At 59.3% G+C, this 57,671-nt stretch carries 43 protein-coding genes (2 of these 43 cut by a window edge); 26 read left to right on the plus strand and 17 right to left on the minus strand.

Going from position 1 to position 57,671, the window contains the following annotated elements:
* The 9 genes from bglX to GE543_RS17575 form a co-directional block, all read left to right on the plus strand.
* Positions 1–2,113, plus strand: the 3' portion of a protein-coding gene (gene bglX / locus GE543_RS17535; RefSeq protein WP_003418637.1) for a beta-glucosidase BglX. It extends 185 nt beyond the left edge of the window; 2,113 of the gene's 2,298 nt are visible here — the last part of the coding sequence; its start codon lies beyond the left edge, outside the window; the stop codon is at positions 2,111–2,113.
* A gap of 69 nt (positions 2,114–2,182) precedes the next feature.
* Entirely contained in the window at positions 2,183–3,940 is a 1,758-nt protein-coding gene (locus tag GE543_RS17540) for an ATP-binding protein (protein ID WP_153221995.1), read from the plus strand.
* Positions 3,941–3,946: 6 nt separating this feature from the next.
* Positions 3,947–5,281: a sigma-54 dependent transcriptional regulator gene (locus tag GE543_RS17545; protein ID WP_153221996.1), complete on the plus strand. Its 1,335-nt coding sequence runs from the start codon at positions 3,947–3,949 to the stop codon at positions 5,279–5,281.
* Between the two features lie 224 nt (positions 5,282–5,505).
* Positions 5,506–7,881, plus strand: coding sequence for a PAS domain-containing protein (locus tag GE543_RS17550; RefSeq protein WP_153221997.1), 2,376 nt, complete (start codon positions 5,506–5,508; stop codon positions 7,879–7,881).
* Between the two features lie 124 nt (positions 7,882–8,005).
* A complete protein-coding gene (locus GE543_RS17555) occupies positions 8,006–9,700 on the plus strand; it encodes a molecular chaperone HscC (protein ID WP_153221998.1) in 1,695 nt (564 codons plus the stop codon).
* Positions 9,697–11,244: a J domain-containing protein gene (locus GE543_RS17560; protein ID WP_153221999.1), complete on the plus strand. Its 1,548-nt coding sequence runs from the start codon at positions 9,697–9,699 to the stop codon at positions 11,242–11,244. The genes GE543_RS17555 and GE543_RS17560 overlap by 4 nt, the downstream gene beginning before the upstream one ends.
* 216 nt (positions 11,245–11,460) lie before the next feature.
* Positions 11,461–12,786 (plus strand): MFS transporter, encoded by a 1,326-nt coding sequence (locus GE543_RS17565; protein WP_003413212.1) that lies wholly within the window; start codon positions 11,461–11,463, stop codon positions 12,784–12,786.
* 582 nt (positions 12,787–13,368) lie between these two features.
* Positions 13,369–13,686, plus strand: coding sequence for a hypothetical protein (locus GE543_RS17570; protein ID WP_003418647.1), 318 nt, complete (start codon positions 13,369–13,371; stop codon positions 13,684–13,686).
* A gap of 145 nt (positions 13,687–13,831) precedes the next feature.
* Positions 13,832–14,455 (plus strand): flavin reductase family protein, encoded by a 624-nt coding sequence (locus tag GE543_RS17575; RefSeq protein ID WP_153222000.1) that lies wholly within the window; start codon positions 13,832–13,834, stop codon positions 14,453–14,455.
* On the opposite strand, the gene GE543_RS17580 is transcribed toward GE543_RS17575, so the two are convergent.
* A complete protein-coding gene (locus GE543_RS17580) occupies positions 14,456–14,695 on the minus strand; it encodes a hypothetical protein (protein ID WP_003406313.1) in 240 nt (79 codons plus the stop codon). It lies immediately after the preceding gene.
* A gap of 164 nt (positions 14,696–14,859) precedes the next feature.
* On the opposite strand from GE543_RS17580, the gene GE543_RS27160 reads away from it, so the two are divergent.
* Together GE543_RS27160 and GE543_RS17585 are read left to right on the plus strand one after the other, a co-directional pair.
* Positions 14,860–15,030, plus strand: a complete 171-nt coding sequence (locus tag GE543_RS27160) for a hypothetical protein (protein WP_164490389.1) — start codon at positions 14,860–14,862, stop codon at positions 15,028–15,030.
* A gap of 127 nt (positions 15,031–15,157) precedes the next feature.
* Positions 15,158–16,654 (plus strand): MDR family MFS transporter, encoded by a 1,497-nt coding sequence (locus GE543_RS17585; protein WP_046271375.1) that lies wholly within the window; start codon positions 15,158–15,160, stop codon positions 16,652–16,654.
* A gap of 14 nt (positions 16,655–16,668) precedes the next feature.
* Here GE543_RS17585 and GE543_RS17590 read toward each other — a convergent pair whose 3' ends face one another.
* From GE543_RS17590 to GE543_RS17600, 3 genes are all read right to left on the minus strand, one after another.
* Positions 16,669–17,802 (minus strand): DUF3396 domain-containing protein, encoded by a 1,134-nt coding sequence (locus tag GE543_RS17590; RefSeq protein ID WP_003413222.1) that lies wholly within the window; start codon positions 17,800–17,802, stop codon positions 16,669–16,671.
* Positions 17,783–17,986 carry a hypothetical protein gene (locus tag GE543_RS17595; protein ID WP_032699547.1) on the minus strand — a complete coding sequence of 68 codons (204 nt, stop codon included), beginning with the start codon at positions 17,984–17,986 and terminating at the stop codon, positions 17,783–17,785. The genes GE543_RS17590 and GE543_RS17595 overlap by 20 nt, the downstream gene beginning before the upstream one ends.
* 295 nt (positions 17,987–18,281) lie before the next feature.
* Complete coding sequence (locus tag GE543_RS17600) at positions 18,282–18,941, minus strand: TetR family transcriptional regulator (protein WP_003395927.1); 660 nt, start codon at positions 18,939–18,941, stop codon at positions 18,282–18,284.
* 254 nt (positions 18,942–19,195) lie between these two features.
* On the opposite strand from GE543_RS17600, the gene GE543_RS17605 reads away from it, so the two are divergent.
* The 3 genes from GE543_RS17605 to GE543_RS17615 are packed head-to-tail and all read left to right on the plus strand — an operon-like array spanning position 19,196 to position 24,951.
* Positions 19,196–20,356 (plus strand): efflux RND transporter periplasmic adaptor subunit, encoded by a 1,161-nt coding sequence (locus tag GE543_RS17605; protein WP_153222001.1) that lies wholly within the window; start codon positions 19,196–19,198, stop codon positions 20,354–20,356.
* Between the two features lie 3 nt (positions 20,357–20,359).
* Positions 20,360–23,494, plus strand: a complete 3,135-nt coding sequence (locus GE543_RS17610) for an efflux RND transporter permease subunit (RefSeq protein WP_003418653.1) — start codon at positions 20,360–20,362, stop codon at positions 23,492–23,494.
* Positions 23,491–24,951, plus strand: coding sequence for an AdeC/AdeK/OprM family multidrug efflux complex outer membrane factor (locus GE543_RS17615; protein ID WP_003431378.1), 1,461 nt, complete (start codon positions 23,491–23,493; stop codon positions 24,949–24,951). The genes GE543_RS17610 and GE543_RS17615 overlap by 4 nt, the downstream gene beginning before the upstream one ends.
* A gap of 66 nt (positions 24,952–25,017) precedes the next feature.
* Here the strand turns inward: GE543_RS17615 and GE543_RS17620 are convergent, their stop codons facing one another.
* The 5 genes from GE543_RS17620 to pcaR all read right to left on the minus strand — a co-directional run bounded on the left by GE543_RS17620 (position 25,018) and on the right by pcaR (position 30,365).
* A complete protein-coding gene (locus GE543_RS17620; RefSeq protein ID WP_003413237.1) occupies positions 25,018–26,319 on the minus strand; it encodes an MFS family transporter in 1,302 nt (433 codons plus the stop codon).
* A gap of 211 nt (positions 26,320–26,530) precedes the next feature.
* Positions 26,531–27,733 carry a 3-oxoadipyl-CoA thiolase gene (gene pcaF, locus GE543_RS17625; RefSeq protein ID WP_173929316.1) on the minus strand — a complete coding sequence of 401 codons (1,203 nt, stop codon included), beginning with the start codon at positions 27,731–27,733 and terminating at the stop codon, positions 26,531–26,533.
* Positions 27,730–28,512 carry a CoA-transferase subunit beta gene (locus tag GE543_RS17630; RefSeq protein ID WP_174518690.1) on the minus strand — a complete coding sequence of 261 codons (783 nt, stop codon included), beginning with the start codon at positions 28,510–28,512 and terminating at the stop codon, positions 27,730–27,732. The genes pcaF and GE543_RS17630 overlap by 4 nt, the downstream gene beginning before the upstream one ends.
* Positions 28,509–29,366 (minus strand): CoA transferase subunit A, encoded by an 858-nt coding sequence (locus GE543_RS17635; RefSeq protein WP_153222002.1) that lies wholly within the window; start codon positions 29,364–29,366, stop codon positions 28,509–28,511. The genes GE543_RS17630 and GE543_RS17635 overlap by 4 nt, the downstream gene beginning before the upstream one ends.
* 156 nt (positions 29,367–29,522) lie before the next feature.
* Complete coding sequence (pcaR, locus tag GE543_RS17640) at positions 29,523–30,365, minus strand: pca regulon transcriptional regulator PcaR (protein WP_003363842.1); 843 nt, start codon at positions 30,363–30,365, stop codon at positions 29,523–29,525.
* 858 nt (positions 30,366–31,223) lie between these two features.
* Between pcaR and GE543_RS17645 the strand changes: the two genes are divergently transcribed.
* Together GE543_RS17645 and GE543_RS17650 are read left to right on the plus strand one after the other, a co-directional pair.
* On the plus strand, positions 31,224–31,421 hold the full coding sequence (locus tag GE543_RS17645) for a hypothetical protein (protein WP_002554967.1): 198 nt from the start codon (positions 31,224–31,226) through the stop codon (positions 31,419–31,421).
* Positions 31,422–31,624: 203 nt separating this feature from the next.
* Complete coding sequence (locus GE543_RS17650; RefSeq protein ID WP_003425186.1) at positions 31,625–33,097, plus strand: inorganic phosphate transporter; 1,473 nt, start codon at positions 31,625–31,627, stop codon at positions 33,095–33,097.
* A 224-nt stretch (positions 33,098–33,321) separates the two neighbouring features.
* Here GE543_RS17650 and GE543_RS17655 read toward each other — a convergent pair whose 3' ends face one another.
* Positions 33,322–33,510: a hypothetical protein gene (locus tag GE543_RS17655; RefSeq protein WP_153222004.1), complete on the minus strand. Its 189-nt coding sequence runs from the start codon at positions 33,508–33,510 to the stop codon at positions 33,322–33,324.
* A 77-nt stretch (positions 33,511–33,587) separates the two neighbouring features.
* A complete protein-coding gene (purU, locus tag GE543_RS17660; RefSeq protein ID WP_003413243.1) occupies positions 33,588–34,439 on the minus strand; it encodes a formyltetrahydrofolate deformylase in 852 nt (283 codons plus the stop codon).
* Between the two features lie 358 nt (positions 34,440–34,797).
* Between purU and mvaT the strand changes: the two genes are divergently transcribed.
* A complete protein-coding gene (mvaT, locus tag GE543_RS17665) occupies positions 34,798–35,178 on the plus strand; it encodes a histone-like nucleoid-structuring protein MvaT (protein ID WP_002554971.1) in 381 nt (126 codons plus the stop codon).
* A gap of 73 nt (positions 35,179–35,251) precedes the next feature.
* On the opposite strand, the gene sbcB is transcribed toward mvaT, so the two are convergent.
* Entirely contained in the window at positions 35,252–36,682 is a 1,431-nt protein-coding gene (sbcB, locus tag GE543_RS17670) for an exodeoxyribonuclease I (protein ID WP_046271646.1), read from the minus strand.
* 180 nt (positions 36,683–36,862) lie between these two features.
* On the opposite strand from sbcB, the gene GE543_RS17675 reads away from it, so the two are divergent.
* From GE543_RS17675 to GE543_RS17700, 6 genes are read left to right on the plus strand one after another with little or no spacing between them, the layout of a single operon-like run.
* Positions 36,863–37,588, plus strand: coding sequence for an RDD family protein (locus tag GE543_RS17675; RefSeq protein WP_153222006.1), 726 nt, complete (start codon positions 36,863–36,865; stop codon positions 37,586–37,588).
* Positions 37,585–38,565 carry a stage II sporulation protein M gene (locus tag GE543_RS17680; protein WP_153222007.1) on the plus strand — a complete coding sequence of 327 codons (981 nt, stop codon included), beginning with the start codon at positions 37,585–37,587 and terminating at the stop codon, positions 38,563–38,565. Before GE543_RS17675 ends, GE543_RS17680 begins: the two co-directional genes overlap by 4 nt.
* On the plus strand, positions 38,552–40,141 hold the full coding sequence (locus GE543_RS17685; protein WP_153222008.1) for a DUF4129 domain-containing protein: 1,590 nt from the start codon (positions 38,552–38,554) through the stop codon (positions 40,139–40,141). Before GE543_RS17680 ends, GE543_RS17685 begins: the two co-directional genes overlap by 14 nt.
* Positions 40,138–41,355 carry a DUF4350 domain-containing protein gene (locus GE543_RS17690; protein WP_153222009.1) on the plus strand — a complete coding sequence of 406 codons (1,218 nt, stop codon included), beginning with the start codon at positions 40,138–40,140 and terminating at the stop codon, positions 41,353–41,355. The genes GE543_RS17685 and GE543_RS17690 overlap by 4 nt, the downstream gene beginning before the upstream one ends.
* Complete coding sequence (locus GE543_RS17695) at positions 41,352–42,392, plus strand: MoxR family ATPase (RefSeq protein ID WP_153222010.1); 1,041 nt, start codon at positions 41,352–41,354, stop codon at positions 42,390–42,392. The genes GE543_RS17690 and GE543_RS17695 overlap by 4 nt, the downstream gene beginning before the upstream one ends.
* On the plus strand, positions 42,389–43,732 hold the full coding sequence (locus tag GE543_RS17700) for a DUF58 domain-containing protein (RefSeq protein ID WP_371927193.1): 1,344 nt from the start codon (positions 42,389–42,391) through the stop codon (positions 43,730–43,732). The genes GE543_RS17695 and GE543_RS17700 overlap by 4 nt, the downstream gene beginning before the upstream one ends.
* 28 nt (positions 43,733–43,760) lie before the next feature.
* Here the strand turns inward: GE543_RS17700 and GE543_RS17705 are convergent, their stop codons facing one another.
* Both GE543_RS17705 and GE543_RS17710 read right to left on the minus strand, forming a co-directional pair.
* Positions 43,761–44,120 carry a PilZ domain-containing protein gene (locus GE543_RS17705; protein WP_003413261.1) on the minus strand — a complete coding sequence of 120 codons (360 nt, stop codon included), beginning with the start codon at positions 44,118–44,120 and terminating at the stop codon, positions 43,761–43,763.
* 203 nt (positions 44,121–44,323) lie between these two features.
* Positions 44,324–44,719 carry a tol-pal system YbgF family protein gene (locus GE543_RS17710; RefSeq protein ID WP_153222011.1) on the minus strand — a complete coding sequence of 132 codons (396 nt, stop codon included), beginning with the start codon at positions 44,717–44,719 and terminating at the stop codon, positions 44,324–44,326.
* 176 nt (positions 44,720–44,895) lie between these two features.
* Between GE543_RS17710 and pyk the strand changes: the two genes are divergently transcribed.
* Complete coding sequence (gene pyk / locus GE543_RS17715; protein WP_003345368.1) at positions 44,896–46,347, plus strand: pyruvate kinase; 1,452 nt, start codon at positions 44,896–44,898, stop codon at positions 46,345–46,347.
* A 140-nt stretch (positions 46,348–46,487) separates the two neighbouring features.
* Here pyk and GE543_RS17720 read toward each other — a convergent pair whose 3' ends face one another.
* Complete coding sequence (locus GE543_RS17720; RefSeq protein ID WP_153222012.1) at positions 46,488–47,426, minus strand: iron-sulfur-binding ferredoxin reductase; 939 nt, start codon at positions 47,424–47,426, stop codon at positions 46,488–46,490.
* 179 nt (positions 47,427–47,605) lie between these two features.
* Between GE543_RS17720 and GE543_RS17725 the strand changes: the two genes are divergently transcribed.
* Positions 47,606–49,129: a fumarate hydratase gene (locus tag GE543_RS17725; protein ID WP_003418683.1), complete on the plus strand. Its 1,524-nt coding sequence runs from the start codon at positions 47,606–47,608 to the stop codon at positions 49,127–49,129.
* 47 nt (positions 49,130–49,176) lie between these two features.
* On the opposite strand, the gene GE543_RS17730 is transcribed toward GE543_RS17725, so the two are convergent.
* The gene (locus GE543_RS17730) at positions 49,177–52,005 is read right to left on the minus strand and encodes an RHS repeat-associated core domain-containing protein (RefSeq protein WP_153222013.1); all 2,829 of its coding nucleotides are present in this window, start codon (positions 52,003–52,005) and stop codon (positions 49,177–49,179) included.
* 110 nt (positions 52,006–52,115) lie between these two features.
* A complete protein-coding gene (locus tag GE543_RS17735; protein ID WP_153222014.1) occupies positions 52,116–54,932 on the minus strand; it encodes an RHS repeat domain-containing protein in 2,817 nt (938 codons plus the stop codon).
* A 237-nt stretch (positions 54,933–55,169) separates the two neighbouring features.
* On the opposite strand from GE543_RS17735, the gene GE543_RS17740 reads away from it, so the two are divergent.
* A protein-coding gene (locus GE543_RS17740) for a Tc toxin subunit A (protein WP_256664774.1) crosses the window boundary here: on the plus strand, positions 55,170–57,671 show its 5' portion. 462 nt of this gene lie beyond the right edge of the window; only the first 2,502 of its 2,964 coding nucleotides appear in the window; it begins with the start codon at positions 55,170–55,172; its stop codon lies beyond the right edge, outside the window.

A 57,671-nucleotide genomic window follows, 5' to 3' on the forward strand; every position in this document is an offset into this window, starting at 1 on the left:
AATGCCACAGCCGCAAATTCTCAAGGAAATTGCCGCCGGAAGAATCGGCGGCACGTTCAACTCCATTACCCGTTCGGAAAATCGTCCGCTGCAGGAAGCCGCAGTCGCCAAAAGCCGTCTGAAAATTCCGATGTTCTTTGCCTATGACGTGGTTCACGGTCACCGGACCATTTTTCCGATCAGCCTGGGCATGGCCGCCAGCTGGGACATGGACGCCATCGCGACGATGGGCCGGGTCTCGGCCAAAGAAGCCAGTGCCGACAGCATCGACATGACCTTCGCCCCCATGGTGGATATTTCCCGCGACCCTCGCTGGGGCCGCAGCTCCGAAGGCTTCGGTGAAGACACCTACCTGGTGTCACGCATTTCCGACGTGATGGTCAGGTCCTTCCAGGGCAAGAACGTCGCAGCCAGCGACAGCATCATGGCCGCCGTCAAACACTTCGCCCTGTATGGCGCGGTAGAAGGCGGACGCGACTACAACACCGTGGACATGAGCATGACGCGCATGTACCAGGACTACCTGCCGCCCTACAAGGCCGGCATCGATGCCGGCGCCGGCGGCATCATGGTCGCACTCAACTCGATCAACGGCGTGCCGTCGACCTCCAACAAATGGCTGATGCAGGACCTGTTGCGCAAGGACTGGGGCTTCAAGGGCGTGACCATCAGTGACCACGGCGCGCTCAAGGAGCTGATCGACCACGGCGTGGCCAAGGATTTCCGCGAGGCCGCCAAGCTGGCGATCAAGGCGGGCGTCGACCTGAGCATGAACGACGCGGCCTATGGCGAGCAGTTGCCCGGCCTGGTGAAGGACGGCGAGGTTTCCATGAAGGAAATCGACAACGCCGTGCGTGAGGTGCTGGGTGCCAAGTACGACATGGGCCTGTTCGCCTCGCCTTACGGTCGCATCGGCGTCGCTGCCGAAGATCCGGCCGACACCTATTCCGATGACCGCCTGCACCGTGCCGAAGCTCGCGATGTGGCGCGCAAGACGCTGGTGCTGCTGAAAAACCAGAACGAGACACTGCCGCTGAAGAAGCAAGGCACCATCGCCGTGATCGGCGGACTGGCGCAAAGTCACCTCGACATGCTCGGCAGTTGGTCGGCAGCAGGTCGTCCCAACCAGTCGGTGACGGTGTATGAAGGGCTGGCCAACGCGGTCGGCGACAAGGCCAAGCTGGTTTACGCACGCGGTGCCAACGTCAGTGACAACGAACACGTCCTCAACTACCTGAACTTCATCGAGAAGGAAGTAGAGATCGACCCGCGTCCAGCGCAGGAAATGATCGACGAAGCGGTCAAGGTCGCCGAGCAGGCCGATGTGATCGTTGCCGTGGTCGGTGAATCGCGCGGCATGTCGCATGAATCGGCCAGCCGCAGCAGCCTGAACATTCCGGGTAAACAGCGCGACCTGATCAAGGCGCTCAAGGCCACTGGCAAACCACTGGTGCTGGTGCTGATGAATGGCCGTCCGCTGGTTCTGGTCGACGAACAGGAACAGGCCGACGCCATGCTCGAAACCTGGTTCCCGGGCACCGAAGGCGGCAACGCAGTGGCTGATGTGCTGTTCGGCGACTACAACCCGTCGGGCAAGCTGGCCATGACGTTTCCTCGCTCGATCGGTCAACTGCCGGTCTACTATGCGCACCTGAACACCGGCCGTCCGTATCACGAAGGCAAGCCAGGCAACTACACCTCGCACTACTTCGAGGAGCCCAATGGCCCGCTGTACCCGTTCGGTTATGGTCTGAGCTACACCCAGTTCGACGTCTCGGACATCACGTTGTCGGACGCCAACATGACGCGCAAAGGCAAGCTGACGGCCAGCGTGACCGTGAAAAATACCGGCAAGGTTGCCGGTGCAACCGTTGTGCAGTTGTATCTGCATGACGTAGCGGCGTCGATCAGCCGTCCGGTAAAAGAACTGAAGAACTTCGAAAAAGTGATGCTTGAGCCCGGAGAAGAAAAAGTCGTGACCTTCACCCTCAGTGAAGACGACCTGAAGTTCTACAACACCGAGCTCAAGCACGTGGCAGAACCTGGCGAATTCAAGGTCATGATCGGCCTGGACTCGCAAGCAGTGAAAGAAGCGACCTTCAATCTGTTGTAAACCCTGTGCGTGGCGCGTTCGTGAGCATTCGCTCGGGAACGCGCCAGCAGGGTTCAATCAGGCTGCGACATGACGCTCAAGCATCGCTACTGGCGCATTACCCTGTACGTGCTACTGATTCTGGCCGGTGCAGCCCTGTGCGCCGGGCTCGCGATGCGTCAGGCGCAACGTCACGCAATGTCGGAAGACGCCGCGCGTGCCGAAGGACAGCTGGCACTGTATGCCAATACCCTGCACACCCTGATCGAGCGCTATCGCGCCCTGCCCTCCGTGCTGGCGCTGGACCCGGAAATTCGAGCCGCGCTGAGCGGCCCGGTGACCGGTGAGGTGCAGAACGCACTCAACCTCAAGCTGGAAAAAATCAACAGTGCGGCTCATTCGTCGACGCTGGAATTGCTCGACCGCCATGGTCTGGCGATTGGCGCGAGCAACTGGCGTACGCCCAATAGCTATGTCGGCCACAACTACGCTTTTCGACCCTACTTTCTGCAAACCCGCGCCAAGGGCACCGGGCGCTTTTATGCGGTCGGTGTGACCACCGGAATTCCGGGGTACTTTCTGTCCAGCGCGGTCTTGAACGATACCGGTGGGTTCATGGGGGCGATGGTCGTCAAGCTGGAGTTCCCCAGCCTTGAGCAGGAGTGGGATCAGGGTGAGGATCTGCTGCTGGTCAGCGATGAGAAAGGCATCGTGTTCATCGCCAATCAACCCGGCTGGCGCTATCGCGAGCTGCTGCCGATCTCGGTGGAAGACCGTGCCACCCTGTTGCGCACCCGCCAGTACGACAAGCAGGTATTGTCACCGCTGCGCAGCCGGGTCATCGACAGCTTCAGCGAAAACAGCCATTTGAGCCGTGTCGACGGCCCGGACGGCACCACGGATTATCTCTGGCAGTCGCTGCCCCTTGCGGACGAAAACTGGACCCTGCACCTGCTGCGCAAGCCGCCCGCCTCCAGTGAGGACGTTCGCAATGCAGGGCTGGCCGCCGCAGGCATCTGGCTGGCGCTGGTATTTCTGGGCCTGTTTCTCTATCAGCGCTGGCGACTGGCGCGCTTGAGGGAACGCAACCGGGATGAACTGGAGCGTCTGGTGCAAGAGCGCACGCGTGATCTGCAAACCGCGCAGGACGGTCTGGTGCAGTCGGCCAAACTGGCGGCGCTGGGGCAGATGTCGGCAGCACTGGCCCACGAAATCAACCAGCCGCTGACCGCCCAGCGCATGCAACTGGCAACCCTGCGACTGCTGCTCGATCAGGGCCGCATCGATGAAGCCTGCAAAGCGCTGGTTCCAGTCGATCAGCAACTGACGCGTATGGCCGCCCTGACCAGCCATCTGAAAACCTTCGCACGCAAGAGCCCCAGCGGCCTGCGCGAGAGGCTGGACCTGGCCACGGTGGTCGATCAGGCTTTGCTGTTGCTCGACCCGCGCCTGCGCGAGGAACACGTCGACTGCGTCCTCCATCTGGCTCGCCCGGCATGGGTGCGCGGCGACGCCATCCGCCTGGAGCAGGTGCTGATAAACCTGCTGCGCAATGCACTGGACGCCATGCGCGAGTGCCGCTCAAGGCGCCTTGAAGTGCGCATCGACGCCGTCGACAACCAGTGGCGGCTCAGTGTCAGGGACAATGGAAGCGGGATCGCCGCGGAGAATCTGCCCGACATTTTCGATCCGTTCTTCACCACCAAACCGGTGGGCGACGGCCTGGGCCTTGGCCTGGCTGTGTCGTACGCCATCATTCATGAGCTGGGCGGACAACTGACGGCGCAAAACCATGCGGACGGCACCGAGTTCTGGTTCAGCTTGCCCAACGACTTTCTGGAGGCCTGACCCGGCATGTTGAATTCGGTCATCGTGGTAGACGACGAGGCGCCCATTCGGCAAGCCGTCGAACAATGGCTGACGTTGTCGGGGTTCGAGGTGCAAGTCTTCGCCCGCGCCGAAGAGTGCCTGGCGCACATACCGGAGCACTTCCCCGGCGTCGTGCTGACCGACGTGCGCATGCCGGGCATGAGCGGCCTGGAACTGCTGACCCGGTTGCAAGGCGCAGACCGCGACCTGCCGGTCATCCTCCTGACCGGCCATGGCGATGTGCCGATGGCCGTGGAGGCGATGCGCGAGGGGGCCTATGACTTTCTGGAAAAACCCTTCAGCCCGGAAACCCTGATCAGCAACCTGCGGCGCGCCCTTGAGAAACGCCAGCTGGTGCTGGAAAACCGCCGCCTGCATGAGCAGGCCGATGCCAGAACCCGGCTGGACGCCACGCTGCTCGGCGTATCGCCCGGCATGCAGACACTGCGCCGCCAGGTGCTGGAACTGGCGCAACTGCCGGTCAACGTGATCATTCGCGGGGAAACCGGCAGCGGCAAGGAACTGATTGCTCGCTGCCTGCACGATTTCGGGCCGCGCGCCGCCAGACCTTTTGTTGCACTCAACTGCGCAGCCATCCCGGAGCACCTGTTCGAAGCCGAGCTGTTCGGCCACGAAAGCGGCGCCTTCACCGGCGCGCAGGGCAAGCGCATCGGTCGCCTGGAGTATGCCGACGGCGGCACGGTGTTCCTCGATGAAATCGAGAGCATGCCGATGGCGCAACAGGTCAAGCTGCTGCGCGTATTGCAGGACAAGCGTCTTGAGCGACTGGGCTCGAATCAGAGCATCGACGTCGACCTGCGAATCATTGCCGCGACCAAGCCTGATCTTCTCGAAGAGGCGCGTGCCGGGCGCTTCCGCGAAGATCTGGCCTACCGCCTCAACGTTGCCGAGCTGCGCCTGCCGCCGCTGCGCGAGCGCCTTGAAGACATCGCGAAACTGTTCAGCCACTTCGCCCGCGCCGCCGCCGAACGCGTGGGCCGGGAGCCGCCAGCGCTGGACGCTGCTCATCTGAGCCGCCTGCTCGGGCATGACTGGCCAGGCAACGTGCGCGAGCTGGCCAACGCCGCCGAGCGGCAGGCCTTGGGGCTGGAGCACGCCCTGCCGCAACCTGATACCCAATCGGCCGGGCACTCGCTGGCGGCGCGTCAGGAAGCCTTCGAAGCGCAGTGCCTGCGCGCTTCGCTGGCCCGTCATAAAGGCGACATCAAGGCGGTGCTCAATGAGTTGCAACTGCCGCGGCGGACGCTGAACGAGAAGATGCAGCGCCATGCCCTGGTACGTGAAACGTTCCTCGAATGAGGGCTGTGCACATTCCGTACAGCTTGTTCCGGCGATAACCGAACATTTCCCGCAGCGCCGGGTCTGCATACTGTTCACGGCTATATGAGGTCGTGATGGCTGGATACTTGCGAGGCATAATGACATCATGCCCACCTGGTTATTCAGCTCACTTTGACAGTCCGAAAGATGGGGCATTTTCTACCGTGAATACTCCCCTCGACCTCCCCTTGGGAGGCGGCGAAATGGGTCGGTTTATCCGAGAGACGGACTGGTCGACGTCCGCGCTGGGACCCAAGCATGCATGGCCCGCAGCGCTACTGTCTTCAATGAATCTGATGCTCAGTTGCCCGGACAGCATGTACCTGCTCTGGGGACCTGACTACACCCTGTTTTTCAATGACGCTTACTCTCAGGTCCTGCCGATTGCCGCCCGACAGGCGCAGGGGCAGCCCATTGCCTCGGTCTGGGGCGATGCCTGGGAAGCCGTGCGGCCGCTCGCCGAGCAGGCACTGGACGGACAAAGCCGCCGGTCTGACAATATTCAGCGCACCATCGTCCGCAATGGCAAGCCCGAGCAGACCTGGTGGTCGCTGTCCTATTCGCCGCTGTATGGCGATAGCGGCCTGATCGAAGGCGTGTTCTGCCGGGTCAACGAGACCACGTTGCAGGTCATGGCCGAAGTCCGTCAGTCGGAGAACGAAGCGTTCACCGACCGTGTGCTGTCGAGCATCAACGACTGCATCAAGGTGCTGGACCTCGACTCGCGCCTGACCTTCATGAGTGAAGGCGGTCAGCGGATCATGGAGGTCAGCGATTTCAACGCGATTCGCGGCTGCCCCTGGCCTGACTTCTGGCAGGACCAGGGCAATCTGGACGCCATTGCCGCGGTTGACGCGGCACGAGCGGGTCAGAACGCCAGCTTCACCGGCTCGGCGCAGACCCTGGCGGGCACCACCAAGTGGTGGCATGTGCAGGTCAGCCCGATTTTCGGCAAGGACGGCAAACCGGAGAAGATCCTCTGTGTCTCCAGGGACATGACCCAGCTCAGAGACGCTGAAGAGGCCCTGCTGTCGCTCAACGAGACCCTTGAACAACGCGTCGTCGAACGCACCCAGGACCGTGATCGCATCTGGCGGCTGTCGACCGACCTGATGCTGGTGGCGCAGTTCGACGGGATCATATCGGCAGTCAATCCGGCATGGACGCAAGCCCTCGGCTGGTCGGAAGAACAACTGCTCGACAGCCAGTTTCTGGCACTGGTGCACCCTGAAGACGTGGACAGCACGCTGGCCGCCATGAGCGGGCTGGAGCGCGGCCGCACGATTCCGCACTTCAAGAATCGCTATCGTCATCAGGACGGCTCGTACCGGACCATCTCCTGGACTGCCGTGCCGGACAAGCAATTCATCCATGCCGTCGGCCGTGACATTCAGGCCGAAGAAGAGGCCAATGAAGCGCTGCGGCTTTCCCAGGACGCCCTGCATCAGGCGCAGAAGCTGGAAGCCATCGGCCAACTCACCGGCGGCGTGGCACATGATTTCAACAACCTGCTGACCGTGATCCGCTCCTGCAGCGACCTGCTGAAGTCAGCGAACCTTGAAGAGCACCGTCGGGTGAAGTACGTCGAGGCCATCTCCAGCACGGTCGACCGGGCCGCGCGCCTGACCGGCCAGCTGCTGGCGTTCGCCCGCCGTCAGGCCTTGCAGCCGGAAGTGTTCGATGTCTGCAAGAGTGTGGCGCGCATCGGCGAGATGATGGACACGCTGACCGGCGCACGTATTCAGGTCAGCATCGACCTACCTGCCGAGCCGTGCTTCATCTTCGCCGACGGCAGCCAGTTCGATACCGCGCTGGTCAACATGGTGGTCAACGCCCGCGATGCGATGTCCGGCGCGGGTAAGCTGGTCATCAAGGTTGAATGCGCTGCCCACTGCACTGCAGACCAGCCGGTCTCACACAGCGCGGGTGACTATGTAAAGGTATCGCTGACCGATACCGGCGCCGGTATTGCCAAGGAAAAGCTGGGCCTGATCTTCGAACCGTTCTATACCACCAAGAGTGTCGGCCAGGGCACCGGGCTGGGTTTGTCGCAGGTATTCGGGTTTGCCAAGCAGTCGGGTGGTGAAGTGCTGGTTGAAAGCGAGCTCGGCAAAGGCAGCCGCTTCACGCTGTGCCTGCCCAGCGCACAGAATCACGAAGTCGTCCAGGAAGACCATCGCCACACCCTCACCCCGTTGCCCGGGCTGTGCGTACTGATGGTCGAGGACAATCAGGACATCGGCACCTATACCCGCCCGATGCTTGAGCAATTGGGCTTTCAGGTGCTCTGGGTAAGCAGTGCCGCCGAGGCGCTGAAAGAGCTTTCTGGCAACCCGGAAAACTTTCATGTGGTGTTCTCGGATATCGCCATGCCCGGCATGAGCGGCCTGGAACTGTACGCCGAAATCGAAGCGCGCTATCCGTGGATGCCGGTGGTTCTTACCACCGGGTACAGCACTGAGTTCGCGACGATCGCTCAGGACGAAACACACCGCTTCGACCTGCTGCAGAAACCCTATTGCAGAGACGATCTGGCGGCGATTCTGCACAAGGCCGTGAGTCGTACCGGCGAACACTGAGGGGATGGATTCGCATGAGTGAATCCCGGCACTTCCGGCGCATAAAACCAAGACAACACCGGTTGCCTTGATTCAGAATCACGCAAAACATCGCAACACTCTTAGAGCAGGGAGCATTTTCGAGATGATCGTCGGTATTGATCTGGGCACCACCAACAGCCTGGTGGCTGTATGGCGCGACGGCAGCAGCGAGCTGGTGACCAACGCATTGGGAGAAACACTCACCCCCAGCGTTGTCGGGCTGGACGACGACGGGCAGATTCTGGTCGGCAAGGCAGCCCGCGAACGCCTGCAGACCCACCCGGAAAAAACCGCCGCCCTGTTCAAACGCTACATGGGCAGCGCTCAGGAAATTCGCCTGGGCTCTGCCAATTACCGCCCGGAAGAGCTGTCCTCGCTGGTGCTCAAAAGCCTGAAGGCTGATGTCGAGCGCGCGTTTGGCGAGCCTGTTACCGAAGCGGTGATCAGCGTCCCGGCCTATTTCAGCGACGCTCAACGTAAAGCCACGCGTATTGCCGGTGAGCTGGCGGGGCTCAAGGTCGAGAAGCTCATCAACGAGCCGACAGCGGCCGCACTTGCGTATGGCCTTCACCAGAAGGAAGGCGAAACCTCGTTTCTGGTCTTCGATCTGGGTGGCGGGACCTTCGACATCTCGATCCTCGAGCTTTTCGACGGCGTGATGGAAGTGCGTGCCAGCGCGGGCGACAACTTTCTGGGGGGCGAAGATTTCGATCAGGTCATGGTCGAGCACTTTGTGAACCTGCACCGCGATGAGCCGGACTTCCCGTCAACGGAGCTGATTGCCCCGGCCTTGCGGCGCGAAGCCGAGCGGGTGCGCAGGGCTTTGGGCCAGGACGGAAGTGCCGACTTCGTATTGCGTCACGCCGACAGGGAATGGCGAAAGACCATTACTCAAGAGCAAATGAGCGATTTTTATGCGCCCCTGCTCAACCGCCTGCGCGCGCCGGCCGAGCGTGCGCTTCGAGACGCGCGGATACGCGTCGCCGATCTGGATGAGATTCTGCTGGTGGGCGGCACCACGCGCATGCCACTGATCCGCAAGCTTGCCGCGAGCCTGTTCGGGCGCTTCCCTTCCATTGCGCTCAATCCCGATGAAATCGTCGCTCAGGGCGCAGCGGTGCAGGCGGCACTCAAGCACCGGGACGCAGCGCTGGAGGAGATCGTCCTCACCGATGTGTGCCCTTACACACTGGGGATCGAGACCATCACGCAAGTTGGCAACCGCTATGAAAGCGGTCATTACCTGCCCATTATCGAACGCAACAGTGTCGTACCGGTCAGCCGGGTAAAAACGGTCCAGACCGTCAGTGATGATCAAGAGCACGTTATGGTGCGGATCTTTCAAGGCGAAAGCCGCATGGTCAAGGACAACATCGCCCTGGGCGAGCTCATTATCCCGATCCCCAAGGCGAAGGCCGGCGAAGTGGCGCTGGATGTACGCTTTACCTATGACAACAACGGCCTGCTGGAGGCCGATGTGGTGACACAGCTGACCGGGGAACGTCACAAGCTGGTCATCGAAAACAACCCTGGCGTGATGACGCCTGATGAAATACAGGAGCGCCTTCAGGTACTCGAAGCACTCAAAGTCCATCCGCGCGAACAGCAGGCCAATACTCATCTGATCGCCAGACTTGAACGCCTGTATCAGGAATGCCTGGGCAGCGATCGAGAACTTATCGATCACTGGACCACCCAGTTCCAGCATGTGCTGGAGACGCAGGACGAGCGGCAGATCAGCGAAATTCGCAAGCAACTCAAACAGGAAGTCGACACGTTCGAGCAGGGCGCAAGATGATCGACTGTTGGTCAGTACTTGAGCTGAATAACGATGCCGACGAGCGCAGCATCAAACGCCAATATGCCCGGTTACTGAAGGTCAACCGTCCTGATGAGGACCCGGCAGCCTTCCAGAATCTGCGTGATGCCTATGAAGAGGTGCTGCAGCGGGCACGATCGCGCGCAGATGAAGACGACCAGCCTGTCATGCTGCGCCAGCCCTTGCCTGAGCCCTCGCCTGCCCCGCTGCTGACAACGACCGTTGTCGAGCAGCCCGATGGCATGGACTGGCTTCAACAGGTTAGGCAAACCACGGCGCAGAACCTGCTCGAACAACAGCAGCTCGCCATGGAGCATGGACAGGCGGAGCGCTTTCAACAACTGTTGCTGCTGGAGTGCCTGAACGACTCGGCGCGGCGCGTCGAATTGATCAAAGCTGCATTTCAGCATTTGCGCTGGCTGACGGTATGGCAAAGCATTCACATCAGCAGCTACCAGCAGCACGCCTTGGCCGAGGCGATATTGCGCGAGGCGTTCGAAGCGTTCAGCGCACTCATCGAGAGCGGGCAGCATGCGCGCTTCATTGAAGAACTTAAGACGCTGGAGCAACAGCCCTGGCTGACAGAGCTGGAGCGTCGCGAGCATTTGCAATGCAGGTGCATGGTCTTGCTGATTGCCAGCCAGCATGTGACCTCTGACCTGCTGGAACAGATGCGCGCGGTATTTGGCTGGAACCTGCAGCAAAACCTTCACCCAGGCCCCGAAGACCTCTGGCAGGCGCTGCGCCAGCGATACGAAGAAGTGGAGTACGCCGAGCATCTGCAACGCCTGCTCGACGCCAAACCGAGCACTGCCGAAGGCAAGGCCGCGCACTTGATGTTCAAGCCGCCACGTCTGGCCGCGCGGATCCGTACCGCGGTCAAGCAAGACGCCTCGGTGTGGAACGCCTGCGCGCATATTCAGGAGCAGTTGACCGTCCACTACCCCGATATCCTCAAGCGCTACCCCGAAGCAGACCTGAACGCCTGGAAAATCATGCGTGAGCAGAGCGACTTCACGCCGCTCATCTGGGTCTACATCGGCGCGTTTCTGCTGGCGTTGCTGGCACCCCCGCTAGCGCCTGAAGGCACGGAATACAATCCGGGAACGCGGGTCCTCGTGCTGTTCCTGACACCGCTCTGGACAACCGTCGGCTTCTTCATCTTTATCTGCGTATGGCGTCCGCTGATGATTCTGGCAGAGCCTGCCGATGCCTGGCTGAGCAGCAAGTTACTGCCCAAGGTGCTGAGCTGGCCCGGTGCCCAGGCGCTGGTCTTGCGGCATGGCCTTCCGTTTTTGTTTCTGGGCCTTGTCCACGTGCTTGATGGCCCACGCACACTGCTGACTTATCTGCTGCTGGCGGTGCTGTGGGTCGCCCTGTCGCCTTATCGCTACCTGTTTCAGACGGCGCCTGCCCGGCAGAAGATTCGGCAGTTTTATGCAAGGCACACAGTCATGGTGATCATCGGCACGCTGAGCATCATCATGGCGGCGCTGTTGATCTCCTCTAAAATGAGCGCTTGAGCGGTCTTCTGTCGGCAATCGACCAGAACAACCTGCTGCGAGCGTTCCCATCGGCAAGAATCCGCTTACCCCAGCCATGCAGATAAGCGGATTCTTGCTCATCAAAGTCGCCCGACCGCTCTAGAACAAGCCCTCATGGTCTGGCACAGCTCCTGCTATGTAACACGCAGGGCATCCAATGCCTCCTTCCAAAAATAATGAAAAACAAGGAACACCATGGAAACTTCCAATCCCGCCTCCCATGGGTCGGCTGCTAGTGCCGCTGGCCAGAAAACCACCTCCAGCCGTCTCAAATCGATTTTCAGTGGTTCGGTCGGCAACATGGTCGAGTGGTACGACTGGTACGTCTACGCCGCCTTCTCGCTGTACTTCGCCAAAGCCTTCTTTCCCAAGGGCGACACCACCGCCCAGTTGCTCAACACCGCCGCGATCTTTGCCGTCGGCTTTCTGATGCGGCCTATAGGTGGCTGGCTGATGGGGCTGTACGCTGACTACAAAGGCCGCAAGGCTGCGCTGATGGCATCGGTGCTGTTGATGTGCTTCGGCTCGCTGATTATTGCCCTGACACCAGGCTATGAAAGCATCGGCGTCGGTGCTCCGATCCTGCTGGTGTTTGCCCGCTTGCTGCAGGGGCTGTCTGTCGGCGGGGAGTACGGCACGTCCGCCACCTACCTCAGCGAAATGGCCACCAAGGAGCGTCGCGGCTTCTTCTCCAGCTTTCAGTACGTCACGCTGATTTCCGGCCAGCTCATCGCGCTGGGCGTGCTTATCGTTCTGCAGCAGACGCTGACCACCGAGCAACTGTATGCCTGGGGCTGGCGTATCCCGTTCGTCATCGGTGCACTGTGCGCAATCGTCGCGCTGTTTCTGCGTCGTGGCATGGAAGAAACCGAGTCGTTCACGCGCAAGAAGAAGGAAAAGCCCAAGGAAAGCCTGATGCGCACGCTGATGCGTCATCCCAAGGAACTGATGACCGTCGTGGGTCTGACCATGGGCGGGACGCTGGCTTTCTACACTTACACCACTTACATGCAGAAGTATCTGGTCAACACCGTCGGCATGAGCATCACCGACTCGACGTCGATATCAGCGGCGACGCTGTTTCTGTTCATGCTGTTGCAGCCGGTCGTTGGTGCGCTGTCCGACAAGATCGGGCGTCGTCCGATCCTGATTGCGTTCGGCGTACTGGGAACGCTGTGCACCGTACCGATCCTGACCACGCTGCATACCATTCAGACATGGTGGGGTGCGTTCTTCCTGATCATGGCGGCACTGATCATTGTCAGCGGCTACACCTCGATCAACGCAGTGGTGAAGGCCGAGCTGTTTCCCACCGAGATCCGCGCGCTGGGCGTCGGTCTGCCTTACGCCCTGACGGTATCGATCTTTGGCGGCACTGCGGAATACATCGCGCTGTGGTTCAAGAGCATCGGTATGGAAACCGGTTACTACTGGTACGTCACTGCCTGTATTGCCTGCTCGCTGCTGGTGTATGTGTTCATGAAAGACACGCGCAAGCACTCGCGTATCGAAACTGACTGATCGGATTGCGACGATTCTCGTGCCCAGGCTCCGCTCTCATCGTTATATACAAATCTCGTGGGAGCGAGCTTGCTCGCGAAGAGGCCGGTACAGCCTCCAGAAATAGAGCGCTATGACTGACTCTTCGTGAGCAATGGGGATCGCCGCCCCGTTCACTCCATTTTTCGGGCTTATCGAGACGTGTGTATAACGCTGAGGACTCCGCGCAGGCAGAAGAGTCATTCAGGCTGATCAATATCATCGTCCGCATCGATACCACGGCCGCTACAAGACAATCAATTACATACAGCACCTGCAACAGAGTGTTACAGAGCGGTGCGTCATTTAGCCAACTTTTAGCAATAACCGCTTGAATAAACTGCACTTTTAATTTGTCAAGAGCGTTTATTACAAGACTTTTCAAGAATTGCACCACAATAATGCAACCCCCGCTGAAAGGCCCGAAATCAGAGCATCACAGCCAACTATCATTTTTAGCGATGATCGCTAGCAATCCTATTAACTTCTTAATAATCCGCTGGCGCGTAGCATTGCCTCCATACCGGGATGACAACTCACCCGACACGCATTGGAGACATCATCATGAAAACCAACACACTGATCTTTGGCCTGGCTATCTCTGTTCTGGCATCGAGCGCATTTGCACTTCCAGCCACCCACGCTCAGAGCGACCTGTCCAGCGCCACCCTCGTTGCTGAAGGCGGTACCAAACACACTAACGTCGGCTCGATCCGCGTATCGGCTGACGGCGCAGATCATGTCGGTGCCAATCGTCTCGCCGCTGATGGCGCAGACCGCGTCGGTGCAAACCGTCAGGCTGCCGATGGTGCAGACCACGTCGGTGCCAATCGTCTTGCTGCAGACGGTGCAGATCGCGTAGGCGCCAATCGTCTGGGCTGATCACTCACGCAACACCCCCAAAGCCCGGCTGATGTCGGGCTTCTTCATGTCTGGCTCAGGATGAAACACACACGCCGCTCTGGCATCCTCTGCAAATGCGCAGCACTATGCTGACATCCACTATTGAGCCCATCAGGAACCGAGCATGTCAGACGCAATTCACTCCTACGAGCCATCCAAGGGTCACGGCCTGCCGCACGACCCGTTCAACGCGATTGTAGGCCCACGCCCGATTGGCTGGATTTCGTCGCAGGATGCCAACGGCAAACTCAACCTGGCACCTTACAGCTTCTTCAACGCGTTCAACTACGTGCCGCCGATCATCGGCTTCTGCAGCGTGGGTCGCAAAGACAGCCTCAATAATATCGAGCAAACCGGCGAGTTCGTCTGGAACCTGGCGACCCGCTCGCTGGCCGAAGCCATGAACCAGAGCTGCGCACCGGTAGCGCCGGACGTCAGCGAATTCGAACTGGCAAACCTGACCCCACTGGCCTCGCAGATCGTCTCGGTGCCGCGTGTGCTTGAAACGCCGGTGTCGTTCGAGTGCAAGGTCACGCAGATCATTCAGTTGCAGCGTGCCGACAAAGAGCTGGTGCCCAGCTGGTTGATTCTTGGCGAGGTGGTGGCGGTGCACATCAACAAGTCGCTGCTCAAGGACGGCGTTTACGACACTGCCGCCGCCGAGCCTATCCTGCGCGGCGGCGGCCCGGCGGATTACTTCCAGCTCGGCCCGGAAGCGCTGTTCAAGATGTTCCGCCCAGGCGCCTGATCAGGCGTCAGCCCACACCGGTTCGCCCTCTGCATCGATATCGACCAGCCGCTGCAGCTCTTGCACGGCGGCCAGGTCGGCATCATCGGCGGTCTTGAATTTCTGGTCCGGCAGCAGCGCATGAAAACGTGGTGCGCCGCCGGCGCCCAGTGCCTTTACGGCAATCGCCGCGTTATAACCCTGCTCGGACGGCATCACTGCCGAGACCACTTCAAACCCGTTGTATTCCTTGCGTGCCATGTCTCTCAACCCTGCCAATATGTCAAAGCGCGAATTCTAGCGCGTCTTTCGCCTCGTCCGACACGCGGCATGCAGCGATAAGGCAGCCGACGCAAAAGCCAACCTTGTCCTACACTCTAATCAGTCCTTTCAAACTGCTCTGTAGCCGAGGTAAGGAGTGCGTCATGAAAGTAATAACAAGAAAATGCATGGTTGTCGCAGGCGCTCTGGCGGTATTGGCTGTCTACACCGCCGGTGCCTATCGTAACGAACTGGCGCGCCAGGCCCCCTATGTCTCCAGCTGTACGCTTGGCCATTGCGTGCCAACCGATGCAACCTTCAGTGCCTTGCGATGAGGCTCGCACAGCGTGAATTGCATCGCCATTGCGCAAAGGCAGCTATCGATTAGCAAGCTATCGGATTAGACTGGCCAGACTCTCCCGCCACACTTGCGGCGGGTCAACACTGCCATCAGGTTTTGCCTTGACCAGTCTTAATCAAACGCCTCCGGCCATCCGCAGCATCCTGTTTGCGTTGATGATGGCAGTCCTGCTCAGCGCGCTGGACCAAACCATCGTCGCGGTATCGATGCCCGCCATTTCTGCGCAGTTCAGAGACATCGATCTACTGGCCTGGGTCATCTCCGCCTACATGGTGTCGCTAACCGTTGCCGTGCCGATCTACGGCAAACTCGGCGATCTTTACGGGCGACGTAAACTGATGCTGTTCGGGCTGGGGATTTTTACCCTGGCGTCACTGTTCTGTGGCCTGGCGCAGAGCATGGAACAACTGGTCCTGGCGCGCGTTCTTCAAGGTATCGGCGCCGGCGGAATGGTTTCGGTCAGCCAGGCGATCATCGCCGACATCGTTCCACCTCGCGAACGCGGCCGTTATCAGGGTTACTTCAGCAGCATGTACGCCGTAGCCAGCGTCGCCGGGCCGGTGCTCGGTGGGCTAATGACTGAATACCTGTCCTGGCGCTGGGTGTTCCTGATCAATCTGCCCTTGGGCGCCGCCGCGCTGATCGTCGCGTATCGGACCCTCGTCGGCCTGCCAGTACCGCAGCGCAAGCCGATTATCGATTACCTGGGTACCGTGCTGATGATCATCGGCCTGACAGCGCTGCTGCTGGGGATTACCGAAATTGGCCAAGGCCACGGTCTGGGCGATACCGAGGTTCAGTTGTTACTGGGCACGGCGCTGCTGACACTGGCCATTTTCGTCTGGTACGAACGTCGCACGGCCGAACCCTTGCTGCCCATGCATCTGTTCACCAACAAGAGCGCTGTGCTGTGCTGGTGTACCGTGTTCTTCACCAGTTTTCAGGCCATCTCCCTGATTGTCCTGATGCCGCTGCGTTACCAGACCGTTACCGGGGGCGGCGCAGACAGCGCCGCCCTGCACTTGCTTCCACTGGCTATCGGCATGCCGATGGGCGCCTATTTTGCCGGGCGACGCACCGCGCATACCGGGCGCTACAAGCCGCTGATCCTGACCGGTGCGCTGTTGATGCCGGTTGCGATTCTGGGCATGGCCTTCACGCCGCCGCAATCGCTGATAGTGATGAGCCTGTTCATGGTGCTCACCGGTGTTGCGACCGGCATGCAGTTCCCCACCTCATTGGTCGGCACTCAGAATTCGGTTCAGCCCCGGGATATGGGCGTGGCGACCAGCACGACCAATCTGTTCCGCTCGCTAGGCGGTGCAGTGGGCGTGGCACTGATGTCGGCGCTGCTGTTGGCCATGTTGCAACACACCGGGGTCGGCCAACTCGGCGCAGGAGCACTGGGGGGCGAAGGCGGCTCCGGCAATGTCCTGCTCGACAGCCTTAATGCGGCAACCGGACCCGCGCTGGAAACCCTGCGCGCCGAACTGGCATTGACCTTCAGAAACCTGCTGATCACCAGCGCGGCCATTTCGCTGCTCGGTCTTGCGGCAGCCGCAGTGATGCCCAATACGTTGCTGAGAGGACGGGACTGACTCGCTTCTCCGGCTCAGGAAGGCATGCCGGCCCAGAACCACTGCGTTTTCTTGCTCTTTATATGGGCAAACGCAGGCATCAGTTCGCCCTCGTCGAAGTGCCGACGCGAGCCGGACTGTGCACTGCTGAACCAGCTGCCTGAGCGAGGGCATGCTTGCCCGGCATAGACCGGCGGCAGCGGCTTTTCATCGAATCGCGCATACCACTGCGCAGTGGTTTCATCGGTAAAGCCAATCCCGGGAGCCAGGTAGGGATGAAGGTTGCCGGTGTCCTGCAGGCGAATCGGCTTGATCATCCTGTTGACCGTCACGTAAGGCTTTGGCGGCGGCAGCCCTCGCCCGCCCAGCTCAGGCACCTCGCCGGCGCGAATGATCAGGCCGTTGCGGTAGGTGTGGAACACGATCTCGCTGTGCGCACTCATCTCGCCGCGCATTTTGTCGCTGCCTCCCAACTGCCTGACGAACGCATCACCGAGCACGGTGTACCAGCTGACGCCCTTGATACGGTCCAGCAGACGCAGGCTTTCAATGTGCGGGCCGGGGTCGACCATGAGTCCGCTGAAATCCTGAGCAAGCCGAAATTCCCACGGCAAATACTGATGGCCATCGCACGGCAACACGCAGGCAAGGCCACCAAAGCCGTGCTCGGCCTGCAGTTCGCTGCTGAGGTACCTGATCCACTCCTCGTACTGTTTCAAGCCGTCGGGCTCGGCCAGGTACGACCAGGGCAGAACCATTTTCAGACACGATCGGTCGTTGTCGGCCTGCCCCTCTGAGGTGTTCATCACGAACAGGCTGTAGGTGGCGACTTCAGCCTGAGTGGCGCTGGCGATAGACCAGATGAACTGCTCGTCTGGCGGGCTCTCGACAATCTGGCGCCGGGTCGAGGCGAACCCGGAGCCGCTCAGGCGGCGCATGCGTTTGAAGAGTTGCCATTTGAGTCTGGTTTTGAACGCGTCATAAAAGCGCAAAAAGCAGGCTTCGACGCGACGCTTCATCTCCACGGTGTGGCCATTGCGAAAATACAGCGTGGTGATCAATCCCAACCGTATGACCGGCGTGCCCAACACGGAATCCATGGCCACACGTTCGGCTTGTTGCGTGATCCTGGCCAATAACCTCACAGCATCAGTTGCAGTGTCCGACATGCCCTGCCCTCCCATCAGTCGCGGGGGTCAGTTTTTTGCGCGTACCTGCATGCCCTTCGCAGGTGTCGGTCACGCCGGAAATGTCCCCGTTCAGTGGATAGCCATGGCCCTGCCCGCCCGAGTGGACATCAGCGTAACTGGCGATGATTTCAGGGCACATAGGCGCAAGATTCGGCAAAAACATGCAACCTTCCTCTCTTCTGATCTTTCAGGAGGCGAAGAGTGAAGGGAGTTTTCCTGCGGAGCAATACTCGGAATTTACTTTGGGAAATCAGCTACATGTATCAGGAAATGTCCTACTTGCTTCCTACAATATCTTGTCAGATCAACGCTCGCTGATGCCTGCACGGTGAGCGCTATCAATGAATACCGATAAACGATCAGCAAACACACTATATAAGAGGCAGGGATTGGAGTTAGGCTCTGCACAGCGTCGCTGGCAGCCGGAACCGGCGGGTGCCGCCGCCGCTCACGTTCTGTCAGGCGCCAACTGTCGAGCGGTTGCTATCGATCAGCAACGTCGGGCTGAAACGCAGCATGTCCAGGCACACGTCGACCAGTTGCTCGGCCTCTGCGGGCAGCGAGAAGCTATCCGGAACCAGCAGCCATTGGTAAATGATGCCGTTGACGTAGGCAAACAGCGCCACTGCAGCCCGGGCCGTGTCCAGCCCTTTGGGTAATTGCCCCTGGCGTACGGCGTTGTTCAGCCCCAGGGTGATACGGTCGTGGCACTGTATGGCGTTGTCCTGGCGCTGACGACGAAAATCACACATCTCGTCGGTAAACTCGCACTTGTGAAAGAGGATTTCATTGATGCGACGGGTTTTCGGGTCCAGTGCGAGTTCATGAAACAGGTGAATCAACAGATTTCTCATGCAGCCCAGCGGGTCTTCCTCGTCCTCGCTCTGACTGGCCTCCGCCATTTCGTCGAGGGGCTCCTGAAGGCTGTCGAGCATGGCCTGCACCAGATCGGCCTTATTGTTGAAGTGCCAATAGATAGCGCCCCGCGTCACACCGGCAAGGGTGGCAATGTCGGCCAGCGTCGTGCGGGCGACGCCTCGCTCATAAAAAGCCTGCTCGGCAGCCTCCAGGATCTGGCTGCGAGTGATCTGAGCTTCCTCTTTGGTGCGACGAACCATGGCAATAAGACCTCAAAAAATTCACCTCAGGCACGCGTCTTGCGTCATGCCTCGAGATATGGCCGGGCGGCATTTGTCTCGCCTTGTCCCGAATTGGCTCCCGGCTCCCTGAATAGTGGCCGAATGCGCATTGCGGTGTTTACAAACAGCCGCGAATGTAAGTATATTCCTTAGCATGCTACTTATCTAGCCGAAATATTTTTTTACACTTCAACGTACTGTTGAGATAACAGGCTCCTGCCCCGAGGATCTTCATGCAATTCAAGCCAGCTGTTACCGTTCTGGTCACTGCCGTCGCCCTGGCAACCCTGCTCAGTGGCTGTAGCAAGAAGGAACAGGCCGCCCCGCCTGCGCAAACCCCTCAGGTAGGCGTCGTTACCATCAAAGCACAGCCCTATACCCTGACCACCGAGCTGCCGGGCCGGACCACCGCCTTCCGCGTCGCCGAGGTTCGTCCTCAGGTCAACGGCATCATTCTCAAGCGTCTGTTCACCGAAGGTGGCGACGTCAAAGCCGGTCAGCAGCTCTACCAGATCGACCCGGCTGTCTATGAAGCCAACGCCAACAGCGCCAAGGCCACCCTGCAATCCGCCAAGTCGATGTCCGATCGCTACAAGCAACTGGTCAGCGAGCAGGCGGTGAGCCGTCAGGAGTACGACACGGCGCTGGCATCGACCCAGGAAGCTCAGGCAACCCTGCAGACCGCCCAGATCAACCTGCGCTACACCAAGGTGCTGGCGCCCATTTCCGGTCGTATCGGTCGCTCTGCGGTGACTGAAGGCGCACTGGTGAGCAGCGCGCAGACCGACGCCATGGCGACCATCCAGCAACTCGATCCGATCTATGTCGACGTGGTGCAGTCCTCTGCCGACATGCTCAAACTGCGCAGCGACCTGGACAGCGGCAAGCTGCAGAAAGCCGGCGACAACACGGCCAAGGTCAAGCTGACCCTGGAAGACAACAGCGTCTACGGCCAGGAAGGCAAACTGGAATTCGCCGAAGTATCGGTTGACCAGACCACCGGCTCCGTGACCCTGCGTGCCGTGTTCCCGAACCCTGAACACCGTCTGCTGCCGGGCATGTTCGTTCATGCGCAGTTGCAGGCTGGCGTCAATTCGAAAGCCATTCTGGCGCCGCAGCAAGGCGTGACGCGCGACCTGAAAGGCACGCCGACCGCCATGGTCGTCAATCAGGACAACAAGGTTGAAATGCGTACGCTGGTGGCCAATCGCACCGTGGGCAGCGACTGGCTGATCGAAGACGGCCTGAAAGAAGGTGATCGTGTCATCACCGAAGGCTTGCAGTACGTCAAACCAGGCGCCGAAGTGAAAGTCGCCGAAGCGACCAACGTCAAAGGAGCAAACCCAGCACCTGCCCCGGCCACTGATAAAGCCGCAGGCAGCAAAGGGGAGTAACCCATGTCGAAATTCTTTATTGATCGACCCATTTTTGCCTGGGTTATTGCCCTCGTGATCATGCTGGTCGGTGCGCTGTCGATTTCCAGCCTGCCGATCAACCAGTACCCGAGCATCGCACCGCCCGCCATCGGTATCCAGGTCACCTATCCGGGCGCGTCTGCCCAGACGGTCCAGGACACCGTGGTTCAGGTGATCGAGCAACAGCTCAACGGTATCGACAACCTGCGTTATGTCAGCTCGGAAAGTAACTCCGACGGCAGCATGACCATCACGGCGACCTTCAATCAGGGCACCAACCCGGATACGGCGCAGGTTCAGGTGCAGAACAAGCTCAACCTCGCGACCCCTCTACTACCGCAGGAAGTGCAGCAACAGGGTATCCGCGTCACCAAGGCAGTGAAGAACTTCCTGATGGTGATCGGCCTGGTGTCGGAAGACGGCAGCATGGGCAAGGAAGACCTGGCCAACTACATTGTGTCGAACATGCAGGACCCGATCTCGCGGACCTCCGGTGTGGGTGACTTCCAGGTGTTCGGTTCGCAGTACGCCATGCGTATCTGGCTGGACCCGGCCAAGCTGAACAACTTCCAGCTGACGCCAGTGGACGTGAAAGACGCGATCACCGCGCAGAACGTTCAGGTGTCGTCCGGCCAGTTGGGTGGCCTGCCATCGATCAGCGGCCAGCAGTTGAACGCCACGATCATCGGCAAGACGCGTCTGCAGACCGCCGAGCAGTTCGGCAACATCTTCCTCAAGGTCAACACTGACGGCTCGCAGGTTCGCCTGAAAGACGTCGCCACGGTCGGCCTGGGCGCAGAGAACTACAGCACCGATTCGCAGTTCGACGGCAAACCGGCTTCCGGTCTGGCGATCAAGCTCGCCACCGGCGCCAACGCACTGGACACCGCCAAGGCCATCCGCGCGACCGTTTCGTCGCTGGAGCCGTTCTTCCCGCCTGGCATGAAAGTCGTTTACCCGTATGACACCACACCGGTGGTCAGCGAATCGATCAACGGCGTGGTGCACACCCTGATCGAAGCGATCGTGCTGGTGTTCCTGGTGATGTACCTGTTCCTGCAGAACTTCCGCGCAACCATCATCACCACGATGACGGTTCCGGTGGTCTTGCTGGGTACGTTCGGCATCCTCGCGGCCTTCGGCTTCACCATCAACACCCTGACCATGTTCGGTATGGTGCTGGCCATCGGCTTGCTGGTGGACGATGCGATTGTGGTGGTGGAAAACGTCGAGCGGGTCATGGAGGAGGAAAAACTCTCCCCGCGCGACGCCACGATCAAATCCATGACACAGATTCAGGGCGCGCTGGTCGGTATTGCCCTGGTGCTGTCGGCGGTTCTGTTGCCGATGGCGTTCTTCGGCGGCTCCACCGGGGTGATCTACAAGCAGTTCTCGATCACCATCGTCTCGGCCATGGCCCTGTCGGTCGTGGTTGCGCTGATCTTCACCCCGGCGCTGTGCGCCACCATGCTCAAGCCCATTGATCACGAGAAGCACGGGCAACCGAAACGTGGTTTCTTCGGCTGGTTCAACCGCACCTTCGACCGCAGCGTTCTGAGTTACGAGCGCGGCGTCGGCAACATGCTCAAACACAAGTGGCCTGCGTACCTGGGTTACATACTGATCTGCGCGGGCATGGTGTTCATGTTCATGCGTATTCCGGCTGCGTTCCTGCCCGAAGAAGACCAGGGCGTTATCTTCGCCCAGATCCAGACACCGGCCGGCTCCTCGACCGAGCGTACGCAGGAAGTCATCGATCAGATGCGTGAGTACCTGCTGACCAAGGAAAGCGGCGCGGTGAAGTCGGTGTTCTCGGTAAACGGCTTCAACTTCGCGGGCCGCGGCCAAAGCTCGGCGATTGCGTTCGTGATGCTCAAGCCGTGGGAAGAACGTGATTCCGACAACAGCGTTTTCGAACTGGCCAAGCGGGCTCAGGGCTATTTCTTCAGCCTGCGCGACGCGATGGTGTTTGCCATCGTGCCGCCATCGGTTTTGGAGCTGGGTAACGCCACCGGCTTCGACGTTTACCTGCAGGACCAAGGCGGCGTCGGTCACGAGAAACTGATGCAGGCGCGTAACCAGTTCCTCGGCATGGCTGCACAGAGCAAGATTCTGGCGGGCGTGCGTCCGAACGGTCTGAACGACGAACCGCAATACCAGTTGATCATCGACGACGAGCGCGCCAGTGCATTGGGCATCACCCTGTCGGACATCAACAACACCCTGTCCATCGCATTGGGTGGCAGCTACGTCAACGACTTCATCGACCGTGGCCGTGTGAAGAAGGTGTACATCCAGGGCGATGCAGGTGCGCGTATGACGCCTGAAGACCTGAAGAAATGGTACGTGCGCAACAGCGCGGGTGAGATGGTGCCGTTCTCGGCCTTCGCCAGCGGCAAATGGTCCTACGGCTCGCCGAAACTGTCACGCTACAACGGCGTGGCGGCAGAGGAAGTGCTCGGTACGCCAGCCCCTGGTTACAGCAGCGGCGACGCGATGAACGAAGTCGAGGCGCTGGCCAAGAAGCTGCCGCAGGGCATCGGCATCTCGTGGACCGGTCTGTCCTACGAGGAACGTCTGTCCGGTTCGCAGGCCCCTGCCCTGTATGCCCTGTCGTTGCTGGTCGTGTTCCTCTGTCTGGCGGCGCTGTATGAAAGCTGGTCGATTCCGATCGCGGTCATCCTCGTGGTGCCACTGGGGGTTATCGGTGCACTGATGGCAACCAGCCTGCGCGGTCTGTCCAACGACGTGTTCTTCCAGGTCGGACTGCTGGTGACGGTGGGTCTGGCGGCGAAAAACGCCATTCTGATCGTCGAGTTCGCCAAAGAGCTTCACGAACAGGGCAAGAGCCTGGTGGACGCGGCGATCGAGGCCTGCCGCATGCGTCTGCGCCCGATCATCATGACCTCCATGGCCTTCATCCTCGGCGTCGTGCCGCTGGCGATTTCCTCGGGCGCAGGTTCGGGCAGTCAGCATTCGATCGGTACTGGCGTAATTGGCGGTATGATCACCGCAGTTATTCTGGCGATCTTCTGGGTGCCCCTGTTCTTCGTAACGGTTTCAGGGCTCTTCAAGAGCAAGCAGAAACATATTTCACACGATGAGGCTGGCCAATGAGCAAGTCATTGATCTCACTTGCAGTTACCGCGTTCATTCTCGGCGGCTGCTCTTTGATCCCCGATTACAAGCAGCCGGAAGCACCGGTCGCCGCACAATATCCGCAAGGGCCGGCGTACTCGCCGGTCGAAGGCGCCAAAATGGCCGCCGCGGAACAAGGCTGGCGGCACTTCTTCAATGACCCGGCGCTGCAACAGCTGATTCAGACTGCACTGCTCAACAACCGTGACCTGCGGGTTGCGGCGCTGAACATCGACGCCTACCGCGCCCAGTACCGTATCCAGCGCTCGGACCTGTTCCCTGCTGTTTCGGCCACCGGCAGCGGTACACGTCAGCGCGTGCCAGCCGATCAGTCGCAAACCGGTCAATCAGGCATCACCAGCAGCTACTCGGCCTCTCTGGGTGTCAGCTCGTACGAGCTGGACCTCTTCGGCCGGGTCCGCAGCCTCAGCGAGCAGGCGCTGGAGACCTACTTCGCCAGCGAGGAAGCACGTCGCAGCACGCAGATCAGTCTGGTGGCCAGTGTCGCCAATGCCTACATGACCTGGCAGGCCGACAAGGAACTGCTCAAGCTGACGCAGGACACCCTGAAGACCTACGAAGAAAGCTTCCGTCTGACCTCGCGCGCCAGCGAGGTCGGCGTTTCTTCGGCACTGGACCTGAGCCAGTCGCGCACCGCCGTCGAAAGCGCGCGCGCCAAACTGGCCCAGTACCAGCGCCTGGTTGCCCAGGATCAGAACAGCCTGGTGCTGCTGCTCGGCACCAGCCTGCCTGACAACCTGCCGGCCAGCCATTTGCTCGATTCCGACATGCTGACCGAAATGCCCGCAGGCCTGCCGTCCGACCTGCTGCAGCGTCGTCCGGACATTCTGGAAGCCGAGCACTCACTGAAGGCGGCCAACGCCAACATCGGCGCGGCACGTGCAGCGTTCTTCCCGAGCATCAGCCTGACGGCCAGTGCCGGCACCAGCAGCAGCGAGCTGTCCGGCCTGTTCAAGGGCGGATCGGGCGCCTGGCTGTTCCAGCCAAGCATCAACATTCCGATCTTCAACGCCGGTAACCTGCGCGCCAGCCTGGACTACTCGAAAATCCAGAAGGAAATCAGCGTCGCCAACTACGAGAAGGCGATTCAGACCGCCTTCCAGGAAGTGTCCGACGGCCTGGCTTCACGCAAGACCTATGACGAGCAGCTCCAGGCGCAACGTGACTTCGTCGCGGCCAACCAGGATTACTACCGTCTGGCCGAGCGTCGCTACCGGATCGGCATCGACAGCAACCTGACCTTCCTCGACGCCCAGCGCTCGCTGTTCAGTGCGCAACAAACACTGATCACCGATCGCCTGTCGCAGCTGACCAGCGAGGTCAACCTGTACAAGGCCCTCGGCGGCGGCTGGTATGAAAGAACCGGACAGACCGAAACCATCTCCAAGGAGAAGCCTTCGGTTCAGCTGTTCTGATTGACAGCGGCACACAAAAAAACCACCTGATCAGGTGGTTTTTTTGTGGCCGAAACATACCTGCGATCAATGATCCTGATGCAGGTACTTGGGCTCTTTGGGCAAGCGCAGACTGAACAGGAACGCTACCGCCATCATGGCCGTCACGTACCAGTAAAAGCTGTTCTCCATCCCGGCACTCTTGAGTTTCAGCGCAACCCACTCAGCCGAACCGCCGAACATCGCGTTGGCCACTGCGTACGCCAGACCCACGCCCAGCGCACGAACCTGAGGCGGAAACATCTCCGCTTTGACCAGCCCGCTGATCGAGGTGTAGAAGCTGACGATCGCCAGCGCCAGAGTAATCAGCACAAAGGCAATGAACGGGTTGGTGGTGGTCTTGAGCGTCATCAGGATCGGCACTGTAAACAGCGTACCCAGCGCGCCGAACAGGAGCATCGAATTGCGACGGCCGATGCGATCCGCAAGCATGCCGAAGAACGGCTGCATGCACATGTATAGAAACAGCGCGCCGGTCATGATGTAGCTGGCGGTCTTGGCTTCCATGCCCCCGGTGTTGACCAGGTATTTCTGCATGTAGGTCGTGAAGGTGTAGAAAATCAGCGAGCCACCGGCGGTGTAACCCAGCACCGTGATAAAGGCAGCCGCATGATGCTTGAACAGAGCCGCGATACTGCCCGCGTCCTTGTCCTGCCGGCTTTCGGCCGTGGTGGTTTCATTGAGGGTGCGACGCAGCAGCAAGGCAATGACCGCAGCGGCAGCACCGATCACGAAGGGGATGCGCCAGCCGTAGTCACGCAACTCTTCGGTGGTCAGGAATTGCTGGAGGATGACCACGGTCAACACCGCCAGCAGTTGCCCGCCGATCAGAGTCACGTACTGAAACGAAGCATAAAAGCCACGCTGGCCACGCAGCGCCACTTCACTCATGTAAGTGGCCGTGGTGCCGTACTCGCCACCCACCGACAGGCCTTGCAGCAGCCGCGCCATCAGCAGCAAGGCCGGCGCCCAGGCGCCAATCGATGCATAGGTCGGCAGACAGGCAATGATCAATGATCCGGCACACATCATGGTGACCGAAATCAGCATGGAGTTCTTGCGGCCATGTTTGTCTGCGACACGACCAAACAGCCAGCCGCCAATCGGACGCATCAGAAAGCCAGCGGCAAACACACCTGCGGTGTTGAGCAACTGAACGGTCGGATCATCGGAAGGGAAGAAAGCCGGTGCGAAATAAATCGCGCAGAAGGCGTAGATATAAAAGTCGAACCATTCGACCAGGTTGCCGGATGAAGCACCGACAATCGCGAAAATTCTTTTGCTTCGCTCCTCGCCGGTGTAATGCGGTGCTTTTGATGTTGTAGTCATTATTTTCCCCAAGCAGAACTGTCCATAAGAAACAATCTGTAACACCGTCTTTAATCGAGCACAATCAGTCTGAGCAATTCAGCCACCAGGAAAATCGGCAGGGTTGAACATCCAGTGCCCAGACGAACAACAACCCGGATCATCGGCCCGCCTTTTCGTGGAGGCAGACAAACGATCCGGGTTGCTGGACAACAGGTTGAAGCGGGAGGGCTTACCGCTCGATGGCCAGCGCAAGCCCCTGCCCGACGCCGACGCACATGGTTGCCAGACCTCTGCGCCCGCCGGTTTTCTCCAGATGATGCAGCGCCGTCAGCACCAGCCGCGCGCCGCTCATACCCAGCGGATGGCCTAGGGCAATCGCCCCGCCGTTGGGATTGACCTGCGGCGCATCGTCCGCCAGACCCAGCTCGCGCAGCACCGCAAGCCCCTGGCTGGCAAATGCTTCATTGAGCTCGATGACATCGAAATCGGTCACCGCCAGGCCCAGCCGCTCGACCAGTTTACGCACCGCTGGCACCGGGCCAATGCCCATCACCCGAGGTGCAACCGCCGCGCTGGCCATGCCGAGCACGCGGGCGCGGGGCGTCAGGCCATGCTTTTTGACCGCTTCGGCCGACGCCAGAATCAGTGCAGCAGCGCCGTCGTTGACTCCGGACGCATTACCGGCAGTCACCGTACGGTCCGGGCCATTGACCGGCTTGAGTTTGCTCAGGGTTTCCAGACTGGTATCGCCACGCGGATGCTCATCCTTGTCGACAAGGGTCTCGCCCTTTTTGTGCGCGACTCGCACCGGCACGATCTCTTCCTCGAAAAAGCCCGCAGCCTGGGCAACGGCAGTGCGTTGCTGGCTGCGCAGGGCGAAAGCGTCCTGATCGGCTCGAGAAATCCTGAAGTCGGTTGCCACGTTGTCGCCCGTCTCGGGCATTGAGTCCACGCCGTACTGCGCTTTCATCGCCGGATTGATAAAGCGCCAGCCGATGGTGGTGTCTTCCAGCTTCATGTTGCGCGAAAACGCGGCATCGGCCTTGCCCATCACGAAGGGGGCACGGGACATCGACTCGACGCCTCCGGCGATGGCCAGCTCGATTTCACCTGACGCGATGGCCCGGAAAGCGGTGCCGATGGCGTCCATCCCGGACGCACACAAACGATTGAGGGTGACGCCCGGTACACTTTCCGGCAGCCCAGCCAACAGTGCGGCCATGCGCGCGACGTTGCGGTTGTCCTCACCGGCCTGGTTGGCACAGCCGAAGAACACTTCGTCGATCTCTTCCCAGTTGACCGACGGGTTACGCTCCATCAGCGCCTTGATCGGCACCGCCGCCAAGTCGTCTGCTCGCACCGAAGACAACCCGCCACCAAAGCGACCGATGGGCGTACGAATCGCATCGCAAATAAATACTTCACGCATCACGCTTCTCCTGCAACCTGACCATGAGCCGCGGCAGTTCGTGCTTCCAGATCACGCAGCGCCGTCAGCTCGACGTCGGTAGGCTCTTCGGAAACCGCCACCGTGTCGGCAAAGCGGATCTCCCATCCGGTTGCAGCAACGACCTGCTCGCGGGTCACGCCAGGGTGCAGCGTGGTCACGACAAACTCATGGGTGCCGGCTTCCGGCTCCATGATGCACAGGTCGGTGATGATGCCCACCGGACCGGCGCCTGGCAGGCCCAGACGTTTGCGCGAGTCGCCGCCTTCGCCATGGCCGACCGAGGTGATGAAGTCCAGCTTGTCGACGAACGAACGCGCCGACTGCTTGAGGATGATCAGCACTGATTTGGCCGAACCGGCGATCTCCGGCGCACCACCTGCACCCGGCAGACGCACTTTTGGATGGTGGTAATCGCCGACCACGGTGGTGTTGATGTTGCCGAAACGGTCGACCTGCGCCGCGCCGAGAAAGCCGACATCGACGCGACCGCCCTGCAGCCAGTAGCGGAAAATTTCGCTGGTGGATACCACTGTGTCGGCGGTTTCAGCCAACTCGCCATCACCGATAGACAACGGCAACACCGTGGGCTTGGCACCAATCGGGCCGGACTCGTAGATCAGTACCACGTCAGGCGCAGAGGTAAGACGTGCCAGATTCGCTGCCTTCGAAGGCAGGCCGATGCCGACGAAGCACACAGAACCATTACGCAAGCGACGGGCTGCGGCAACGGTCATCATTTCACTGGTGGAGTAAGTCATTATTTGGCCTCCGACGCGCGAGCCAGCTTGCTCTGGAATTCACTGAAGTCTGCGGTGCCGTGGATGTATTCATCGATCCACGCCGTGAAGGTCTCCCGGTCTCGGGCGATCGGGTCCCAGGCCTGATAGAAGGGGTTGTCACGCTCGTAGTAGCCATGCGCATAAGACGGGTGCGCACCGCCTGGCACCAGGCACACCGCGCTCAGCGCCCAGGTCGGCAACACGCAGGAGTTCATCGGCGCCTTGAGGTCATCGACGATTTCTTCCACCGTCACAATGCAACGCTTCGCAGCCAGTGCGGCTTCTTTCTGCGCACCGAGAATGCCCCACAACAGCACGTTGCCCTTGCGGTCGGCTTTCTGTGCATGAATCACGGTTACGTCGGGACGTACCGAAGGCACCGCTGCCAGCACTTCGCCGGTGAACGGGCAGGTGACCGTCTTGATCAGCGGGTTGACCTTGGGCAGGTCGGACCCGGCATAAGCGCGCAGCACGGCGAACGGCAGACCGGACGCACCCGCTACATAAGCGTTGGCGAGGTCGGCATGGCTGTGCTCTTCAATTTCCATCGCGCGCGGCCACTGCTTTTCAACGGCATCGCGCAAACGGTGCAAGGAGCCAACGCCAGGGTTGCCGCCCCACGAGAAAATCAGCCGCTTCGCACAGCCGGCACCGATCAACTGGTCGTAGATCAGATCGGGCGTCATGCGCACCAGGGTCAGGTCTTTTTTACCCTGACGGATGATTTCATGGCCAGCGGCCGTGGGGATCAGATGCGTGAAGCCTTCCAGCGCAACGGTGTCGCCATCGTTGACCAGTTGCTTCACCGCATCGCGTAGAAAAAGAATGTCTGCCATGAGGTGCTCCGAACCCAACATCACGTTCAATGATCAGCGCGAAGACCTGCGCCGGAATGAAAATGAGGTTATGCCTGAGCAAGAAGGCAAACAATCCGATAATCGACTAAACGTTCGGTAATCGAACGAATTCAATCCGGCGAAAACACGGCCACGTCAGGTAAACAGCTGCGTACTCAGGTCGCGGCTGGCATCGAGCATGATCGGCAAAAAGCGCTGTTCCAGCTCGCTGCGTGCCACACGTCCGGCACTGGTACTGACATTCAGCGCAGCCAGCACCTGGCCCGACGCATCATAGACCGGTACGGCAATCGAACGCAGCCCCTGCTCCAGTTCCTGATCGACAATGCACCAGCCTTGTTGCCGAACCAGCTGCAGACATTCGAGCAAGGCCTCCGGCGTGCGAATGGTGCGGCTGGTCTTGGGCTGCAGATCGACATGGTCAAGGTACTCATGCAGCGACACGTCATCCAGTGCGGCCAGCAGAATGCGGCCCATGGACGTGCAGTACGCGGGAAGACGACCGCCCACGGAAAGGTCGACCGAGATGAGCCGCTGCGTGGTTGCAGAGCGCGCTATATACAGAATGTCGTCGCCTTCCAGCGTGGCCATGTTGCACGCCTCGTGCAGTTGATCACTCATACGGTCCAGATAAGGCTGCGACGACGTTGCCAGTGGCGTCGATGACAAATAGGCGTGGCCCAGGGTCAACACCTTGGGCAGTAGCGAGTAGGTACGGCCATCAGTGGTCGCATAACCGAGCTTGATCAGCGTGTGCAGGCAACGACGCACTGCCGCGCGAGGGATCTCCGTGCGATGGCTGATCTGCGCAATGGTCAGGTGCCGCTTGCGCTCCTGAAAGGCATGAATCACTGCCAGCCCACGCGCCAGCGAGGTCATGAAATCCGGGTCACCGGTCAGCGCCTGAATACGCTTTGCGGGCGACGCCACGATGGGCGGTGCCAATGAGGCAAAAGATTTACGCAGTTCGTCGTTCATTGACACACCTTATGTAACTGCCTTTCAGGCCCTGTAAACCGTAGGTTCCAGCACTTTTCAGGGGAGCGAAGCCCTTCCCCGCGTGTTCGATTATCGAACAGGTGGCCGATAATCGCAATTGACCCCATGTAAATATACTTATACCTTTACCTCTGCCACGAAGTGACTTCTTGGAAATACTGGTCAGGTACCCACTGAGAAGTCCAAGGCAGCGGCCTTGCTCACCAAGCAAGGCCGTTTTCATTACTCAGGCGCATCCCTCCTGCCCGATGCTCGCGACACCCTCCTCCTCATCCCGTTCGCGGTCGGTGCCTGCCGCGCAACTCCACACATCCTGCATATAAAAAGCGTGGAATTTCTTCGCCAACATTTTGTCGTCGAAAGTGAAAACTGTTTTATAAAACTTATGTCATATAAACGGCTCACTGAAACTTCGGAACAATCGTACAAAAAAACCAGACATGTGAACTCATTCAACCTCTGTTGTTGACGTAGCAGAAGTTCTTGGAGATAGTATCCGTCAGTTGGTTGGCAATACCCTCGCAACGATTGATCCACTCACCCGATTTTCGCATCGACTGCCCTGTCGACGCGCTGTCACGGTGCAGTATCGCCGCGAGACCATCAGCAAGCCTGCCAGCACAAGCCCTGTGCTTGAAATCAAACGTGTGTCGCTACGACAGGTGTTTTTCTCTGGTGCACGTAGCCGCAGACAACAACAGGCATGTCCAGTAACCCTTTCGCGCAATTGCCCGAACAGGACGCTGACTGTATTTGGTATACGGCCAGACTGGAGTGAACATACTTGCAATGTTCTGCGTCATCGCCAGAGCCCATTCGACTCGATCAGGTATTAAAGTGACTAAAGATGAACTGCGCGCGGAACTTGAGCGCCAGGAACAACGCTACAAGGATGTCTACGGCGGTGAAATCACCACCTACGCCGCGCAACCGGAACCGGAACGCAAGCCTTGGCGCAAAAGAGCCAGCCTGCTGGACCAGGCGTTCAAGCAAGAATTGCAAAAAATGGAAGAAGGCCTGAAAGAAGAGCCATGACAGCACGGGTCTGCCGATCCCTGCCCGACACTCTGACTTCCAGCCCCCGGAATTACACGCCTTACTGCCTCATTGAACATTCAACGGGGCGGCGCTCATGCGTCTTTTTTTTGGTTTGAGGCGACACCGCGTGGTGACGACAAGTCGTTCGGTATTTTTTCTGTCATAATCGCGCCCCCTTCAGACCCGGTCAGAAAACCTACATGATCGATTTATTCAGCGGGCTTGATGCCTGGGTGCTTGTGAGCCTGTTGCTCGCCCTGGCTTTCGTCCTCACCTTCGAGTTCATCAACGGCTTTCATGACACCGCCAACGCGGTGGCGACAGTCATTTACACCAAAGCGATGCCGCCTCACCTGGCCGTGCTTTTTTCCGGTGTATTCAACTTTCTCGGCGTGTTGCTGGGCGGCGTGGGCGTTGCCTATGCCATCGTCCACCTGCTGCCGGTCGAACTGCTCATCAACGTCAACACCGGACATGGCCTGGCCATGGTGTTTTCGCTGCTGGCGGCGGCGATTACCTGGAACCTCGGTACCTGGTACTTCGGCATTCCGGCCTCCAGTTCGCACACGCTGATCGGCTCGATACTCGGTGTGGGTCTGGCCAATGCGCTGCTCAACGATATCCCGCTGGCCGATGGCGTGAACTGGCAGAAAGCGATCGATATCGGCGCTTCGCTGGTGTTCTCGCCGCTGGCCGGCTTTATCGTTGCGGGTCTGGTACTGATTGCGCTGAAATGGTGGCGCCCGCTGTCGAAGATGCACAAGACCCCTGACCAGCGCCGCAAACTGGATGACAAGAAGCACCCGCCGTTCTGGAACCGTCTGGTGCTGGTCATTTCCGCCATGGCGGTCAGCTTCGTACACGGTTCGAATGACGGCCAGAAAGGTATTGGCCTGATCATGCTGGTGCTGATCGGTATCGTGCCCAGCCAGTTCGTGCTTGACCTCACCAGCACGACCTACCAGATCGAACGCACCCGCGACGCGACCCAGCACCTGAACCAGTTCTATCAGCGCAACAGCAGCACGCTGGGCGAATATCTGGCCATGGGCAAAGCCGAAAAAGGCGACCTGCCGTCCAGTTCCGCCTGTAACCCGAAGCAGACCGAACCTACCATCGACGCGCTGCTCGACCGCCTGAAGGGCGTGTCCGACTACCACGCGCTGGCCCCTGAAAGCCGCATCGAAGTTCGTCGCTACCTGTTGTGCCTGGACGACACCGCCCGCAAGGTCGGCAAACTCCCTGACCTGTCAGCGCGTGAAAAATCCGACTTGGAGAAACTTCGCAAGGACCTGACCACCACCACCGAGTACGCACCGTTCTGGGTGATTCTGGCGGTCGCACTGGCGCTTGGCATCGGCACCATGGTCGGCTGGAAACGTGTGGTACTGACGATCGGCGAGAAGATCGGCAAGCAGGGCATGACCTACGCACAAGGCATGTCGGCGCAGATCACCACCGCCTGCGCGATCGGTCTGGCCAACGTGTTCAGTCTTCCGGTGTCCACCACGCACATTCTGTCGTCGGGTGTAGCCGGCACCATGGTCGCCAACAAGAGCGGCCTGCAAGGCGGAACCGTGCGCACCATCCTGCTGGCCTGGGTGCTGACCCTGCCGGCAACGGTCGCCTTGTCCGCAGCGTTGTTCTGGCTGGCTTCCAAAGCCCTGGCCTGATCTAGGCTCTGTACGAAAAGTCGGCGAGCGAAGGTCAGGCGAGGCAAAAACAGGCGAGGAACGGCCGGGGTCGCGTTCGACTCTACGTGTTGTAAATGAGCATTCCGATTGGACTCGCATTCCGAGCCTGTTTTTAACGAAGCATCACCGAGCGCAGCCACTTTTCGTACAGAGCCTAAAACCCTTCGGGCGGCGCATCCATTGCACCGCCCGAAGGGTTTGACTCACTTATCCCCCTGCGCGCCCTCCTCCTCAAGCCCTTCAACAGGCGCTTGCGCTTGCCACAGCGCTGCGGCACCGTCGAAATCAGTGCCGTTTTCCGCAGTCAGTTCAGCAGGGTCATAGCGGCTCAGGCAGCCTTCGCCAAGCGTTGCCGGAGCGGTGGAAGTGGCTTTGTCGAGAGGATCGGTCATTGGCTGTCACCTTGCGCGTTGCACCATTGCCGACAGCTGAGTCGGGAGCGCGACAGACGCGCTCCGGAAAAGATAGATCAGCCGAAGACGACTGTCTTGTTGTCGTGAACCAGAACGCGGTCTTCCAGGTGAGCGCGCAGGCCGCGGGCCAACACCATTTTTTCCACGTCGCGGCCGAAACGCACCATGTTTTCGATGCTGTCACGGTGGCTGACGCGCACGACGTCCTGCTCGATGATCGGACCGGCGTCGAGCTCTTCGGTCACATAGTGACAGGTCGCGCCGATCAGTTTGACGCCGCGCAACGAGGCCTGGTGATAAGGCTTGGCGCCGACGAACGATGGCAGGAAGCTATGGTGGATATTGATGACCTGATGGGCATATTCACGGCACAACTGCGGCGGCAGGATTTGCATGTAACGCGCCAGAACCACGACGTCGGCCTGGTGATGACCGACCAGACGCGATACCTCGGCGAACGCAGGCTCTTTGTCTTTCGGGTCCACCGGAACATGGTAGTAAGGGATGTTGTGCCACTCGACCATGCTGCGCAGGTCCTGGTGGTTTGAGATAACACAGGCGATGTCGCAGTCGAGCTCGTCACTGTGCCAACGGTGCAGCAGGTCGGCCAGACAGTGCGATTCGCGACTTGCCATGAGCACGACGCGCTTCTTCTGCGCCGAGTCGGTAATGCGCCAGTCCATCGAAAACTCTTCGGCAATCGGCGTGAAGGCTTCACGGAAGCCGTCCAGGTCAAAAGGCAGGGTGTCGGCACGGATCTCGTGACGCATGAAAAACCAGCCGCTGAGATTGTCCGAATGATGACTCGCTTCGGTGATCCAGCCGTTATGGGACGCCAGAAAGTTACTGACTTTGGCAACGATGCCTACACGGTCCGGGCAAGCAATCACCAGACGAAAAGTGCGCATTGGGGGAAACTCCAGAACTTCGCAAAGCCGCTATTCTAGCGGCTGCGCAGCAAAACTGCAGTATCTCTGTTGCCTGAATTCAGATGGCGAAAAAGCACACCGCCAAGGCCAAAGATTGCACCTTGCCAGTATGCGTTTTCCGGGTGCCCACCGCTAAACAAAACCTGTAATAAAGAGGGCTTTATAGCGGCGATCTTTTGAAGGAAGCGTGACGCGCCCCTAGTTCAGACGTCTGTAGGACGTGTGTATATTGCTAAATAATTCAAATAAAACTTTTATTTAATGTTTACTTGCTCATTTACAGTGACTATTATTGCCGCACTGTATCCCTGCAACCCTCACAACATAAGGTCTCCTCATGTCCCTGATCAACGAATACCGCGCTACAGAAGAAGCCATCAAAGAACTGCAAGCCCGTTTGAAGAACCTGTCGCAAGACGACAAACTGCAAACCGAGCTGGAATTCGAAGGCAAACTGCGCACGCTGATGGGCGAATACCAAAAGTCGCTGCGTGACATCATTGCCCTGCTGGATCCGGATGCCAAGGTAAACAAGGCCCCTCGTGGCGGCGCTGTTAAACCTGCCGGCACCAAACGCGCGCGCAAGGTCAAGCAATACAAGAACCCGCACAACGGTGAAGTCATCGAAACCAAAGGTGGCAACCACAAGACGCTGAAAGAGTGGAAAGCCAAGTGGGGCAGCGACGACGTTGAAAGCTGGGCCACTTTGCTGGGCTAAGCTTCACCAGATCGCGGTTCATCGCGATTGCAAAAACGCCAGCTTGCTGGCGTTTTTTATTGCCCGGTATTTTCTATACGCCCAGACGGTTACTCAGTTCGTGTGCGTAATCCTGCCATTGCCGCAACACCTCCAACTGCTCTGGCGCGGCACTAAGGGAGCATTCTACCCATGCGGCCGTAAAGTCATGCAGGGTGTTGGGAGCGCCCCATTCCGGGTTGCGCAAGCGCTGCTGACAGAAATCCCGCCAGCGTGTTTGCTCTTCGCCACTCAAGGTGTCAGGAAAGTTACGAGCGCGATACCGGAATAACAATTCAGGCAATCGGGCATCATCAAACGGCCAGGCGTCACGCGCCAGTTGTTCGGGCTCGGCCTGCCGAACTTGCTCACACAGTCGACGATCACGATCACCTATAAAACCGTCATATAACTGCTGTTCGGGATCTTCACTTGCGGCGAAATCGTCCTTGCCGTAAACCGCCGCCAGTTTATCGTGCCAAACTTCGCGGCGTTCACTCAATTGCGTTGCGCGCACCTGATAGCCAGCCATGTCCAGTTGCAGCCGCTGCTGATCTTCGCTGCGCAGCACCCCCAGCGGCGCGATCACCGGGCAACGGTTTATATGCAACAGTTTGAGCGGCACGGGCAATTCGCCGTCGCCCAGCGCGTCGTGCCGCGTATATAAACGCCGCTTGAGTGTTTCAGCGTCCTCGTGCAACAACGGTGAGTGATCCAGGTGCAGATCACACACGATCAGCGCGTTGCGATTATGCGGGTGCCACGCCAACGGCAGCACCACGCCCAGGTAATTGCGCGCCGCAGAAAAACGTCCCGAAATATGCACCAGAGGCTGCATCAGGCGTACCTGTTCCTGGACTTTCTGCTTGCTGCGCAAGGCGAACAGAAAGTCGTAAAGCTTCGGCTGCTTTTCACGAATCAAACGCGCCAGAGCAATAGTTGCACGCACATCGGATAACGCGTCGTGCGCCTGCCCGTGATCAATACCATTGGCAGCCGTCAGCCGCTCCAGTTTCAGCGTGACACGGCCGTCCTGTTCCGGCCAGACAATGCCATCGGGGCGCAATGCGTAGGCGGCCCGCACGACATCGATCAGATCCCAGCGACTGTTGCCCCCCTGCCATTCGCGCGCGTAGGGGTCGAAGAAGTTGCGATAAAAACTGTAGCGCGTGACTTCATCATCAAAACGCAAGGTGTTGTAACCCGCGCCACAGGTACCCGGCGCAGACAGTTCGGCATGTACGCGCGTCATGAAATCGGCCTCGCACAGGCCTTTTTCTGCCAGCGTGGCCGGAGTGATTCCGGTAATCATGCAGGCGGCAGGATGAGGCAGGATGTCATCGCTGAGCTGGCAGTGCAGATTGACCGGAGGCGCTATTTCATTGAGGTCGGTATCCGTGCGAATTCCGGCCATCTGCAGCGCACGGTCATTGCGCGGGTTGATACCGGTGGTTTCGTAGTCGTACCAGAAGATGCTGGAGGTCACGGGCTGATCCTGAACAAAAGACCCGCGAAGTGTAGGGCTTGACAGGTGTCATTGGCTAATCGGGTCGTATCCGGCGCACCGGGAAATGTTTTCTTACAGCCCGCGTATTGAATGGTCGGTTGCTTAGCTCCGCTGCGGTAGCTAGCATCAGTTTTCGTTTTCAGGCGCGTCCTTCCGACAATGTCATCCCGTCCCGCTTCGCCAAGGAATGCAGCGCTGCCCACGCCGTTGGACACGCGTATTGAAATCGAGACCCCAGAAGGCATCGATATGCTTCTGCGCCCTGCCGGGCTGGTTTCCCGCGCATTGGCGTTCGGCATCGACTTCGCCATTCGCGCAGCCCTCCTCGGCGTGTTCTTTGTGCTTCTGCAGCTGTTCGACAAGCTCGGCATGGGTCTGGCCGCTCTGGTGTTTTTTCTGGTGAACTGGTGGTACATGGTGCTGTTTGAAGTGCTCAACCAGGGACGCACACCGGGAAAGCGCCTGCTCGGGCTGCGAGTGGTGCACGACGGCGGCACGCCCATAGACTGGTCTTCGTCGCTGATCCGCAACCTGCTGCGCTTCGTCGACATGCTCCCGCTGGGCTACGGGCTGGGGGCGATCACTTGTCTGAACCATCCGCTATTCAAACGGCTGGGTGATCTCGCCGCCGGAACGCTGGTGATTTACAGCGACCGGCCGGTGGCGCGCCCTACCCTGCCGCAGGCCGAACCGGTCATGGTGCCCTTTGCTCTGCGTCTGGATGAACAGCGGGCGATGCTCGGCCTGGCGGAGCGGCAGGGTGAACTGTCCAGCGCGCGAACCCAGGAACTAGCGGCCATCCTCGCCGAACCCTTGCGTATCCCCGCCGACACGGCGGTCGCTCATGTAAACGGCATCGCCCGCAACCTGCTGGGGCCGACATGAAGCAGAGCCTGTTTGAAACCCGCCATCAGCAGGAGTGGCAACGCTTCGAGCAGCGCCTGACGGCCCTTGAACAGGGCAAGGCCGATGTCAGCGGCGGCGCGACCTTTCCCGGCGATTATCGACGCCTCTGCCACCATCTGGCGCTGGCGCAGGAGCGCGGCTACAGCAGCCATCTGGTCGACCCCTTGCATCAGTTGGCCATGCGCGGTCATCAGCAACTTTACCGCCACCGCAGCACTGCCGGGGTGCGACTGCTGAGCTTCGTTCTGGCAGACTTTCCGCGACGCGTGCGGGCCGAGTGGCGCTTTGTACTGGTTGCCAGCCTGCTGCTGTTCGGCAGCCTGATCGGCATGGCGCTGCTGGTGTATGGTTTTCCACAACTGATCTACAGCGTCGTCAGCCCCGAACAACTGGCAGACATGCAGAGTATGTATGACCCATCGGCCAGCCGGGTCGGTCAGCCCGTCGAACGGGGTTCCGATACGGACTGGATGATGTTCGGCTACTACATCATGAACAACATCGGCATCGCCTTCCAAACCTATGCAAGCGGCCTGCTGTTCGGGCTGGGCAGTCTGTTTTTCCTGCTCGTCAACGGCTTGATGACCGGCGCAATCGCCGGACACCTGACAGACATCGGTTACGGGCAGACCTTCTGGCCCTTCGTCATCGGTCACGGCGCCTTCGAGCTGACGGCCATCGCCCTCGCCGGGGCGGCGGGCCTCAAGCTGGGCTGGGCCTTGCTGGCTCCGGGAAGGCTGACGCGCAGTGCCGCACTGCGCATCGCCGCGCGGGCCAGCATGGAGCTGGTCGGCGGGGTTATCCTGTTTCTGCTGATCGCAGCCTTCATAGAGGCGTACTGGTCATCGATGACTTGGCCCGGACCGCTTCTCAAGTACCTGACAGGCGCCGTCCTGTGGTTGCTGGTGGCCGCGTATCTGACTCTGGCGGGACGTACACCTCATGCGCCTGACTGAGTCGACTGTTGCCATTCGCCCTCGCTCGCCGTGGGAAGCCATCGACCTGGGCGTGCTGCTCGCCGGGCGGCACCGCGGCGTATTGATGAGCAGTTGGGCAATCGTCACCCTGCCCTTTTTCTGCGTCCTCAGTGCACTGTTATGGGATTACCCAACAGCTGCCATTCTGCTGTTCTGGTGGCTCAAACCTGCGTTCGAACGGTTGCCGCTGCTGATCCTTTCGCAGTCACTGTTCGGTGCCACGCCGACACTGCGACAGGCCCTCAAGGCCTGGCCGGCGACCCTGAAGGAGCAACTGCTGCCCAGCCTCTTGTGGCGACGTCTTTCCCTGAGTCGCAGTTTCCAACTGCCGGTACAGCAACTGGAGCATCTGGCAGGCACCGAGCGCGCCCTGCGCATCAGCCTGCTCAGCCAGAAAGACCTGCGTGCCGCACAGCTGCTCACCATCGTTGGCGCACACCTGGAATACGCACTGTGGATAGGCCTGCTGGTCCTGCTCTACGCCCTGATACCGCAGCAGATCCAGATCGACTGGCACTGGATGAGTCTGCTCGACGTCGAAAACCAATGGCTATGGATCGACCACCTGACCAACCTCTTCTATGCCCTGGCGTTGATACTTTGGGAGCCTGTGTATGTCGCCTGCGGTTTTACGCTGTACCTGAACCGCCGCACAGTTCTTGAAGCCTGGGACATAGAACTGATCTTCAGACGCCTGCGTCAGCGCCTGATCGGTACGGCCTATGCCGTGTTGATGGGCGTCGGGCTGGTACTTACGGCAGCGCCAGCACCGGTCTGGGCCGATCAGCCAAGCTACAGCTGCCCGCTGCCGGAGTCCGACTCTGCGCAATCCGCTGCGTCCGTGGCGTCGCCCGACACGCCGCGCCTGACCCGCCAGTCCCTGAGCAGCGAAGCGGCGCGCAGCCAGATCCACAACGTTCTGCAGCAGCCGCCCTTCCGCAACCCCATGACTGAAACCGGCTGGCGCTTTCCTGAAAAACAGAAAGGCCAGTCTGCGGCGCGGGATACGCGTGATCAGAGCTGGCTGATGACCTGGCTCAACCGGCTTCTGCGCGCAGCGAGCGCCCTGGCCAGCCTGATTGAAGTACTACTGTGGGCCGTGGTCATCGGGCTTGTGGGGCTGGTGATCTTTCGTTACCGGGACTGGTTCAAGACCTTCGTCGGCCGGAAGACCGGCAAGGCCAAAACCACCCGCCCGGCACCCGAGCAGCTCTTTGGTCTGCAAGTGAATGCCGAAAGCCTGCCCGATGATATTGCCGGCCGGGCCGAGCAGCTCTGGAACAGCCAGCCTCGCGAAGCGCTGGGTCTGCTGTACCGCGCTTTGCTCAGCCGCTTGCTGAGCGACTATCGATTGCCCTTGAAAAATGCTGATACCGAAAGTCAGGTACTCGAACGTATCGCCGCGCTCAACCAGCCGCTGCTGAGTGAATTCAGCCGCGCGCTGACCGCACACTGGCAAAACCTCGCCTACGGGCATCGCCTGCCACCGGCGCATGCCCGGCAGGAACTCTGCGATGGCTGGCGTCGCCTGTTCAACCAGGCAGCGCAGCCATGAGCCGCCGTACCGGACTGCTGATCGGGCTGCTGGTCCTGTTGCTGCTGGCAGGTGGCGCGCTGTTTCTGAGCACTCAGCTCGAGCGCTACGAGAAAACGGTCGATCAGGGCCCCTCGCCAGAGGCGAAGGCCAATCCCTGGCTGGCGGCCGAACATTTTCTGCGTGGCCTCTCTGTCACAGTGAATACCGTCGATACGCTGGCCCAGCTTCCCGACCCGAGTCAGAGCACCCAGACCCTGCTGCTGCTCGATGACCGGGAAGACATGACGCCGACGCAAACCCAAAAACTGCTGGACTGGGCCGAAGCAGGCGGGCACCTGCTGTTTGTCGCCGAACAACTCTGGGACGAACAAAAAGGCCGCAGCGGTGACTTGCTGCTGGACAGTCTGGAGATTCATCAGTACCTCACCAAAGACATCAATGCCAAGGAACAGCAACTGACCGACGCTCAGCCGCCACTGCCCATCCCGCTGATGACGCCCGCCCCCAAACACAAGAAAATGCCCTGGCCAGAGCTGACCCGCCTGTACCTGGAAAACGAGAGCGCCCCGGCCTACATGAGTTTCGATCCGGCGTTTCACCTCGAAGACCCGGAAGATCACGCCCAGTCCTGGGCCAACAGCGCCGATGCCACACACCTGCTGCAAATAAGCCGGGGCAATGGGCTGATCACGGTTATCACAGACGCCAACCTGTGGAAAACCCGCTCGATCGGCCACTATGACAATGCCTGGCTGCTCTGGTATCTGACGCAGGACAGCCAGGTGACCCTGGTGCTGCAAACCGAACACGACAACCTGCTGAGCCTGTTGCTGCGCAACTATCCTCAGGCGCTGCTGACGCTGGCACTGCTGATCGGTCTGGGTCTGTGGCACATCGGTCTGCGCGAGGGCCCGTTGCGTAGGCCCGCGCCACTTGCACGCCGCCAACTGACCGAACACCTGCGCGCCAGTGCCGAGTTCCTGCGCAAACACACCGGGCAGCAGACGCTGATCAAACGCCTGCAACAGGACATCCTGCGTCGCGCCCGCCAACTGCATCCCGGTTTCGAGCGGCTGGTCATTACCGAACAATGGCAAGTGCTTGCACGCCTGACCCGTCAGCCCACCAGCGCCATCAGCGACGCACTGCGCCCTCGCCCGCCGCAACGCCTGTCACACAGCGAATTCACCCGCCAGGTAGCCCACCTGCAAACAATCAGGAATGCCCTATGAGCGATCAAACACCCGCCCCATCAGGCAGCAGCACCGAGTCACTTGCCGAGCCCGCAGCCGAATCCACCACCCAGTTGCAGCAGCGTCAACGCGCCAGCCAACTGGCCCAGGCGTTGCGCAATGAGCTGCAAAAGGCCGTGATCGGACAAAATGCGGTTATCGACGATGTGCTGACCGCGCTGATCGGTGGCGGCCATGTGTTGCTGGAAGGTGTTCCGGGGCTTGGCAAGACGCTGCTGGTTCGGGCGCTGGCCAGTTGCATCGGCTGCGAATTCGCGCGCATCCAGTTTACGCCGGACCTGATGCCCAGCGATGTCACCGGTCATGCGGTGTACGACATGCAGAACGAGCAGTTCAAGCTGCGCAAGGGGCCGCTGTTCACCAATCTGCTGCTGGCCGACGAGATCAACAGGGCACCGGCCAAGACCCAGGCGGCTTTGCTCGAAGCGATGCAGGAGCGGCAAGTCACCCTTGAAGGGCGCGCCCTGCCGATCCCTCAGCCGTTCATGGTGCTGGCGACCCAGAACCCCATCGAACAGGAAGGCACGTATCCATTGCCTGAAGCTGAACTGGACCGCTTCATGCTCAAACTGCGCATGGATTATCCCGAAGCGCAGGAAGAGCTGAACATGGTGCGTCAGGTAACCCGCTCGTCCCGGGCTGACATGCTGGACGTGCGACCGCTCAGGGTCATCATGCAGGCCCGCGAGGTTCAGGCGCTGCAACGCATTGCCAGCGAGCTGCCGATTGATGAGCAAGTGCTGGACTACGCCGTGCGACTGGCACGCAGCACGCGCACCTGGCCGGGTCTGAGCCAGGGCGCTGGCCCCCGCGCTTCGATTGCGCTGGTGCGTGGCGGGCGGGCCCGAGCCGTGTTGCGTGGCGGCGAGTTCGTGACCCCGGACGATATCAAGGGCTGTGCACTGGCGGTGCTGCGACACCGGGTCAGGTTGTCGCCCGAGCTGGACATCGAAGGGCTGTCGGTGGATCAGGTGCTCAGGCAGATCCTCGACCAGGTCTCGGCACCGCGCCTGTGAAACAGGTCCTCAAGCCGTCGATAACGCTGCTGCACTGGCTCGGCGGACTGATGGGCGTGGCCTTGCTGCTCGGCACGCTTAATGCGCTGGGCATCGAGTATCCGGCAAAAATCGACGACCTTTACTGGGGGGCACTGCTGGCCCTCGTTGTCATGAGCGTGCTTGATGCAATCTGGCTGCTCAGAAGCCCCTCGCCACGCGTGCAGCGCCAGCTGGCGGGCAGTCTGACGCTGGATCGCTGGAACGAAGCCCGACTCGATGTGCAGCACGACGGTGGCAGACCCGTTACCGTGCGGCTATTCGATCATGTGCCGCACGGACTGGAACACGAAAACCTGCCTCAGTCCCTCACCCTGGCCGCACGCGGCAAAGGCAGCATCGGCTATCGTCTGCGCCCGTCAAGCCGGGGTCACTTTACGTTTGAGCAGTGCGAAATCAGCCTGCCGGGGGCGTTGCGCCTGTGGACGACACGACGCTACCTGACAGTGCCCGGCAGCACGCGGGTCTATCCGGATTTCGCCCGCCTCTGCAGCGGTCAATTGATGGCGGTGGATAACTGGCTGAGCCAACTGGGCGTGCGCCAGTTGCAACGCCGCGGGCTGGGCATGGAATTCAACCAGTTGCGTGAGTTTCGCGAGGGCGACAGCCTGCGCCAGATCGACTGGAAAGCCACCGCCCGCCAGCGAGCGCCCATTGCACGGGAATATCAGGACGAGCGGGATCAGCAAATCGTTTTCATGCTCGATTGCGGACGTCGGATGCGCAGTCAGGACGGCGACCTGTCTCACTTCGATCACGCCCTCAACGCTTGTCTGCTACTGAGTTATGTCGCGCTGCGTCAGGGTGATTCTGTCGGTATTGCAACCTTTGCCGGCGAGCAGGATCGTTATCTGGCGCCGTTGAAGGGGCCTGGGCAGCTGAATCGGGTGCTCAACTCGGTTTATGACCTGCAGACCACCCGGCGCCCCGCTGACTACAGCGCCGCCGTGCGCCAGCTGATGGTTCGTCATAAAAGACGCTCACTGGTGGTGTTGATGACCAACTTGCGCGATGAAGACGATGAAGAACTGCTGGCCGCTGCCAGGCAGCTCGGCAAACAGCATCGGGTACTGATCGCCAGTCTGCGCGAAGAAGTCCTCGACGGCCTGCGGCACTCACCGGTACACACCTACGATGAAGCGCTGAGTTACTGCGGGACGATCGACTTTCTCAACGCCCGCGCTTCGCTGCACGATCGTCTGAGTGCGCAAGGCATCGTGATCATGGATGCGCGGCCAGGCGAACTGGGGCCACAGTTGGTCAACCGTTACATGAGCTGGAAAAAGGCAGGGACTTTATGAACAACGCCCTGCCCGTCAGGCAGCAACCTCAGGCAGAGGCTTCGTAGGAAGGGTAAAAACAGAAGTACCGTCGCAACAACTGCACGAACTCCAGATACTCCGTTGAGACCTGACACAATTCAAAACCAGAGTCATAGCTGCCGGGTGTCTCGTCTTCGTGACACCAGAGGCACTTGGCGCTCACATCGATGGGCTGTCCGACATTGCCATTCGGCAGTTTCAGGCACAGATCGAATCTCGCGCCCACAAGCACCGGCAGGCTGCTGATAAGCATCAGCCCATCACCGGACACATTCCCCAGACACCCCACCAGCTTGCCGGTATGACGATTGAAAACCTGCAGATAATCCTGCAGTTGATGACGTTCGATTTTCCGCTCTTTATACATGGCAGGCTGCCTTCCGAGACCGATGCTGCGACCACGCGGCACCGTGTGTTCGTTGCGGACTTCTAATGCGCTGCACGACAGAGGCTATCCAGGAAACAGTCTCGCCCCGGAGCCCTGCAGCTCGTTCGCTTTGTGACCTCAGCCTAGCTCACAATTATTCGAAATCCACCCGAACACAGCACCTTCCATTCAAACGAGGGTAATTATTTCGATACAGGAGCGTTTCGAACCGGTACAGGCATGGGTCTGGCAGGTTGAGTCTTGGGGTAAAGACCTGTTTGTGCCAGCGTGTCGAGTCTGGCGCGTGCACGGAAGGCGTATTCACTTTCTGGATACTGCGCCATCAGGAATTGATAGGTCTGTGCTGCATCGACATACAATTTCTGCCGTTCCAGGCACTGGCCGCGCAACATCGACACTTCCGGCTGGACATAACGGCGCGAGCGGCTCTGGCGTTCGACCTTGGAGAGATCGAGCATCACCCGATCACAGTCACCCTCCTGATAGGCACGGTAGGCGTGATCAAGGTTGGAATTCATCGCCCAGCGGGTGCAACCGCTGAGCGCAGTCAGTAATACAACAATCGTTACAATACGCATGGGACTCTCCTGTTCTCTGCCCTGTATCGGCTTCACGGCCTGTTTCTTCAGGCCAATAGAGCGCCGGTTGTCAGCCGATTGCCCTCCCTGACCCTGACACGGTAGTGCAAAGGAACAATGACTAAAGACCCAGACAGGAGTAGCCTCTCGCTGCGCTTCAATTAAGGAGTTTGTGCATGACCGTTCGCCGCACCAAAATCGTCGCCACACTTGGCCCTGCCAGCAATTCGCCGGAAGTCATCGAACAACTGATCCTTTCGGGTCTCGACGTTGCTCGTCTGAACTTCTCCCACGGTACTCCGGACGAGCACAAGGCTCGCGCCAGGCTGATCCGCGAAATCGCCGCCAGACACGGGCGCTTCGTCGCTCTGCTGGGCGACCTGCAGGGTCCGAAGATCCGTATCGCAAAGTTCACCGACAAGCGAATAGAGCTAAAGGTCGGTGACAAGTTCACCTTCTCCACCGCTCATCCGCTGACCAGTGGCAACCAGCAGATCGTGGGTATCGACTACCCGGATCTGGTCAAGGATTGCGGCGTAGGCGACGAGTTGCTGCTCGACGATGGTCGCGTGGTCATGCGCGTCGACACCCAGACCGCTAACGAACTGCACTGCACCGTGTTGATCGGTGGTCCGCTGTCCGACCACAAAGGCATCAACCGTCGTGGTGGTGGCCTGACGGCGCCGGCACTGACCGAAAAAGACAAGCAGGACATCAAGCTCGCTGCCGAGATGGACCTGGACTACCTGGCCGTTTCCTTCCCGCGCGACGCCGCCGATATGGAATACGCGCGCCAGCTGCGCGACGAATCCGGTGGTACGGCCTGGCTGGTGGCCAAGATCGAACGCGCCGAAGCCGTTGCCAACGACGAAGTGCTGGATGAACTGATCCGCGCCAGTGACGCGGTCATGGTCGCTCGTGGTGACCTGGGCGTCGAAATCGGTGATGCCGAACTGGTCGGCGTACAGAAACGCATCATCCTGCACGCTCGTCGCCACAACAAGGCGGTGATCGTTGCCACGCAGATGATGGAGTCGATGATCTCCAGCCCCATGCCGACGCGTGCCGAAGTGTCCGACGTGGCCAACGCCGTGCTCGACTACACCGACGCCGTGATGCTGTCGGCTGAAAGTGCTGCAGGCTCCTACCCGATCGAAGCGGTTCAGGCCATGGCCCGTATCTGCATCGGTGCTGAAAAGCACCCGACCGGCAAGACTTCCAGCCACCGTATCGGCCACTCCTTCACCCGTTGCGATGAAAGCATCGCGCTGGCGGCCATGTACACCGCCAACCACTTCCCGGGTGTGAAGGCGATCATCGCACTGACCGAAAGCGGCTATACCCCGCTGATCATGTCGCGCATCCGCTCTTCGGTGCCGATCTACGCGTTCTCTCCGCACCGTGGTACTCAGGCGCGTGCAGCGATGTTCCGTGGTGTCTACACCGTGCCATTCGACCCGGCAGCCCTGCCGCCAGGTCAGGTCAGCCAGGCCGCAGTCGACGAACTGCTCAAGCGTGGTCTGGTCGAGCAAGGTGACTGGGTCATCCTCACCAAGGGCGACAGCTATCACACCATTGGCGGCACCAACGGCATGAAGATTCTGCACGTCGGCGACCCATTGGTCTGATCGCAGCACACGGCAAGCCAAGGCCCCGTCTCGCAAGAGTCGGGGCCTTTTGCGTTGGGTCAGCCGGGAAGCTGGGCTTTCAGGCTTCTGCCCGCAGGGCGCGGGAGCATGCGGAACGAGAGCTTTAACTAACGTGCCTTTTATTCGCGCGCCACAAACACATCCGCCAGCAACTGATTACGCGGCAGCCCCGCCAGATAAAGGCGCTTGGCAAACATCTCCACGCTGTCGGCACTGCCGCACACCAGCGCCATCGCGTGCCGCGACAACAGGCGCAGTTCAGCCAGGGTTGCCTGTAACGTCTGCGGGGTAACCAGCTGAACATGCAGTTGGGGATGACGTTCAGCCAGGGCGTGCAGTTCATCGGCCAGATAGTGCTCCTGGCTGTCGCGGGCCAGATGAATCACACGTATGGCGCCCTGATGGTCCTGGCGCAGCGCCTCGCGCAGTACACCCCACAAGGGCCCGAGCCCGGTGCCGGCGGCCAGCAGCAACAAGGGTTTTTCCTGCCAGTCCGGGTCGTAACGCAGCGCCCCGCCACGCAACTCGCCGAGCCTCAGGGCGTCGCCGACCTGCAACTGGCGGGCAACGTCACGGAAGGCCCCGGGCTGCAGGCAGTCGATGTGAAACTCCAGAAACGCATCCTCACCGGGAAGGCTCGCCAGCGAGTAAGGCCGCGCAACACCGCTGTCGGTCCACAACACCTGGTGCTGCCCGGCGCTGTAGCGCAGCGGTCGCGCTGGCTCCAGACGCAAACGCAGCACCGATGCAGAGAGCCAGTCGCAGCCTGCCACCGTGGCAGGCAGGCCATCACGCTGCGGGTCAAACACCTCGACAGCCAGATCCCCCGTCACTCGGCACTGACAGGCAAGCCGCCAACCCTGCTGGCGCTTTTCGGCAGGCAGCGCGTCGGGTAAAGCGTCTTCAGGCTCGCCCTTTACGACGCGCACCAGACACGCATGGCAACTGCCGGCACGACAGCTATAAGGGACCGGAATACCGGCATGGTTCAGGGCGTCGAGCAGATTGCTGGCCGATGCCACCGACCAGCTAAGCTCACCCACATGCAATTGAGGCATCAAAACGGCCTGTGCAGAAAATAACGGCGATTGTACAGACTCGCCTGTCGGGCGGGTTATACTGCCGCGCCTTTTTGCGCCCGCTATGGCCAACCTGACAGCTCTGGTTCAAGCCGCAGTTCCAGACTGCCGCCGATAGCGTAATTGAATGTTCCCGTCCTTACAGAGGAGCGCGCCGCATGACCGTGATCAAGCAAGACGACCTGATTCAGAGCGTTGCAGACGCACTGCAGTTCATTTCCTATTACCACCCCGTAGACTTCATCCAGGCCATGCACGAGGCGTATCTGCGTGAAGAGTCGCCTGCCGCTCGTGACTCCATCGCCCAGATCCTGATCAACTCGCGCATGTGCGCGACCGGTCATCGCCCGATCTGCCAGGACACCGGCATCGTCACGGTTTTCGTGCGCGTGGGGATGGATGTTCGCTGGGACGGCGCCACCATGGGCCTGGACGACATGATCAACGAAGGCGTGCGCCGCGCGTACAACCTGCCTGAAAACGTGCTGCGTGCCTCGATCCTTGCCGATCCGGCAGGCGCTCGCAAAAACACCAAGGACAACACCCCGGCCGTCATTCACTACTCCATCGTCCCGGGTAACACCGTGGAAGTGGACGTCGCGGCAAAAGGCGGCGGCTCGGAAAACAAATCGAAGATGGCGATGCTCAACCCGTCCGACTCGATCGTCGACTGGGTTCTGAAAACCGTTCCGACCATGGGCGCAGGCTGGTGCCCGCCGGGCATGCTCGGCATCGGCATCGGCGGCACCGCAGAAAAAGCTGCGGTCATGGCCAAGGAAGTGTTGATGGAGTCCATCGACATTCATGAACTGAAGGCCCGTGGCCCGCAGAATCGTATCGAAGAGATGCGTCTGGAGCTGTTCGAGAAGGTCAACCAGCTGGGCATTGGCGCTCAGGGCCTGGGCGGTCTGACCACCGTACTCGACGTCAAGATCATGGATTACCCGACCCACGCCGCGTCGCTGCCGGTGTGCATGATCCCCAACTGCGCCGCCACCCGCCACGCGCATTTCGTGCTCGACGGCAGCGGCCCTGCTTCGCTGGAGGCTCCATCGCTGGACGCCTACCCGGAAATTGTCTGGGAAGCCGGCCCATCGGCCCGCCGCGTCAACCTCGATACGCTGACCCCGGAAGAAGTACAAAGCTGGAAACCGGGCGAAACCGTTTTGCTCAATGGCAAGATGCTCACCGGCCGCGACGCGGCGCACAAGCGCATGGTCGAAATGCTCAACCGGGGCGAAACCCTGCCGGTAGACCTCAAGGGTCGCTTCATCTACTACGTCGGCCCGGTTGATCCGGTACGCGAAGAAGTCGTCGGCCCGGCCGGCCCGACCACGGCGACGCGAATGGACAAGTTCACCCGGCAGATCCTCGATCAGACCGGTTTGCTGGGCATGATCGGCAAGTCCGAACGCGGCCCGACCGCCATCGAAGCGATCCGTGACCACAAGGCCGTGTACCTGATGGCCGTTGGTGGTGCTGCCTATCTGGTGGCTCAGGCGATCAAGAAATCCCGCGTCGTGGCGTTCGCCGAGCTGGGCATGGAAGCGATCTACGAGTTCGAGGTCAAGGACATGCCGGTGACCGTTGCCGTCGACAGCACCGGTGAATCCGTTCACATCACCGGCCCGCAGATCTGGCAGAAGAAGATCAGCGACAGTCTGGCGGTGGAAGTGCAGTAAACACCGGATAAAACCCGTCTCATCGAGGCGGGTTTTATCGTTTATGGTCAGCGCCAGGTTTGCGCCGCGCCGCTCCGTATATAGGCGTTCAACGGCATTTTCCTCATCATTTGTTCGTCAGCTGTAAAAGGGGCGTCGTCAAAAACGTAAGCTCTAAAATGATCCAGTAAGTCTCCGTACTCTTGATCAGATCGGCCTATTACGTCTGTAAACAGACCAGGGCCTACGATGTTTGACAATACTCGCACCCTTGCGTCTGCATCATCGTTCCAAATTAAATTAAAGCCGATCCCCGACAGCCCCATGGGATCTGGATAGAGCCCGCTGTTTAAAGCACTGTTATACCGTTTGACACCTTCGTCCATCATATCGTGTAATACGCCAGCACCGGCATGAGCGGCAAACGAGCTATTGTTAACCATGAAACTGTCAACCGAATATTCAGATTCCCAAGGCACATGAACCGGGTTCAGTGTTAGAACTTCGTTCTGCTCAGCAAGCAGTGATTGATCTCCCAACGGCGTCATATCCTCGGTATCTGCGCCAGCATAAACATCATCAACGTCTGAATAAATTCCGCCCAACTCATGAACGGTATGCATACGTAAAACGTCTACCGCGAATGCGTAATTCTGATTGTTTTTTCGGAAATCTTCATAAGCTACGTAAAGCGGCTGCTCCTTGAACCGCTGGAAAAAATCGGACCCAGCGAGCGGGACTACTTCCGATTTCAAATCTTTTTCGATTTCAGAGTAAATATCCGGCCTGCTCGTTTCCAGATGCAACATTACTTTATAGCCCGAGGCCATTTCAACGGTTCTGTTGATATTGCTAACCTGAGCTCTCAAGGCCTTCTTGTTTTCACCTATCCAGATCTGGTGAATAGTTTTTGGAACAGGTTCAGGTTGCTGGCCCTTCGCATCAACGTAAACAAGCGGATTATTTCTGACCATCCTGTACAGATTCAACCCATCCACATCCCCCGCCGGGTCCGGATTGATCCACCGCTGCAACCACGGCGCGTAATACCTGAACCCATAATAATAAAGCCCGCTGGCATCGCGCTCTTTACCCGAATACCTAACTGTTTTGTACTTGGCCTCCACTGCACTACGCGCCGCCCACCAGGCCGTGCCGCCAAAGGGGTAATAACTTTCCTGACTGATCAGACCGCCTTGCTGATCAAGCTCCAGCGTGCTCGAGCCCAGATGATCACCCAGGCTGTAACGCACCTGATTGTTCTCAATAGCGCCCGGCTTTCCAGCGTCCCAATGCAACACCCGCACGCTGTTGCGACCCGCCTGAGCGGTAACAACGTGGAGAATTTCGCCATCGGCTGTGGTCCGAATTTCCAGCCCCGGCAGGTAGCGCACTTCGTTGATCAGCGTGCGGCCTGACGCCTGAGCAGTACTTATCTTGCGGCAGCGCTGACCCTGGCCGTCATAGACATAGCGTTCGTCATCGTTCGGTTCGTCTTCACGTTGCACAGTGGTGATGTGCTGCAACTGGTTACGCACATCCCAGCCCATAACCTGCCCGCGAACCAGTTGCAGCAGATTGCCGTTGGCATCAAAGCTCGTGGCGAAATCCACATCCCCGTCATCGTCGGGCAAGCTGCGATTGCTGTCGGGATCAACGTGCATGTTGCGGGTGAAGTTGTGTGCGCCTTCGTGGCGCATTTGCAGCAGATTGCCCGCTGCGTCGTAGCTGTAATTCTGTCTGTAGTTGCTGACCTGGCAAGGATCGAGCGTCGGAACAGGTTGCAGACCGGGCAGCGCCGGGCCATGGCTAGCACCGTTTCTGACTTCACGGCCGCTGGCTTCGATCAGTTGATACAGCGTGTCGTACCCGAAGCGACTGATCGGTTCGATAAGCTGGTTGTCGCAATAGCGGTCTGGCTGGGACGCATCGTTGACCACCAGAACATTACCGACCGGGTCATAGCTGTAAATCAGCTTTTGTAATAGCGCGCCATCTGCCGCCATCGCGTTGAGTGCAGCGAGCCGACTGTCCTGCGGATCATATTGGAAATGACTGACAACACCATTGCCCGCCGTTTCCTGCTCGACCTGGTCAAGCGCGTTGTAATGAATTTCACTGACCAGCGTCTGCGTCTGCGACTGTGCGGCACCGGCCAATGTCAGTTCAGCAGTTTTCAGCTGCCCAGCGACGGTCATGCCAAAGGCCTGCGTGTTGCCCATGGCATCGGTCTGCACGAGCACTTCGCCCAGCGCATTGAAACCCCAGCGGGTTTGCAGCCCGACTGGCTCAAGCAATGCATCGCGCTCTGCTTCGGGCAGCGGCCAGTCCGGACTTTCAGGCGCTTGCAAAAAATGCCGTTCCTCACACAGGGCATCGCCAAGCAGGCCGTAATCATGCAGCAAACGCGAGCCTGCCGTATCGTCATGGCGAATCAGTTGATTGCACTGGTTATGCTCAGCGGCGTCGGCACCACCATAGGCCAGGCGTTCGACGACAAGCCCCTGCTCTGTCACAGAGACCGGGCGCAGCGAACTGTCGTATTCCATCAAGCGCTGAGTGCCTCGCCCGTCCCGGCTTTCAAGCAACTGCCCGGCCTCGCCCATCAGGTTCAGTCGCCAACCCGAGTCGACGCTTTCGCTCAGCAAGGCCGCTCCGGACAGACTGAAACTGACCAGCCGATTTGCCGGGGTCTGCGCTTCGGTTTCCGAGCGACTGAACAGACGCGGATCACGACCGACAACCGGACGCCCTGCCCAGTCATAGCGCTGATGGGTCACCCGCGCGGCAAGAGGCTGCCCGGCCACAGTTCGACAGAACTGCACGCTACGCACGGCCAGCGCACGCGGGTCAATGACCGCCAGTATTGGCGTATTGCTGTGCACAATCGAACTCATGACCTTCATCCATGAAAGTTTGATATGACCTTATTCCCGGCTATGGGCGTGCAGCTATAAAAACTGTCAGCCTTGCCCATGCCGGATGGCATGGATGGCCCATACCGGCATTATATCAATGCACCCCAGCTTCTCAGACGGCCTTTCACAGCCGACTCCGCAAGCATGAAACTTAACATTGCCAAGCTGTCTGCATTGTTCATCAATAGATTGGTTCGTACTCCGGGATCGCTCAAACGCTCGACTTTCAGGTCCTGCATGCTCTTGACCTTGAAAAGTTCCATGGCTCTCTCGGCACCTAGCACATTCTTTTGCATCATGCGCTTGACGCTTCGAAACATGTGCGGATTTTTTTGACCATAAGAATATTCCATCGCCGACTGAAGCCCGCCCTCAAGGTGCGTCAGGTAGCGGTCCTCACTTATAGCGGCGTCTTCTTCATCCCGTAAGCCGGGAGCCAGGTACCCGAAATCAAGAATTTCGTTGTCGCGGACGATGTGGGACACTTCATGCCCCAGTGTGATTGATGTGCCCGCCACATGATGCTTTAAAAAGTCTTCTACTATGAATATGCGTTTATGCTGATCTTCAAGGTCAATAAATGCATCCGTCCCTGGATAGCTTTTCATCACAGCAATCTGATTGTACTGCTCCCCTCCTTCATCATATTCTTTCAGCATGGCCGCCGTCGCAGTGTATGTTTCAACCACCTCGCCAAGCCTCTCCTTGACGCTGTCCCCCAACACATAACTCACCAGCATTTCAGGCATGTCCGCCAACCCCGGAGCGGCGAGAATTGTTGAGCTTTCATCAAAGGCAAGGTGAGCGAGCTTGAAAGCCTTGTCCATATAACTACTTTCAGTGTCTGGAAGCCTTGATATTTCGCTTCTACCACGTGCAAGAATGTCGGTATCACGTAACACGTCACGCTCGACACTGTCTCGCCGTCCACGATAGTCGCCGGCGAGCCCAGAGGGGTCCACGCAAGCTGCCGGATTATTCCGAACCATTGCATAAAAATTCAACCCATCCACAGCCCCTGCCGGGTCCGGATTGATCCACCGCTGCAACCACGGCGCGTAATACCTGAACCCGTAATAATAAAGCCCGCTGGCGTCACGCTCTTTACCCGAATAACGCACTGTTTTGTACTTAGCCTCCACTGCACTACGCGCCGCCCACCAGGCCGTGCCGCCAAAGGGGTAATAACTTTCCTGGCTGATCAGGCCACCTTGCTGATCCAGCTCCAGCGTGCTTGAGCCCAGATGATCACCCAGGCTGTAACGCACCTGATCGTTCGCAATAGCGTCTGGTTTTCCAGCTTCCCAATGCAACACCCGCACGCTGTTGCGACCCGCCTGAGCCGTAACGACGTGGAGAGTTTCTCCATCGGCCGTGGTACGAATTTCCAGCCCCGGCAGGTAGCGCACTTCGTTGACGAGGGTACGCCCTGAGGCCTGCGAACGCGTGATCTTGCGACAACGTTGACCCTGGCCGTCATAGACATAGCGTTCGTCATCGTTCAACCCGTCTTCACGTTGCACAGTGGTGATGTGCTGCAACTGATTACGCGCATCCCAACCCATAACCTGCCCGCGAACCAGTTGCAGCAGATTGCCGTTGGCATCAAAACTCGTAGCGAAATCCACATCCTCGTCATCGTCGGGCAGGCTGCGATTGCTGTCGGGATCAACGTGCATGTTGCGGGTGAAGTTGTGCGCGCCCTCGTGGCGCATTTGCAGCAGATTGCCCGCTGCGTCGTAGCTGTAACTCTGCGTGTAGTTGCTGACCTGGCAAGGATCGAGCGTCGGCAGAGATTGCAGCCCGGGCAACGCGGGACCATGGCTGGCCCCATTTCTGACCTCCCGACCCGTGGCTTCGATCAACTGATACAACGTGTCGTAACGGTAACGGCTGATCGGTTCGATAAGCTGGTTGTCGCAATATCGGTCTGGTTGCGAGGCATCGTTGATGAGTAGAACGTTACCTGCCGGGTCGTAGCTGTAGTTCAGTTTTTGCAACACTGAGCCGTCGGCAGATAGCGCACTGAGCTCAGTCAGCCGACCGTCCTGTTGATCATACACATAGCGACTGACCACACCATTTCCTGCGGTCTCCTGCTCGACCTGATTGAACGCGTCGTAGTGAATGGCACTGACCAGCGTTTGCGGCTGTGCCGTATTGGCCAGGGTCAGTTCAACAGCGTGCAGTTGCCCAGTCACACCGTGGCTGAAACGATGGACATTACCGTTGGCGTCAGTCTGCGCCAGGTCCTCGCCCTGCGCGTTGAAAGCCCAGCGCGTCTGCAGGCCGACGGGCTCGAGCAGTGCATCACGATCAGGCTCGGCAAGTGGCCAGTCCGGGCTGTCAGGCGACTGCAGAAAGTACCTTTTTTCGCTCAACGCCCTACCCGACAGTCCATAGTCCAGCAGCAAGCGCGAGCCTGCCGTATCGTCATGGCGAATCAGTTGATTGCACTGGTTATGCTCAGCAGTGGCAGGCCCGCCATAAGTGAAGCGCTCGGTCATTCGGCCTGATTCGTTGATCGCCAAAGGGCGCAACAGCTCGTCGTATTCGATCTGGCGCGGGTTGTCACGTCCGTCACAGCTGTCGACTAACTGCCCCGCTTCGCCGTTCAGGCTCACCCGCCAACCTGAGTCGACACTGTTCGATAGCAGCGAAGCCCCGGACAAGCTGACAATTTGCATCAGGTTCACAGGCGCGCAGACACCATCTTTCGAACGACTGGAAAAACGTGGATCGCGACTGGCGATCAGTCGCCCGGCCTCGTCGAAATAGTGCTGCGTCACCCTGGCTTCGACAGGCTGACCATCAGCGCCACGGTAGAACTGCACACTGCGTACTGGCAGACCCCGTGAATCGCTGATCGCCAATTGCGGCGTGTTGGTGTGCATGATCGAGCTCATCCTTGAAACCTCTACCCGCCGTTAGTGACGCCCTTCAACCATAACAGCAGACAGACGGACGCACGCTGTTTGGTCAAGAACCAATAGGCATAACCTTTGGGTGGTCAATCGCCAATGAATATACCTTCAGCGTCGGGCGCTAATGCTTTGTTTTGCCGGGAAATTCTTGGTGTTGTTGATGGTTGACTGACACTTTTGTCAGCTAGACGCGAGCGCCACGGTAAACAAGGCTGTGTCATGACCACTGGAGCGCCGGACATGACCGAGCAACCCTTCTCCCTTCTACGCAACCTGGCCCGAACCGGGAACGACACGCACGAACATGGCGATGACACGTTACCGTTCATCAACGCGATGGAAAAACTTAACATCCATTCAGTGTTCGATATCGTACGGCGCTCCAAAAGCGCTTTTGTTCACGAACTCTCACGTATCAGCGATGCTGATGCAGCGCTCGCCTATGAAAACGCTCGCTGTTACGCCACCCAGATCGTGCGCCTGTATCGCAATCAACTGCTGTCCTCAGGCCGAACCCAACAGCTGACGCGGCGCACCGGCGTGCGTTCGCTGGTAGACATCGGGCCTGGCTTCCCTAATCTGTTCAAGGAGAACTGGGATCTGTTTTGCAAGGTGGGTGCAATCGAGGCCAAGGATTCGCCAGTGGCGTACCTGACGTCCTTGTATCGTTTTGCTATGGAACAGCTGGAAGGCAGCGTGGCGGAACCGAGCCGAATCAAGCTCGATGAACGACGGCCTGACCTCAAGGATCTGTTGATCGATCAACAAAGCACCTTCACGCCAGTGCCTACGCTGCATATCGTCAATCAGGTGTTAAGTAAAGCCATCAACGCCTACGTGGACACGGTGCCTGAAGACAAGGACAAATCTATTTACCAATTGGTGGCCGAAAAACAACACCCGTTTCAGTTTCCTTACAACTTTCACTTTCAACAGATCAGCCTTGGGCTTGACGGGAAGAAACCAACGCTAGGCGAGCTGAGTTACCGCGTCAGCCTTGAAGTTCCAACCACGTCAAGATCCGGCAGTGACTATGGGAAAGTGCAGCACTCCAGTGCCATTGCACAGGTGCTGATGAGCGGAGCAGGCCCGGAGCAACAGGCAATCGTGCTTGAACCTGCCTTATCCAGTCAGGCAAACGCCGACACGTCAGCAGACCTGACCCGTCAGTTCTTCAAAACGAAATACAACGTTGATTACGTCGACGACGCCAGCAATCCTTTGAATAATCTGAACGTCTTTCTGGAGAAGACGGGTCTGGACAGCGACGGAGTCGAAGCCCTTCTTGCCATAGGCAGCCACACGGCCTATGCCTCTCCCAACATCCTGTCAGCGGGACACACCGCGGATGAAGACTCCCCACGCGAGGCAAGTCTGACAGCAATCAAGGCTCGATTCGGAGCTGGCTACGTCAATGGCCCGACCACTCAGCCGGTAATGGCTCTGAACAAGGATGAATACGGCATTGAGCGGCTGGTCAACACCAGCGTGGACCGCTTCGACCGCCTGCAACGCATGATCCGTTTGCAGCGCTGGACGGGCATTCCTTTTACAGCGCTGGACACGTTGGTCATGGCGGTCATTCGCTCCGAAGGCGCCGTGAACCTTCAGATGGTGCTGACGGAAAATACGCTACGCGCACTGGGAACCTATCGGTATCTGAACAAACGTTACGGCCTCGCGCCGGAAGAGTTTGCAGTCTTTGTTCACCAGATGCCCGGCGAGGCAAACGACGGACGCTTGCCGATGTTCGACCGGGTATTCAACAACCCGGCATTGTTCGATACCCCGCTGGTGCTGGATGGGTCGATTCTCGACCTCGATCAGGACAGTAGCGAGCACGTCAAAGCTCGCGCTCAATTGAGCCGAGCCTTGCATTTATCCAGCACTCATGAGGGCCTGAGGCAACTGGCCATCGATGTTCGCGAACTGATTGGCAACGCGCCCACTGACTTCAGACTCAACGTCAGCATGATCTCTTCGCTGTACCGCCAAGCCCGCATTGCTTCGATGTTCGGTCTGACCACTGCGGAATGCCGGGCATTGATCGACCTGCTAGGCTCTCTGTCTTTTCGGAAAAAGGTGGTCTCAGGTCAACTCGACGACACCGAACCGGACGTGCTCGATATCCTGATGCACCTGGACTGGGCAGTCACATGGCTCGAAGCGTCTGATCGAGACGTCACCACACTGCGACGTCAGGCAGGCTGGGACATGACCGAAACAATAGTCACGCAGGAACTGACTGTTCAGCTTGAGCAATTAACCAATGATGCGCGCCTGGCTGTAGTGAACAGCGACCAGCTGGCATCCCTTGATTTGCCAAGCAAGGATGACCAAAACAACACCATCAATTGGTGGTTAATCCTCTCTTACCTGATCGACGAATCAGGGCTGGTCAGGACTCAGCCGCTGCACGAGGAACCCGCGGTCAGCATCCGCCGCACCCTGCATGAACGCTTGTCCGCCATAGCCATCGCGGAACCCCTTGCAAGCGAAGTCGAAGCCAGACTTGCAACGTTCGTATTGAACGGCTATCGGAATCAGCATCGGCTGGTGGAAGAGCTGTTGCTGACCCTCACCGGTTTGCCGCCGGACCGTTGCGAGCCGGTGATACGCTGGGCAGGCAGCGACGTAAGCAAGTTTCTCGCTGCGTTACTTTGGGATAATGGCGTCATTCAGACACTCTCGACGCTGATTCGCTATTCAGAAGTCAGCCAG

This window comes from Pseudomonas sp. SZ57 (genome assembly GCF_009495975.1).
Taxonomy (GTDB): Bacteria; Pseudomonadota; Gammaproteobacteria; order Pseudomonadales; family Pseudomonadaceae; genus Aquipseudomonas; species Aquipseudomonas syringae.

Bases quoted from the DNA above. Each gene is read 5' to 3' on its own strand.
- GE543_RS17540 (WP_153221995.1), top strand. From the start codon at position 2,183: ATGACGCTCAAGCATCGCTACTGGCGCATTACCCTGTACGTGCTACTG.
- GE543_RS17545 (WP_153221996.1), top strand. From the start codon at position 3,947: ATGTTGAATTCGGTCATCGTGGTAGACGACGAGGCGCCCATTCGGCAA.
- GE543_RS17550 (WP_153221997.1), top strand. From the start codon at position 5,506: ATGGGTCGGTTTATCCGAGAGACGGACTGGTCGACGTCCGCGCTGGGA.
- GE543_RS17555 (WP_153221998.1), top strand. From the start codon at position 8,006: ATGATCGTCGGTATTGATCTGGGCACCACCAACAGCCTGGTGGCTGTA.
- GE543_RS17560 (WP_153221999.1), top strand. From the start codon at position 9,697: ATGATCGACTGTTGGTCAGTACTTGAGCTGAATAACGATGCCGACGAG.
- GE543_RS17565 (WP_003413212.1), top strand. From the start codon at position 11,461: ATGGAAACTTCCAATCCCGCCTCCCATGGGTCGGCTGCTAGTGCCGCT.
- GE543_RS17570 (WP_003418647.1), top strand. From the start codon at position 13,369: ATGAAAACCAACACACTGATCTTTGGCCTGGCTATCTCTGTTCTGGCA.
- GE543_RS17575 (WP_153222000.1), top strand. From the start codon at position 13,832: ATGTCAGACGCAATTCACTCCTACGAGCCATCCAAGGGTCACGGCCTG.
- GE543_RS17580 (WP_003406313.1), bottom strand. From the start codon at position 14,695: ATGGCACGCAAGGAATACAACGGGTTTGAAGTGGTCTCGGCAGTGATG.
- GE543_RS27160 (WP_164490389.1), top strand. From the start codon at position 14,860: ATGAAAGTAATAACAAGAAAATGCATGGTTGTCGCAGGCGCTCTGGCG.
- GE543_RS17590 (WP_003413222.1), bottom strand. From the start codon at position 17,802: ATGTCGGACACTGCAACTGATGCTGTGAGGTTATTGGCCAGGATCACG.
- GE543_RS17595 (WP_032699547.1), bottom strand. From the start codon at position 17,986: ATGTTTTTGCCGAATCTTGCGCCTATGTGCCCTGAAATCATCGCCAGT.
- GE543_RS17600 (WP_003395927.1), bottom strand. From the start codon at position 18,941: ATGGTTCGTCGCACCAAAGAGGAAGCTCAGATCACTCGCAGCCAGATC.
- GE543_RS17605 (WP_153222001.1), top strand. From the start codon at position 19,196: ATGCAATTCAAGCCAGCTGTTACCGTTCTGGTCACTGCCGTCGCCCTG.
- GE543_RS17610 (WP_003418653.1), top strand. From the start codon at position 20,360: ATGTCGAAATTCTTTATTGATCGACCCATTTTTGCCTGGGTTATTGCC.
- GE543_RS17615 (WP_003431378.1), top strand. From the start codon at position 23,491: ATGAGCAAGTCATTGATCTCACTTGCAGTTACCGCGTTCATTCTCGGC.
- GE543_RS17620 (WP_003413237.1), bottom strand. From the start codon at position 26,319: ATGACTACAACATCAAAAGCACCGCATTACACCGGCGAGGAGCGAAGC.
- GE543_RS17635 (WP_153222002.1), bottom strand. From the start codon at position 29,366: ATGGCAGACATTCTTTTTCTACGCGATGCGGTGAAGCAACTGGTCAAC.
- pcaR (WP_003363842.1), bottom strand. From the start codon at position 30,365: ATGAACGACGAACTGCGTAAATCTTTTGCCTCATTGGCACCGCCCATC.
- GE543_RS17650 (WP_003425186.1), top strand. From the start codon at position 31,625: ATGATCGATTTATTCAGCGGGCTTGATGCCTGGGTGCTTGTGAGCCTG.
- GE543_RS17655 (WP_153222004.1), bottom strand. From the start codon at position 33,510: ATGACCGATCCTCTCGACAAAGCCACTTCCACCGCTCCGGCAACGCTT.
- purU (WP_003413243.1), bottom strand. From the start codon at position 34,439: ATGCGCACTTTTCGTCTGGTGATTGCTTGCCCGGACCGTGTAGGCATC.
- mvaT (WP_002554971.1), top strand. From the start codon at position 34,798: ATGTCCCTGATCAACGAATACCGCGCTACAGAAGAAGCCATCAAAGAA.
- GE543_RS17675 (WP_153222006.1), top strand. From the start codon at position 36,863: ATGTCATCCCGTCCCGCTTCGCCAAGGAATGCAGCGCTGCCCACGCCG.
- GE543_RS17680 (WP_153222007.1), top strand. From the start codon at position 37,585: ATGAAGCAGAGCCTGTTTGAAACCCGCCATCAGCAGGAGTGGCAACGC.
- GE543_RS17685 (WP_153222008.1), top strand. From the start codon at position 38,552: ATGCGCCTGACTGAGTCGACTGTTGCCATTCGCCCTCGCTCGCCGTGG.
- GE543_RS17690 (WP_153222009.1), top strand. From the start codon at position 40,138: ATGAGCCGCCGTACCGGACTGCTGATCGGGCTGCTGGTCCTGTTGCTG.
- GE543_RS17695 (WP_153222010.1), top strand. From the start codon at position 41,352: ATGAGCGATCAAACACCCGCCCCATCAGGCAGCAGCACCGAGTCACTT.
- GE543_RS17705 (WP_003413261.1), bottom strand. From the start codon at position 44,120: ATGTATAAAGAGCGGAAAATCGAACGTCATCAACTGCAGGATTATCTG.
- GE543_RS17710 (WP_153222011.1), bottom strand. From the start codon at position 44,719: ATGCGTATTGTAACGATTGTTGTATTACTGACTGCGCTCAGCGGTTGC.
- pyk (WP_003345368.1), top strand. From the start codon at position 44,896: ATGACCGTTCGCCGCACCAAAATCGTCGCCACACTTGGCCCTGCCAGC.
- GE543_RS17720 (WP_153222012.1), bottom strand. From the start codon at position 47,426: ATGCCTCAATTGCATGTGGGTGAGCTTAGCTGGTCGGTGGCATCGGCC.
- GE543_RS17725 (WP_003418683.1), top strand. From the start codon at position 47,606: ATGACCGTGATCAAGCAAGACGACCTGATTCAGAGCGTTGCAGACGCA.
- GE543_RS17730 (WP_153222013.1), bottom strand. From the start codon at position 52,005: ATGAGTTCGATTGTGCACAGCAATACGCCAATACTGGCGGTCATTGAC.
- GE543_RS17735 (WP_153222014.1), bottom strand. From the start codon at position 54,932: ATGAGCTCGATCATGCACACCAACACGCCGCAATTGGCGATCAGCGAT.